The sequence below is a fragment of the uncultured Mailhella sp. genome (assembly GCF_944324995.1).
GTDB lineage: Bacteria > Desulfobacterota > Desulfovibrionia > Desulfovibrionales > Desulfovibrionaceae > Mailhella.
The window spans coordinates 1-41,286 of the sequence record NZ_CALUYL010000028.1; the positions used below are offsets into that span (position 1 = coordinate 1).

A 41,286-nucleotide genomic window follows, 5' to 3' on the forward strand; every position below is an offset into this window, starting at 1 on the left:
GGTGGGTCACCGGAGACTCGAACTCCGAACCAATTGATTAAGAGTCAACTGCTCTACCAATTGAGCTAGTGACCCATGTGGGCAGAAAAATCTGCCTGATGCGTCTCGAAGGAAAAATCCGTCTTTAGTATGGTGGGTCACCGGAGACTCGAACTCCGAACCAATTGATTAAGAGTCAACTGCTCTACCAATTGAGCTAGTGACCCATACGCTCGACGCAGGTGTGTTTATAGGGGAAACGACCCCACTCGTCAAGCATTTTTCCTTCAAAAAATTATTTTTTTTGATTCTATTATAGAATATCAATTAGTTTCAAATGGTTACTTCTTCTTTGCCGAAGCGTGAAGTCTGCACAGCCCAAGGCCGCGCATCAGCCGCCGGATGATGTGAACCAATGTCATGGCGCAGACTATGCCTGCCGCGATGGCTGCGGCAAGCAGCAGCGTGTACAGAATCTGCTGCGCAAAGGCGTTCCACTCTCCGCTCACGGCAAAGCTCATGGAGCGATACAGCGACGCGCCGGGCACCATGGGAATGGCGGCAGGCACCAGAAACACGGTGGTCGGCGTTTTTTTGAGGCGGGCCAGCGGCTCGGCGTACAAAGTAAAGCAGGCCGACGCCAGAAAGAAGCGTATCACATCGCTTTCATACCACGCGCCGAGGGCAAGATACGCCGCCCATCCCACCAGACCGCCGAGTCCGGCCCAGAAGAGTCTGGCGGACTGCACATTGAAAAGAACCGCAAAGCCGAGCGCGCCGGTAAAAGCCGTGACGAGCTGAATAATCCATTCGGTCATCATCGTCGAACCTCACCAGATAAGCGTAGGCAGCGCAAAGCCGAACGCAATGAGCGCGGCAAGCACAAAGGCGTTGCAGAAGCCCAGCAGCGCCGACAGGGTATCGCCGTTGAACACGTCGCGAATGGAGTTTGTCAGCTGCATTCCCGGAATAAGCAGCATGATGTTGCCTATGCTGATCTTTTCCGCCGAATCGCCGAGCCCGCAGGACACGAAGAAAAGCGCCAGACAGCCGCCCGCAAACGACCACAGCACCGCCGCCACCGTGGACGGAAGTTCCAGCAGGCGGGAAACGGAATCCATGTACTTCAAAAACAGACCGATGACGGCAGAAGCCGCGGCGTCGAGCCAGGAGCCGCCGAAAAACAGCGTGAACGACGCGGAAATAAGCGCATGAATGGCCAGCATGACGGCAAACGAATACTGAGGCGTTCCCGTGCATATTTTTTCAAGTTCGTCTTCGACCACCTCGAACAGCGGCATTTCTTCGCAGATGCGCCGGGAAAGAGCGTTGAGTCTGGCCAGCTTGAAAAGATCGTATTTGGTGGACGTGATGCGTCTGGTCTGGGTGACGGAGCCGAACATGGGCGAATACACGGTGACCACAATGGCCGAGGTAATGGTGAATACATCCACCTTTTCCGCGCCGTAGGCCAGGCAGATGCGCCGGACGCTGTCTTCCACGCGACTGACCTCCGCACCGCTGATGAGCATTGCCTCGCCGATGTTCAGGGCATTGAACAGAAATTCGCGCGCGTAGTCCAGGGAAGAGGAATGCTGCAGCGCGACCTGTTCCGCCAGATAGTATTTCGCCATAGTTAAACCGTCGCTTCAAGGAATTCAGGAAAGGGGGGAGAACGCTTTCGTCCGGCGCCAAAGGGCTGCGCGCCTACATGTCCGGCAAGAGCTATAAAAAACGGCCGCAGGGCTTGTCAATGGGGCGAAAACCCGCGCCCAACGCCCGGAAACAAAGCTTCCGGCAGACTGCACCGCTGGTCGCCCTGCCCGCCGCACTCCAGGCCTGCGCCTCATTTTTACAGGACAAAAAAAGAGCGTTCCCCGAAAGAAACGCTCTTTTGCCGAAAAACCGGAAACTTCTACTTGGCTGCTTCGGCCGGAGCCGCAGACTGCTCGGCAGCGGGCTGTTCGGCGGCAGGAGCCTTTTCCGTTTCCGCAGCCGGGGCCTGAGCGGAAGCAGGCGCGGCTTCCGTCGCCGGAGCGGCGGCAGGCGCAGGTTCGGTCACGGGAGCGGCGGGCACTTCTTCAAACTGAACATCAAGCACGGATTCCTGCGAGGTGCGGGTGGAGCTCGTCATGATGTTGTAGCCCAGAGAAGTGCAGATGAAGATGACGGCGAGGAAGGTGGTCAGCTTGGCGAGCACGCCGCCCGCGCCGGCGCTGCCGAACACGGAGCTGTTGCCGCCTCCGCCGAAAATAACGCCCATGCCTTCGCGGCCGGACTGAAGAAGCACCAGCACAACAAGGATGATGCATACGATAACATGAAGAGTCAGGATGGCTGTCTGCACGCGAAATGCTCCTTAACTAGGCATTGATGATCTGATTGAAGCTATCAGCCTTCAAAGAAGCTCCTCCTACCAGCACACCGTCCACATTGTCAAGGGCAAGGATGCTGCCGGCGTTGGCAGGCTTCACGCTGCCGCCGTACAGAAGGGGCGTTTTATCGGCCTTGTCGCCGAGGATTTCCTTCATGAGCTCGCGGCAGATGGCGTGCGTATGCACGATGTCGTCGGTGGTGGCCGTCTTGCCGGTGCCGATGGCCCACACGGGTTCGTAGGCAATGGCCAGAGATTCCACGGGCGTGTCGGCGGGCACGTTCTTCAGACCGAGCTTGAGCTGACGTTCCAGCACGTTGCGGAGCAGTCCGGCTTCGCGCTCTTCCAGCGTTTCGCCGATGCAGAGCATCACGCGCAGGCCGTTCGCCAGAGCGAAAGCGGTCTTTTCGCCCACGAATTCATCGCTTTCGCCGAGCACATGACGGCGTTCGGAATGACCGGTCAGCACCCAGGCCGCGCCGCAGGCCTTGATCATGGCGGGAGAAATTTCGCCCGTGAACGCGCCTTCCGCAGCAGGATACATGTTTTCAGCGCCGGTCATGCCGCCCTTGATGGCTTTTATGGCGTCGGAAGCCTTTTCCAGAGCCGTGAACGGCACAAAAATCACGATTTCGCGGCCCTCGGGAGCCTGACCGTTGAGCAGTCCGGCCAGCTCGTTCAGCGTCGCAACCGCTTCGGCTCCGGTTTTGTACATCTTCCAGTTGGCGGCCATCAGCTTCTTCATAGGAACATCCTCTCTAATCTAAAATGAATGGGGAGAAAGTACACCTCTCCTCCAAAAATACAAGTCCCGCGCGGGCCTCACTGCGGCGGAAGCGCTGAGACTGATGCAGGACAATGGGAACGCACGGCCCGTATTTCCCGGGCAAGCCCCGTCTCGTCGTCCACGTCGAGGAACGCGCCGTTCAGGGAAACGGGCCCCTTCGCCGGTTTGAACGGATGCGGCATGCGCGTGAAAAAACGTTGAAACACGGGTTCAAAATCCATGCCGAGCGACGACTGCTCCACCCCGCACATGCCGACGTCGCTCATGTACGCCGTGCCGTGCGGCAGAATCTGCGCGTCCGCCGTCTGCACGTGGGTGTGCGTGCCGAGCACGGCGCTCACCTTGCCGTCGAGAGCCCAGCCCATGGTCTTCTTCTCGCCCGTGGTCTCGGCATGAAAGTCCACCAGACGCACCATGACGCCGTCAAGCTCGTGCCGGATCTCCCCGGCGCAGGCAGAGAGCGCAGGCCCGGAAGGCAACGTACCATGTTCCGTCAGATTCTGCAAAGCCGCAATCCGCCCTTCCCGCGACGCGCCGAGCGCCGGCGCGCCTTCGATCCAGCCGAGCGCCGCCCGGAACGGACAGGGCAAAGGATCCATGAACACCGTGCCCAGAAGATTGAAGACGGCGAGTTTCCGCCCGTCGGGAAGCGTGTGAATCGCGCAGCCTCTTCCCGGAGAGCCCTCAGGATAATTGGCCGGACGAACAAGCCGCCTGTCCTTTTCAAGCCGCGAAAAAATCTCCCTGTGCCGCCACACATGATTGCCGGACGTCACCACCTGCACGCCCGCGGCAAAAAGCTCGTCCAGCGTCTCCGAGGTCATGCCTATGCCTCCGGCAATGTTCTCGCCGTTGGCGATCACCACCTCCGGAGACCATTCCTCGCGCAGCTCCGGCAGAAACTGCTTTACCGCCAGCCTGCCCGCCTTGCCCACCACGTCGCCGAGAAAAAGAATACGCATCAGCGCGCCGCTCCGCGTCCGTTCCGGCAATCTTCAAGCAGCGCATGAAGTTTTTCTTTGGCCGGACGCAGGCCGGGTGCGTCGGGGAGGCCGGCAAGCACTTCGTCCATGAGTCCGCTCTCCGCAAGCGCCCTTCGCGTAGAGGCAAAGCGCAGTTCCAGCATCCAGGTGCCGAGCAGCAGACGAAAGTCGTTGACGAAGCGCAGATCCCCATACCGGGCCACCCGGCCCGCCGTCACGTCTTCCGCCACCTTGGGCGTCCACGATCCGGGATCGTCCGCCACGTGAAGAAGCACGGCGTCCCGCTCCGGGAGCGCGTTGCCGAGGTAGCTCACCATGACGCGGAAAATGTCCAGCTTGTCGCTGTCGCGCACAATGTCGGTGACGAAACACGCCGCCGGATCCAGCATGGGAGACAGGGCGTAGCGATTGTGCAGCAGCACGGCGCACTGCGCAAGACGCCGCACCCTGGCGGATTCCTCACGCAGAAAACGCCCGTCGCGCATGGTCTGAAAGCTCAGCACGGCATGATTGACGGACTTTGCATCCAGAAACGTGCGGTAACGACGAAACTGCGGGAAACGTCCGCAGTCGTGATACAGCGCCGCCAGCACCGCCGCGCGACAGGCTTCGGCGTCTTCGCTCCACTGCCGTTCCGCTTCGTCTTCGGGCAGGGCGTCCACAATGCGCTCGGCGTGCTCCACAACGCGAAACGTGTGCTCAACCTTCAAACGCAGCGGGGCCGCGTCGGGCACGTCGCGAAAGCCTTCCACATAGTCAAGAAAACGCTTCCGGTATGCGGAAAGCTCAATCTCCATCTTGTTCTCCCCTCTTCTGCCATTCCTTCAGGCGGCGTTCCCGCTCCTCGGCTTCCTTGAGGCGTATGCGCTTGTTGCTTTCATCCCATTTCGGATCGCGAAAAATACCCCGCGGTCCGTACAGCGACCGCAGCAGAATAATCACCGCGGCGGAAACAAGCACCATGATGAACACGCCGCCGAACGTGCCGGTAAACAGTTCTTCAAGAATCTCGGACAAGAAACGCTCCTTCGCAAAATTTTTCCGATAGTACCCTCTGGCAGGCCCGTGCGCAAGAGCGCGGAACCCCACACCTCCGACCTGCGCGGGACAGGTCCGCGTCAGACCGGCAAGGAACAAAATTCCGAAAGGCCGCGCCCACTGCGTGCAGCGCTCCGGCGTCCGCCCCCTCCCGCCGCGCGAAGACCAGCGCCGAACTCGCCCCGCCGCTTCCGCCTGACCGGGAGCGACTCGCGCGAGGCATTTTTCAGATGACGGCCTCAGCACCGGAAGACGGCGGGAGCGCCGATGCGCTCTGCTGCTGCGGCATCTCCGGCGGCCATGCTTCCCAAAAGGAAAACAGACTATCGCCATGACCAGAGGCAAGCGCCGAAGCCGTTCCCGTCCACGACCCGCGGCGGCATCCCTTTTCCCAGACTTTCGGAAAGCCCTCCCCCGCCATTGACGCCTTACCGTTTAGACGGTAACGGTATCGTCATCATCCGCTCACGCTTCTTTTGGAACCGCGCCGCGCTTGGATGCGCTTCGACCATCCCGCGCCGCACAACCCGGCTGGCGTTTTTCGCCTCCTCTTTTCGCGCAGATTCCGAAGAAGATCGCATCCGCATTTCGGAACATGGCGGATCCCTTGCTTTTTTCAAGCATACGAACATCAACCCCCTGTTTGTGGAGTCAGCCTGATGGCCTTCGTTCACTTACATTGCCATACCGAATTCAGCCTCCTCGACGGCGCCATCCGGGTCGCCGATCTGGCGCAGAAGGCCAAGGCGCTCGGCATGCCCGCGGCCGCCATTACGGATCACGGCAACCTTTTCGGCACCGCCTATTTTTATTCCGCCTGCAAGGATGTGGGCATTCCGCCCATCATCGGCTGCGAAGTCTATGTCACCCGCGATCACACCGACAAGACCTCCGACTTCGCCAGAGTGCGGCATCATCTCATTCTTCTGGCGCAGAATCCCGTCGGCTACCGCAACCTCATGCATCTGGTGAGCCGCAGCTGGCTCAACGGTTTTCACTACAAGCCGCGCATCGACAAAAAAATGCTTCACGGCTGCACGGACGGTCTGGTGGCGCTCTCGGCCTGCGTGGCCGGCGAGCTGCCCCGCACCCTTCTCGGGCAGAACAAGCTCATCACGGGCGGCGGCACCTTCGACGACGCCATTGCCATAGCCAGGGAATACGCCGCGCTTTTCCCCGACCGCTTCTATCTGGAAGTGCAGGCCAACAGCCTGCCGGAACAGGCGCTCGTGAACCAGCGCATTCTTGAGCTTTCCGACGCCACCAAGCTTCCCCTCGTGGCCACCAACGACTGCCACTATCTCAACGCCGACGACGTGGAAGCCCACGACATCCTGCTCTGCATTCAGACGCAGGCCAAAGTGGACGATCCCAAGCGCTTCCGCTTCGAGGCGCGCGATCTCTACTACAAGTCCGAAGAGGAAATGCTCGCCGGTCTCGACGGCGTTCCGCGCGACGCCATGGAAAACACGCTCAAGATCGCGGATCAGTGCTGCCATCTTGAAATCCAGCTCCACGCGCCGCCCTATCACTTCCCCGTGTACGACCTGCCCGAAGGCATGACCCTGGCCAGCGAATTCTGCCGCATGGCCCGCGAAGGTCTGGAAAAGCGTCTGGAAAAGCATCCGCACCGGGACACCATCAATCCGCAGGAGTACCGCGACAGACTCGAAATGGAGCTCAAGGTCATCTGCGACATGGGCTTCCCCGGCTATTTCCTCATCGTGCAGGACTACATCAACTGGGCCAAGAACAACGGCATTCCCGTGGGCCCCGGTCGTGGCTCGGCCGCCGGTTCCGTGGCGGCGTGGGCTCTGCGCATCACGTCCATCGATCCTCTGCCCAACAAGCTGTTCTTTGAACGCTTCCTCAACGTCGAACGCGTCAGCATGCCTGATATCGACGTTGACTTCTGCGAAGATAGGCGCCTTGAGGTGCTCGACTACGTTACGAGAAAGTACGGCAAGGACAAGGTGTCGCAGATTGCGGCCTTCGGTAAAATGAAGGCCAAGGCCGTGGTCAAGGACGTGGGCCGCGCCATGGGCATTCCGTTCAACGAGACGACGCGCATCGCCAAAATGATTCCCGCCGATCTCAAGATGACGCTGCAGAAGGCCCTCGACACGGTTCCCGAGCTTGCGGAAGAATACAAGACCAAGCCGGAAGTTAGGAAGCTCATCGACATTTCCAAGCGTCTGGAAGGTCTCACGCGCCACGCCTCCACCCATGCGGCCGGCGTGGTGGTGTCCGACAAGCCCATGGAGGAATACCTCCCCCTCTTTGCCGGACGCAAGGGCGAACAGATTGCCGCGTTCGACATGAAGTTCGTGGAAAAGGTGGGCCTTGTGAAGTTCGACTTCCTCGGTCTGCGCACCATGACCGTGATTTCCAACGCGGTGAAGAACATCGTGCGTCAGGGCAAGGAAGCCCCGGACATGGAAAACCTTTCCACGGACGACCCCAACGTCTACGACCTGCTCTCCCGCGGCGACACCGACGGCGTGTTCCAGCTGGAAAGCACGGGTATGCGCAAATACCTGCGCATGCTCAAGCCCTCGGGCTTTGAAGACCTTGTGGCTATGCTGGCCCTGTACCGTCCCGGGCCGCTCAACTCCGGCATGGTGGATGAATTCATCAAGCGCAAGCACGGCGAAATCGAGGTTTCCTACCCGCTTCCCGAGCTGGAATCCTGCCTGAAGGACACCTACGGGGTCATCGTCTATCAGGAACAGGTCATGCAGATCGCGCAGATCACCGCCAAGTACACCCTCGGCGGCGCCGACCTGCTGCGCCGCGCCATGGGCAAGAAGAAAGCCGAGGAAATGGCCAAGCAGCGCGACATTTTCCTCAAGGGCGCTTCCGAACGCGGCGTGGCCAGGGAAACGGCCAACGAAATCTTCGACCTCATGGAAAAATTCGCGGAATACGGCTTCAACAAGGCCCATTCCGCGGCCTACGCCTACATCACCTACGGCACGGCATACCTGAAGTATTACTTTAAGGTTGAGTTCATGGCCGCGCTGCTTTCTTCGGAAATCGGCAACCAGGACAAGATCCTCAGCTACATTGCGGCCTGCCGCGACATGAACATCGACGTGCTGCCGCCCAACGTGCAGATCAGTCTGCGTTCCTTCACCCCCAGCGGCGATTCCATCGTGTACGGTCTCGGCGGCGTGAAGAACGTGGGCGACGAAGCCATCAATGAAATCGTGCGCTCGCGCGAGGAGGACGGCCCGTACAAGTCCCTGCTCGATCTCTGCACCCGCGTCAATCTGCGCAAGGTGACCAAACGCGTGCTCGAAAGCCTCATCAAGGGCGGCGCGTGCGACTGCTTCGGCGTCAGCCGGGCGGGCATGCTGGCCAGCCTCGACACCGTGGTGGCCCGGGCTCAGAAAAAGCAGAAGGAAAAAAATTCCGCGCAGATATCGCTTCTGGCCTTTTCGCCTTCCGTGGAAGCCGCACCCATGCCCGGCATCGGATTCCCCTGCGAGGAACAGGACACCCCCGAATGGGAAGACGATCAGAAGCTCGCCTTTGAAAAAGATTCGCTCGGCTTCTATCTCACCAGCCATCCGCTCCAGCCCTTCCGCCGCGACATGCAGCGGCTCGGCCTGCTCACGCTGGAGGAAATCAGCGAGCTCGGCAAGGGCGCGGTGAAGACCGGCGTTCTGGTCACCAGCGTCAAGGAATTCATCACCCGCAAGGGCGACAAGATGGCCTTCGTGCAGGTGGAAGACCTCACGGGCCACGCCGAGGTCACCATTTTCCCCAAGACCTACGCCACCATCAAGGAAACCCTGCACGGCGAACGGCCGCTCATTGAGCTCGTCGGCACCGTGGACGCCAAGGACGACGACGATTTCGGCGACGACGAGGAAAACGACGAAAACACCGTCAAGGAAATCAAGCTGCTGTGTGACTCCGCAAGGCCCCTGCTCGAAGCCTGCATGAGCAGCGATCAGCCCGTGGTGATCCCCTATCCCGTGACGTGCACGGGAGATGCCGACATCGAGGAATTCAAGGCCATTCTGGAAAAGCACAAGGGCACGTCGTCGGTTCAGATTCAGTTCGAACTGAACAACCGCAATTGCCTCATGGAGCTGGGTCCGCGCTGGAGAGTGCAGGCCAGTCCGCAGCTCAACAAGGATATGGACGCCTGGGCCAAGGCGCGCCTTGCGCTGCGGCAGTAACAAAACCTTTTGCGCGCCGGCCCCGATTCCCGCAGGAATCAGGAAAACCGGCGCATCGTTTTTGCATGCGAAACAAGGAGACAGCATGAGCAGATCGGTATGGAGGCTGACCATTCGCGGCGATTTCGCCGCCGCCCACGCCCTGCGGCACTATCAGGGCAAATGCGAAGCCCTGCACGGACACAACTATCTGGTGGAAATGGTGGTGGAAGGAGAAACCCTCACGCCCGACACCGAACTCGTGGCCGATTTTTCCGCGCTCAAGAAGGAACTCAGGGCGGAACTTGCCGCCATCGATCACGTGTACCTCAACGAGCTGCCGCCCTTCGACGTCATCAATCCCTCGTCGGAGAATCTGGCCCGCTATCTGTACGGCAGAATGAAGGAACGTCTGGCCTCCATGCCCGTGCGCATGTACAGCATGACCGTGGGCGAAACGCCGATTCAGTCCGCCACCTACATGGAACTCGAAGACTGATGCCGCGCTCTCCCGCCCTTGCCGCGGCAACACGGCTTGCAGGACGGGCCCTGCCGCTCATGGAAGAATGGGCCCTCGCCGCGGGAGCCGACGCGCTGATCAACGCCGGGCCCGTATTTCTCCCCCCGGGCGGCCGTCTGCCGAGGCTCCATCCCATGCAGGAAAACGCGCCGCTTCCGCCCCGAAGTTCCATGGCGGCCGTCTGCTGCTTTGCCCTGACCATGCCGCCCGCGGAGGATCTCGACGCATGGTTTCTGTCGCTCGCCCGGCAGGCCGGGCACACGCTGATCTTTGACTTCAAAATGCCCGAACGGAATCTCGACTATCCCGGAGCGCTGCTCTTCTCGCCTCTGCGACGTCGCCTTTCCTGCGGGCGTCACGTTCCCGAGGGAGGGCTGGAAGCGCTGCTCTATCGCCATCGGGACCAGTGCCGCGTGCTTCAGCGCCGCACGCTCGGCGCAGGCGCGCTCTGTCTCGTACTGGTGCAAAATCGCGACTGACGCCGCTGCCGTTTCAGGGCTTTTGCTCCGCCCGCTCAGGCGAAAATGCGTGAAGCAACTCCGGCGCGGCTCTCCGACGCTCGATTTTCATGAAACCGAAATGCGCCGCCGTCGCGCTTCAACATAAAGAGATGAAGCTGCTGTCGGCGCACCTTCTCTTCGATGCCGACGGCCCAGCCCACAACGCAGCCGGCGACGCCACACCGGTCGGCGCTCTCCGCGCATCGGAACCATGCCTGCGCGCCCGGCCGGATTGCGTCGCGGGCGCGGCGACTCGACAGCCGTCGGGATGTGCGTTGCCTGACGGCATGACTGTGCCGCAGACGAAGCAGCCCAAAGCGACCGGAAGAGCTTCTGCCCGACGGCATGCTTCCGCCAAAGGCGCGGCGGCCCGGCTGCGAAAGCGGAAAGCCCCGCGCCGCCGGAACAAGCTCCGTTACTTGCGGGGAAGTTCCATGGACGCGCCCTGCTCCACGGCGGGCGAAGGCTGCTCCGGCTCCGTCTTGTCGGAAGGCATGCCCATGAGCGCGCCGAGCTGTCCCTTGAAAATGATGTGCGTGGCGGTTTCATCCGCCAGTTCGCCGAGATCCATGAGCTTTTCCAGAAATTCCAGAATTTCGCCCCGGCGCTCTTCCACCGACCACTTGAAATCTTCCTCAAGATTGCCGGATTTCAGATATTCTTCCAGTTCGGCGATGTATTTGGCATTGAGCATGGCCATCTGCAGACTCCAGTATGTTGCGCCCTGAGGCGTGAGAAAAGACGGAACTGCGCGTTTTTCCGCGTCATATTCCGTTGTGCTTTTGGGAAATAAGTTCGCTCTCCACCATGGCCTGCCGGGCCAGGGCCACCATCACCGGGCCGGCAATGATGCCCACCGCGCCGAATACCGCCAGACTGCACACGATGGAGAGAAGCAGCACCACCATGGAAACTTCAATGCCCGTCTTGAGAAAGTACGGCCGCAGAAGGTTGTCGGAGCCGGAAACCACAATGCTGCCCCAGGCCAGCAGCATCAGCGCCGAAGCCAGCGACTGCGTGGCCCACAGATACACGGTGATGGGCAGCCACACGATGGCCGTGCCCGCCAGAGGAATCACCGCCGAAAACACGGCCAGCAGTCCCCAGAACGCGGGATCGGGCACGTCGAGAAGGCGCAGGCCGATGCCCGTGAGCGTTCCCTGAATGATGGGCACGAACACGATGCTGATGAACACGGAACGACTGGCGTTGTGCAGCACGGCGACAAAGCGATCCACCATGTCGTCGCGCTGAGGCAGCACCTGGAGCACCACCCGGCGTATGGCCGGGGCGTACACGACGATGAGACAGGTGAATACCATGAAAAGACACACCGACCACACCATGCCCATGGTGTCGCCGGCAAGATTCAGACCCTTGGAAAGCACGTTCTTGATGACCGCGTTGACCACGGCATTGAAGTCGTTCTCCAGTTTATCGAGGTATTCCGGAGCGTTGGGAACATTTTCCACAAAAAAGCGGTACGCCTCGCCCACATGATAGGATATGGCCGGAGGTATGGGATGCCCGTTCTGCCACCAGGCGCTGAGACGCCGCGCCCCTTCGAGCGCCTGCGGCACCACCATGACTATCACTATGGTGATGGGCGTGGCCACGCATACCACCAGGCCGACGGAAAAAAAGGCGATGGCCGAGGTTTTGGCCATTCTCGCGCGCAGCCAGCGATAGACGGGCAGCGTAAGCGCCGCCGTAACGGCCGCAATAAACACGCTCGTAAGATACGACGAGAGCAGCGTAAACCATAAAACAATAGCAACAACAGCCAGACAGCGGGCCATGAGACCTCCATAAAGGGCATCGGAGAGGTTCCGACATCTCTCCGAGAATACTGGGGAACGCCCGCGATGTCCAGTTGTCCGCGCTTATTCTCCGCCGGGGCTGATTGAGCAAACAAACGACTTGCCTTTATCGCGGCAATAAGGCAAACCTGAAGCCGTCAGAAACGTTCTCCGCTCGCGTTCTTTCAGGAATCAGGCACAAGGGAGCCTGTCCGGAGACATTCCCTTTTTCATGGCCGAGGTCTTCCCGGACCGAGGCGTACCGTCCCAGCCGGACAACAGTAATAAGGAACATGAAAAGCGTCACTAAAAAGGAAGCCCTGCTGCAGGCAGCCAAGGAACTTTTCGGCGAGTACGGTTTTGCCGAAACCACGTTCAAAAAAATTTCCGACAGGGCGGGAGTCGCGCTGGGCCTTCTCACCCACCATTACGGCAACAAGGAAAAGCTGTTCTTTGCCGCGGGCATGGACGTGCTGGAACATTTTTTGACCGTGCTGCGCTCCGCCACGGAAGGCAAGCCCGACGGCCTTACCGGCGTGCTCTGTTTCTGCCGCGCCTATCTTGAATTTTCCGTCGATCCGCACACCAACTGGCTCGTGCTCGTTCGCTGCTCTCCCTACAGCGACATGAAGGCCAGCGACGATCGGGAAATCATGCTCCGCAAATTTGCGGAAGTGCATCATCTTCTCGAAATCCAGCTTCAGCGCGGCGTTGCCGACGGCACGCTCACCAAGCTCACGCCTTCCAGCACGGCGCAGGTCATCGTGGGCCTCATGGTCGGCGCCAACCGCACGCGCGTGCTCACGCCCTACACCTACGGCTCTTCCGAAAACTTCTACACCGAAACCCTTTCCTTCGTCGAACGCGCCATCACCAGCGGAAAACCCAGGACAGCATAATATGGATTCCCTCCTCACCGCCGCTCTGCTCGGGCTCGTGGAAGGACTCACCGAGTTTCTTCCCGTCTCCTCCTCCGGTCATCTCGTGCTCGCCTCCAGTCTTCTGGGCTTTTCCGGTCCGGGGGCGTCCACCTTTGAGGTGGTCATTCAGGTGGGCGCCATTCTCGCCGTGCTCGCCCTCTACTGGCGGCGCTTTCTCGGTCTGCTTCGCCCCTCTGGAAACAAGCGCGGCTTTGCCGGACTGCGCGGCATCCTGATGCTCGTGCTCACCACCCTGCCTGCCGCCTCCCTGGGACTTCTGCTGCACGGCTTCATCAAATCGTTGTTCACGCCCGCCACGGTGGCGGCCGCTCTGGTGTGCGGCGCCGTTCTCATGCTCGTCGTGGAACACGCGCTCGCCCCGAAGCAGAACAACATGCCCGTGCAGAACATCGATCAGCTCACCCCCCTTCAGGCACTCGGCATAGGCTGCTTCCAGTGCCTCGCCCTGTGGCCCGGCTTCTCCCGCTCCGCCTCCACGCTCATGGGCGGCATGATTCTCGGCGTGCGCCGCGAAGTCGCCGCGGAATACTCCTTCATTGCAGCCGTGCCCATCATCATCGGCGCAGCGGGCTACGATCTTCTGAAATCGCTCTCCCTGTTCACCGCGGCGGACGTTCCCTTCTTCCTTGTCGGATCGCTGTGCGCCTTCCTCTCCGCCATCGCCGCCATGCGCTGCTTCATCTCCCTGCTCGGACACGTCACCCTCAAACCCTTTGCCGTCTATCGCCTGCTGCTCGCCATTCCGGTGTACCTCTTCATGCTGCGATAAAAAAATTTGCCGAAAGGCAAAAAAAATGCTTGCCAAGGGCGGTCGTTTTCTATAAGTACATTCCTGCGCCGGATGATTCCGCAGCACGGCAAGGTAGCTCAGTTGGTTAGAGCATACGGTTCATACCCGTAGTGTCGAGAGTTCAAATCTCCCCCTTGCTACCATAACAATAAGAAAGTCCAGGATTCTTCTTGGACTTTTTTTTATGCCTTCCGCAGAGGCGGCGCATCGCCTTCTGCCCGCAACACATAATATCGATTACTTTCCATTCGGAGTTCTCCCATGGCTTCCCCTTCCCGTCCTCAGCGCATTCAGGTGTTCGGCCACAAAAACCCTGATACCGATTCCGTCATCGGCGCCATCGCCCTTGCGGAACTTCAGAATCAGCGGGGCATTCCCTCCAGCCCCAAGGTGCAGGGCAGCACGAATCCCGAAACCAATTTCGTCATGCAGCGCTTCAACATCAAGCCTCCGCGCATTCTGGAAAGCGCCGCCGGCCGTCAGGTGAGTCTGGTGGACTTTTCCGATCTTGCTCAGGCGCCGCACGGCTTTGAAAGCAGCACCATCGTATCGCTGGTGGATCATCACAAGCTCGGCGACGTCACCACGTCCTCTCCGCTGGAAATGTGGGTCTGGCCCGTGGGATGCAGCAACACCATCCTCAAGTCCATGTACGACTTCTACGGCGGCTACGTGCCCACCTATCTTGCGGGCGGCATGCTCTGCGCCATTCTTTCCGACACCGTGCTCTTCCGCTCCCCCACCACCACCGACGCCGACCGCCGCGCCGCGGCCGAACTTGCCGAAATCGCGGGCGTGGACGACATCATGGCCCTCGGCATGGACATGTTCCGCGCCAAGTCCGACCTGCACGATTCCGCCGACAACCTCTTCCAGCGCGACTACAAGGAATTCGACATCAACGGCCGCAAGGTGGGCATAGGTCAGCTCGAACTCATGGACGCCGGCATGATCGATCCCATCAAGGCCGATCTCTACAAGGCCGCGCGCAAGCTGCTCGAGGAACACGACTGCCACACCGTCATGTTCCTGGCCACCGACATCATCAAGGAAGGCTCGCAGATGCTGGTGGTCTCCCGCGATCTGTCCGTGACCGAAAAGGCCTTCAACGTGACGCTGGATCCGTACAGAATGCCCAAGGTGCGCAACGTGGCTCCGGCCTACGCCAAGGAAAACCAGTCGGAATATCACGAACATCAGGGCAATGCCGACGCTCCCTGGGCCGACGCTCTGGCCGAAAAGTGGATGCCCGGCATGATGAGCCGCAAAAAGCAGGTGCTGCCTTTTCTCATGGATGCCTTTAATTCGCTTGACTAGTTGCGGAAAAAAACCTATATTCCCTCTCGCACGGCAAGGTAGCTCAGTTGGTTAGAGCATACGGTTCATACCCGTAGTGTCGAGAGTTCAAATCTCCCCCTTGCTACCATGAAAACATTCCCGGGATTCTTCATGAACCCCGGGATTTTTCTTTTAATGCTCCGCAACCTGCCTCAGGCGGGCGTCGCTGCGGACGCGTTCATCCTTCCTTCTCCCCCGCCGCGCCTTCGATATGACGACATTTTTGCGTCTGTCCCATGCAGCGCGCCGCCTCCGCCTTCTCTTCCGCAACGTTTCCGCACTCCCGCAGCCTGCGTCGCGTCGCCGCACGGCTGTTTTTCCCCGCTTCATCAGAGCGTCGCGTTTTCTTTTTCCGTTTTCACGCTCCGGGAAGCCGTTTTCCCGTCTATCCTTCATTCTTCAAACAAGTTTTTATTGTCACGAAAATAGACATGGCGATGGAAATCGGTTATACCTGAAGGAAACATGTATGTACCTTGCTCCCGATTCGTGGACATGCATGTAACACGCTAAACTATTACGCTTTTTCAATTACCTACTCTAAGGAGCTTCATTCATGGCGTACACACGTAGAAGCTTTCTGAAAATGGTCGGCGCGGGAGCCATGTGCCTTTCGCTCGCCCATTTTGGATTTGATCTGAAAGAGGCGAAGGCATATGCCACGTCCTTGAAAATTGAAGGCGCGAAGGAAGTCAGCACCGTCTGCCCCTTCTGCGCCGTCTGCTGCCAGGTCATCGCGTATGTGAAGGACGGCAAGCTCATCTCCACGGAAGGCGATCCCGACTTCCCCGTCAACGAAGGCAGCCTCTGCGCCAAGGGCGCGGCCCTGCTTTCCATGTACACCGGCGAACATCGTCTCACCAAGCCCATGTATCGCGCCCCCTACAGCGACAAGTGGGTCGAAAAGGACTGGGACTGGACGCTGCAGCAGATCGCCCGCCGCGTGAAGACCGCCCGGGACAACGACTTCATCGTGAAGAACGCCAAGGGTCAGACCGTCAACAGGCTTGAGTCCGTGTTTTGCATGGGCACCTCTCATGCCTCCAACGAAGAGTGCGCCGTCATTCATCAGGCGATGCGCAGCCTGGGGGTCGTGCATATCGACCACCAGGCGCGTGTCTGACACAGCCCGACTGTACCGGCTCTGTCAGAGTCGTTCGGACGTGGGGCTATGACGAATCACTGGATCGACATCAAGAACGCTGATGCCGTCCTGATTATGGGCAGCAATGCTGCAGAACATCATCCCGTATCCTTCAAGTGGATCATGCGGGCCAAGGACGCCGGAGCCACCATCATGCACGTGGATCCCAAGTTCTCCCGCACCTCGGCGCGTTGCGATTTTCATGTGCCGATCCGCTCCGGTACGGACATCGCCTTCCTCGGAGGCATGATAAACTACATCATCGAGTCGGGAAGCTGGTTCAAGGACTACGTGGTGAACTACACCAACGCCACCTATGTGCTGGCCGATTCGTATGACTTCAAAGACGGTCTCTTCAGCGGCTACAACGCCGAAAAGAGAACATACGACCGTTCTTCCTGGACCTTCAAGCGCGACGAGAAGGGAGCTCCCGTACGCGACTTCACGCTCAAGGACGAACGCTGCGTATTCAACGTCATGGCAAAGCACTACTCCCGCTACACGCTGGACAACGTTTCCAGCATCACGGGCGTATCGAAAGAAAACCTCCTGAAGGTCTATAAGATCTTCTGCGCCACAGGAAAGCCGGACAAGGCCGGAACCATTCTGTACGCCATCGGCTGGACTCAGCACACGGTGGGCGTGCAGAACATCCGCGCGTCGGCCATCATTCAGCTTCTGCTGGGCAACATCGGCGTGGCCGGCGGCGGCATCAACGCTCTGCGCGGCGAACCCAACGTGCAGGGGTCTACGGACCATGCCCTGCTCTACCACAACCTTCCCGGCTACCACAACGCGCCTCTCGCGCAGTGGCAGACGCTGGAGGAATACAACAAGGCCAACACTCCCGTCACGCACATTCCCAACAGCGCCAACTGGTGGAGCAATCGTCCCAAGTACGTGACCAGTCTGCTCAAGGGCTGGTTCGGCGACGCCGCCACCGCGGAAAACGATTTCTGCTACAGCTGGCTGCCCAAGTGCGAAGACGGCGAGGACTACTCGTACATGTACGCCATGGACCGCATGCTCAACGACAAGATGCGCGGCGGCTTCATTTTCGGCGTGAACCCCATGAACAGTTTCCCCAACACCAACAAGATGCGCGCCGCTCTGGACCATCTGGACTGGCTGGTGGTGGGTGAAATTCACAACTCCGAAACCTCGGACAACTGGCATCGGCCCGGCGCTGATCCTTCCACCAAGAAGACGGAAGTCTTCCTGCTGCCCTCCGCGCACCGCGTGGAGAAGGAAGGAACCATCAGCAACAGCGGCCGCTGGCTGCAGTGGTTCGACAAGGCTGTGGAACCTGCGGGTGAAGCCCGCAACTTCGGCGACATCTACGTGCCGCTCATCAACACCATCCGCGAGCTGTACAAGAAGGAAGGCGGCGTCTTCCCCGATCCTCTTCTCAAGCTGAACTGGACCGACAAGTTCGACGCCTCCGACTGGGCAAAGCGCATCAACGGTTTCTTCTGGAAGGATACCGTGGTCAACGGCAAGACCTACAAGCGCGGACAGCTTGTGCCGGCCTTCGGCAATCTTCAGGCCGACGGCTCCACCTCTTCGCTGAACTGGCTGTACACCGGCAGCTGGACCGAAGAGGAAGGCAACAAGTCCAAGCGCCGCGATCCCAGCCAGACCGAGATGCAGGCGAAGATCGGCATCTACCCGAACTGGTCGTGGTGCTGGCCCATCAACCGCCGCATTCTGTACAACCGCGCGTCCGTGGATCTTCAGGGCAAGCCCTGGAATCCGGACAAGGCGGTCATCGAATGGAAGGACGGCGCGTGGGTGGGCGACGTGCCCGACGGTCCGTGGCCGCCCATGGCCGACGAGAAGAACGGACGCCTGCCGTTCATCATGACCACCGACGGCGCGGCGCAGCTCTTCGGCCCCGGACGTGTTGACGGCCCCTTCCCCGAGCACTACGAGCCCGCCGAGTCGCCCGTGGCTTCGCATCCGTTCTCCAGTCAGCTGACCTCGCCCTGCTTCAAGTTCCACAAAAGCGAGTTCGACAAGTTCGCGGCTCCGGCCGATCCGCGCTACCCCATCGTGCTGACCACCTACAGCATGACGGAACACTGGTGCGGCGGCGGCGAAACCCGCAACGTGCCCAACCTGCTTGAGGCCGAACCTCAGCTCTATGTGGAAATGAGCCAGGAACTCGCCAAGGAAAAGGGCATCAATAACGGTGACGGCGTCATCATCGAGAGCGCCCGCGGCAAGGTGGAAGCCATTGCCATGGTGACCATCCGCCTGCGTCCGTTCACGATCATGGGCAAGACCGTCCATCTCATAGGCATGCCTTTCGCCTATGGCTGGACCACTCCCGGCTGCGGCGATTCCACGAACCGCCTCACCGTGACCGCCTATGACCCGAACACCACCATTCCTGAAACGAAAGCTTGCTGCGTGAACATCCGCAAGGCCGACAAGCTGACCGAAATAGCCTGATTCAGGCGGGGCGCGCCCTCGCGGCGCGCCCCTCAAGGAGTACGCGATGCCTAAAGCATTCCTCATAGACACAACAAGATGCACGGCCTGCCGCGGCTGCCAGCTGGCATGCAAGGAGTGGCACAACCTGCCCGCCAACGCCACCAAGCAGCGGGGCTCGCATCAGAATCCCCCGGATCTCAATCCCAACAACCTTAAAATCGTCCGCTTCCACGAACACTTCGACGAGCAGGGCAACGTGGTGTGGAACTTCTTCCCCGATCAGTGCCGCCACTGCCTCACGCCGATCTGCGTGGATCTGGCCAATCTTGCCGTTCCCGGATCCATGATTCAGGACAAGGCCACCGGCGCGGTGCTCGTCACGGAAAAATGCAAGCAGCTGGCTCCGGCCGACATCAAGGCCATCAAGGAAGCCTGCCCGTACAACATTCCCCGGTACAACGAACAGACCAAAATGCTGACCAAATGCGACATGTGCATCGACCGCGTGTCCGCAGGTCTTCAGCCCATGTGCGTGAAAACCTGCCCCACGGGCGCCATGTTCTTCGGCGAACGCGCGGAAGTGCTGGAAGAGGCGCAGAAACGTCTGGCCCGCATCAAGGAACGCTATCCCAAAGCCCGCCTTGTGGACACGGAAGACGTGAGCGTCATCTATCTTCTGGCCGAGGAGCCCAAGCACTATTACGAGTTCGCGAGCTTCGGCTAGCCTCATGCCGGAGCGCCCGTCCCGGAAGCGGCCTTCGGCCGCCTTCACGGGCACGAAGTTCGGAGCTTCCGCCCTGCGGCGAAGCCTTGCGCTTCAGCGTCGCTCCGGCATGCACTCGCAACCGGGCATTGCCCTAACCCTGCATTTCATCGGCGGCCTTTGCCGCTTCCAGTTTCTCAGGAGTCACCATGGCCGAATCCCGTCAGACCGTTTCCGAAACCCTTGCCGGCATCGTTGAGCGCAGACCCGTGCTCGCGCCGGTGCTGAACGCGTTCGCCCCTCTGCTTGAGGCGCGTTCCGCGCTGCCGGAAAAGCTTTCCCCCATGATTGAGGAAAGCGGCTTTGTCCTGCCCCCCTGGCGGCAGGAACGGGCGCAGCAGGGGGCGCCGCTTCTGGCCGGAGCCAGCCTGAAGGGACTTTTCCCCCTTCTGCGGAAATCGGCCGACGAGCTGCTGCCTCTTCTGGAAGCGCTGCCCGGCATGAACGGATACGCCGACGCGCTCACGTCGTTCTTCCAGAAGGAAGAGATGTGCATGCGCGCCGCCGACACGCTCCTCACCGGGCACGAAACCGCGCTCGCCGAGGCCGCGGAAGAAACGCATCTGCCGCCCGCCGTGCTGCTGTTTGCGCTGGAGGTCGTGGTCGGACCCGTTCTGCGGGCCCTGGCGCTGAAGTACGACGCCCCGTGGGACGAACGTGCTTCCTCCTGGATGCAGGGTTTCTGCCCCGTATGCGGCTCCTTCCCGTCCATCTCCTATCTGGACAAGCGCGTCTTTGACGAAAAGAACGCCTTTCTGGCCGGAGGCGGAGGAAAAAAACATATGCATTGCGCTCTGTGCGGCACCGAATGGCACTTCCGGCGCGGAGCCTGCCCTTCCTGCGGAAAGGAAGGTTCCGGCGTCATGGAATTTCTCCGCGAAAGCGAAAACAGCCGGGGCGAACGCATCGACTGGTGTACCAAGTGCAAGAGCTACTGCCCGACCGTGGATCTGCGCGAATGTGCCGGCACGCCCGACATGGACGCCATGGCGCTGGGCATGATGCATATGGACATTGTTGCCGCTCAGAAAGGGCTGACGCCTCTCAAGCCCTCCTTCTGGAATCAATTCTAGCCACTGCCTCCGGGCACTTCCCCAATCTACCGGGAGAATGCGCATGAAACCGCTTTTTATTCTTACCCTTCTTCTCTCCCTCGCCTGGTGTACGCCGGCGGAAGCTCAGGACTTCAAGGCCAATCTCAAGTATCCGAAAAATCCCATCGTGCTTGGCGGCGAAGTTTCTCCCCGCATGGCTGTCACCTTCAATCACAGCTCCCACAGCAACGTCCCCTGTGATACCTGTCATCACAAGCCCCGCTGCGTCATCTGTCACTACAGTCCTTCGGAAGAAAAGTCGCCCTACGCGTCGTGCAGCAGCAATGCCGGCTGCCATACCGTGCAGGGCAGAAGCAATCAGCAGGACAGCCGCTTCATGGCCTTCCACAGCAGAGAAAGCATGCGCTCCTGCTTCGGCTGCCATCGCAGAATGAGCCTGGAGCACCCCGAATTCCAGGGCTGCCGTCCCTGCCACCCCAACAACATCCAGCCGGACGAAGAGAAGTAATTCTCTGCATCCCCTGATAAAAAAGCCTGCGCCTCGAAAAAACGATGCGCAGGCTTTTTTATGGCAGAAAAATACCGTTCGAGGAGGCTCTCGATCCGTCATCGGAAAGACGCCGGGTTCTGCTGTACCCTCGTCGGATGCGTCGAACCTCTGAAATATGCCCCGACATGCGGCATATTTCTTGCTGAACAGGCGTCGGACACACCGAAATACGGCAGTCAACAGGCAAAGACATCGCCGAAGGCGACAGGACGAAGGAATCAGCAGCCTGTCCAGATCGAGCGCCAGCAGCCGGAGTCGAAGCGACGGAGAAAAGCAAAGAGGTTCGGCGGTCTCTGGAAAGCCTCGGTGCAGGGGATAGATGAGGGCAAGATCGCCGACGCCGGAAAGGTATTGATGCCCACAGGCAAAAAGCTGATACATGTCAGCCTGACTGATGCCGAACCCGCGCCTTGCATCTCGGCAAAGCTTTTTCCCCTTGGGCATCCGGCAGACACCTCTTCCCCTGACGGCAAGGAGCATGTCCGGCGCAGTAAAAGCACAAAAAAACGCCCCGGAACAACATTCCGAGGCGTTTTCTTTGACATTGAAAGTGGTGCCGAGGGACAGAATCGAACTGCCCACACGGGGATTTTCAGTCCCCTGCTCTACCAACTGAGCTACCTCGGCACAACAAAAGGCAATGTACTGCAGCTTTCGACAAAAGGCAAGCACTTTTTTGCGTTCGTCGCAGTTCTCTTCCTATTCCGTAAGATTGCCGGGGCCCTTGGGGATGGAGGCCTCGACAATGCGCACCTTGTAGTCGCTGGCTTCCGCCGGAGGATTGACGAAGATGATCGTAAAGGGAACTTCATTGCCCGGCAGCACGTTGGTGTTGGCTTCCACGATGTCGAGCTTGTTGTTGAGCACCTTGTCGAGTTCTTCCTTGTCGAGCAGCTCCAGCTGGAAGGAGCTCATGCTGTTGCCGGCAAGCTGCTGCTGCGAAATCAGCTTGTTGCCGTTCGCGTCGTCCAGTTCCGCCTCCAGCCTGATGAGCTCGCGGGGCGCGGGGAAGTTGTTCTTCACCTTGCCTTCAATGATGACAAGGTTGCCCACCTTCTCGTTCTTCACCTGATACTGGCGCACATCCTGCAGCACAAGCTCGCTCACCAGCGACAGAGGATCCGAAGGATCCGCCGTTTCCAGACCGAAATAGGGAGCCACCAGCCCCTTCAATCCGTCCAGGTAATGGGTGTTCTGCCACATCCAGCCGCAGCCGGCCGCAAGCGCCAGACACACCAGAAAGCTCGTCAGACGGGGAAGGATGGAACTCTTTTTGCGGGGCATGTCCAGACCGCCGAACGACGCGGCACTGCCGTCGCCGTCGAGCCTGAGTCCCTGAGAGGCGCGTCTTTCCCTCACGCGCTCTCTGCCGCCGTGCGCGTCGGCGGGCTCGTCCATCGCGAGCTCAAGGCCTCCGTTCCGGGCACTGCGGGGGCTTGCGCCGCCAAAAGACAGGCCGCCTTCGTCATGCCGCTCGGGCGCGCGTTTTTCCGGTCTGTCGCCGGCAAGGTCAAGACCGCCGCCTCGGGTCGATTCTCTGCCCTTTTCCTCGCCGCCGAGAGAAAGTGCGGGAGGATCGGTCTTTTCTTCCAGCGGAAGCGTGAAAATATGACGGCAGACCGAACAGCGGAGCTTGGCGCCGGGTCTCACCTTTTCATCTGGCAGACGATAGACCGTATTGCATTGAGGGCAGGTAACATTCATGAAACAATCTCCATCATTATGTGATAGCACCGAGACCATACACCGCCTGCATCAGCAGTCAAGCAGCTCGTAGATGCCGGGAAGCGTGCGATAGCGTTCGGCGTAGTCGAGGCCGTATCCCACAATGAAGCCCGCGGGCAGATCAAAGCCCACGAAGTCGGAATGCACGTCGAATTCCCGGCGTTCCTTCTTGTCCACGAGAGCGGCAAGCCGTATGGACTTCGCTCCCCGTGAGGAAAAATACCGCATGAGAAAGTCCATGGAACGACCGGTGTCCACGATATCCTCGACAATGAGCACGTGACGGCCCTCGAGAGAGATTTCCACGTCCTTGGTGATCTGCACGTGCTCGCTGCTGCTTGCCCGATCGCCGTAGCTGGCAAGACGCACGAAGTCAATGAGCACATCGGACTTCATGGCGCGGACCAGATCGCTGAAAAAGGGAAAAGCTCCCTTCAGCACACATACGGCAACCACGGAATCCTCTCCGTAAACGGCGTCAATCTGGGCGGCCATTTCCTCGACGCGTCGCTGAATGACCGCCGCACTGAATATTTCCTTCATCTGATTCATGCGCACTACCGTCTGATGAGACTCATGAGAAACTGTTTCATTTCCGGTCCGGGCACATAGCCCGCCTCGCTCGCCTCGATATGTCCGTCCCTGTTGTAAATGACGTTGAAGGGAATGGCGTCTATCCTGTAGGCGCGGGAAAGTTCCTCCCCGCCGTAGTACACGGGATAGGCTCCCATCATGCCCATGGACTTCACAAAGGAATCCGCCTCGCGGATGTTCTGGTCGATGGCGATGCCGATGATGAGCAGATCCTCCTCGGGAATTTCCTTTCTCATTTTAATGAGTTCCGGAATTTCCCGACGGCACGGTCCGCAGAACGCGGCAAAGAAGTTCACCAGAATCACCTTGCCGTGATTGGCGGCCAGCTCGTCGAGAAGTTCATAGGTATGCACGGGTTTCAGCTGGGGGGCCTTGTCCTGACCGAACGCCACGGAGCAGGGAAGCGTCAGCGCGAGGGCGACGACGCCCGTCAGCAGCACTCCCGCCATGCGACGGAAAAAGCCCAGCGGCCTTGTTTTCATACTAATCTCCTTTTCCTCAGAACATGTGCCCGCGGAAGGCTTTTCTTCCGCGAACTTTTTTAGGTGTACTGAAAATCGTTGAAAACGCCAACCTTAAACTATAGGATACATTCCGGCAATCACGCTTCCACCCCCGGAGGCCCGCCGAAATAAGGATGACTCCATGACGAAAATTTCCGATGCGCATGAAGCGGAGCTGCTCGCATCTGCCGATGAAAAGCCGGCCCGCGCTTCTGCCCGTGTCAAAAAAACAAAAAAATCCCGCAAGGATACTGATATCATAGATATCACTGCGACTCCGGTTTCGGACGACTCCGGCTCTCCCGCCGCGCCTTCGGGAAAAAACGCGGACGAGTCCGAAAAAAAATCAGGCAGGCGCAAAGGCCGCGCTGCAAAAGCGAAGATTTCGCCCGACGTCGAGGTTGCGGAAGACGACGAGCTCTCCGCCGACAACGCTCCGTCCGACGTTCCGGACGACGATGCCGACGACTCCCCCGAGGTGATGGAAGCGGAACTCGAACAGGCCCGCGACGGCGAACTTCTTCCCGACGACGCCTCGCTCGACGAGCATTTCGACGACTTCGACGACAACGGCCGCGTCATTGATCTGGGCAGCAATCTCCCCGCCATTGCGGAAGACCGTCTGCCCAGCGTGCCCATGCGCGACAATCTGCAGAACTATCTGCGCGAAGTGAGCAAATTTCCGCTTCTGGAGCCGGAAGAAGAAACCGAGCTGGCCCGCCGGGTGCGCGACAACGGCGATCCCAAGGCGGCGTTCCGGCTGGTGTCCTCGCATCTGCGTCTTGTGGTGCGCATCGCCATGGACTTCCAGCGCCGCTGGATGCAGAACGTCCTCGACCTCGTGCAGGAAGGCAATGTGGGCCTTCTGCGCGCCGTGAACAAGTTCGATCCCGACAAGGGCATCAAGTTTTCCTACTATGCCTCGTTCTGGATCAAGGCCTACATTCTCAAGTTCATCATGGACAACTGGCGCATGGTGAAAATAGGCACCACCCAGGCGCAGCGCAAACTCTTCTACAACCTGAACCGCGAGAGGCAGAAGCTCATACTTCAGGGCTTCGATCCCGACGCGGCCCTGCTTTCGGAAAAGCTCGGCGTCACGAAGGATCAGGTGGAGGAAATGCAGCAGCGTCTCGACTCGGGCGACGTGTCTCTCGATCTGCCCGTGAGCGACGACAGCGGCAGCGCCTCCCGCATGGACTTTCTGCCCGCGCTCGGTCCGGGCGTGGAGGAAGGCATTGCCGATTCGGAAGTGTCGCGCCTTGTCCGCGACAGCATCCATGAACTCATTCCTTCCCTTTCGGAAAAGGAAGTCTATATTCTGGAGCACAGACTGCTCACCGACGAACCGGCCACGCTCCGGGAAATCGGCGAGCGCTACCATGTTACCCGTGAACGCATTCGCCAGCTGGAAGCGCGCCTGCTGGAAAAACTGAAAGAACATCTCGGGCGCGAGATCAAAGACTTCTCGGAAGAATGGATACAGCCATAGCTCTTCCGCCGCACAGGACATCCATGTTCACCCATATTCCATCCCTTTTCCGAGTCCGGGGGCGTCTGTCTTCCTCCAGTCCGGCACAGCGCCTGATGTTCGCCTCCACCCTCGCGCTCATGCTGCTGCCCGCAGGCTGCGCCACGGGCAACGGCCCCGTCGCCGGAGAGAACGACCTGTTCTCCCCGATCAAGCTTTCTCCGCAGGCCCCCTCGCAGCGGGCCGAACTCATCTTCGCCCAGCTCAAGCTCGACAGCGCCCTCGGCCGCAACGACCGCGAAGCCGTCATCGACGCCTCCAACCGTCTGCTGGAATTCGGCACCGGAGCCTATCGACTGCCCTCTTCCGCGCCCATCATCGACGCGGCCATCTGGCTGCTCGCCCACGACTGTGAAAAGGACGCCGCCCCGCTCATCCGGAAGGCGTCCGCCCAGATGCCCGACGATCTTGCGCTGGTGTCCCTTCAGGCCGATCTGCTCATCCAGAACAACAAAAGAAATGAAGCCATCAGTCTGCTGCGCGCCTTTGCCGGCAAACATCCCGCCGACGGGCAGGCGCAGGCGGAACTGGCCCTCGCGCTTCTGCGCAGCGCCCAGCCGCAGGAAGCCATGAAGGTGTTCCGTCAGATACCCGAAAAGCAGCTGACGCCGCAGATACGCTTCGCCTACGCGCAGGCGCTGAACGTGTCCGGCCGCTTTGCCGACGCCAGACATCAGCTTGAAGTCGCCGTGAAGGAAGATCCCGAATACTCCGAGGCCTGGCAGCTTCTCGCGCTCACGCAGGAAGAGCTCGGCCATCCCAAGGAAGCGGAAAAAATCTACCGCACCCTGCTGGAAAACGATCCCGAAAACCGCAGCGCGCGTCTTTTCCTGCTCCGCCTCATGCTGCAGGAGGACAACATGGACGCCGTGGTTTCCATGGTCGCCTCCACGCAGGATCCGCTGCACTTCGCCGTGGCCGCCGCGGCCATGCTCATGGACGAGAAACACCCGGATCAGGCCGAAAAGCTGCTCTCCCGTCTCGAAAAGCAGGAAGGCATGCCGGACGGACTCTTCTTCTATCATGCGGCGCTGCTTTATGAATCCAATGCCGACGTCAACCGCGCGCTCGACTACCTCGAAAAGGTGTCCTCCCAGAGCCCGGAATACGACAAGGCCCTGCGCATGAAGGTGCGCATTCTGTACGAGCAGAAGCGCATTCCCGAGGCGCTCCAGGCGCTCGACGCGCTGCGCGTGCTTCATCCCGAAGACGCGGAGCCTCTGCTGCTCGCCTCGGAACTGTACGCCGGACAGAAGAATTTCGACGCTGCGGACAAGGCCGTGGCCGAGGCGCTGCGCCTGCATCCCGACAACGAAGGCGCGGCATTCCAGCAGGCCTATCTGCAGGAGCTGCGGGGCAACAGAAAAAAAGCCATGGAACTCATGGAAAAATTCATTGCCCGCTACCCCGACAACGCGCTGGCGCTCAACTACGTGGGCTACAACCTAGCCGACGGCAACAGGGATCTCGATCGGGCCTACCGGCTCATCCAGCGCGCCGTGGAGCTGGAACCCGACGCCGACTTCATTCTTGATTCCCTGGCCTGGGTGCAGTACCGCCGCGGCAAGCTCGACGACGCGTGGGAACAGATTCAGAAGGCCCTGAACCTTTCCGGCAGGGACGAACCCAAGGATCCCGCCATGCTCGAACACTACGGCGACATCGCCGCGGCCCGGGGCGACGCGGATTCCGCCCGTACAGGCTGGGGGCAGTCCATGGAACTGTTTGAAAAACTCGGCTATCCCGAAGACGCCGAAAGAGTGCGCCTCAAACTGGAAAAACTGCAATGATGACCCGACGCTCCTTTTTTCTTCTCGGTCTTGTGCTGCTGACCGCGCTTTCCGGGTGCGGTCCCAAGGGCATGCCCATCGTTCCCGACAGCGACGCCGCCGCCCGCTGGCAGGCGTTCAAGGAACGCTCCGCCCGTCCCGCGAGCTACGACGTGCTCTCCGGCAGTCTGCGTTTCGGCCCTGTCAACGACACCCGGAGAGTGACCTATCTGCTCTGGTCCGCCGCCACAGCCGGGCCTGACGTGCAGGATCATCAGGGCCCGGCCGGTCTTGACGATGCGGAACGCAATCCCGGCTTTTCCGACGACGAACGCACCATTCGTCTCGAAGTGAACGCCGGGGTGGGGGCCAACGTGGCCAAGGCCGTGTTTGAAAACGGACAGATGCTGCTCGTGCTGCCCCGCGACGAAAAGGCCTACGCCGGGGCCGAGACCCCGGACACCCTGCGCAGACTGCTGGGCCTGCCGCTGCCCATGCGCATGAACAGGCTCAACGACTTTCTCGCCGGACGCTATCTCTCCGCTCTTGACGTCCCCGCCCCGGAGCGCTACCTCACCGGAGGTGACGGCAACATCATCTACAGCTACAGAAGTCACGGCCGAAGCTGCGAACTGGAGCTGAACGCCGACGCGCTTCCCGTCCGCTGGACCATCGACGGCAGATGGTCGCTGAATCTTGCCTACGACGACAAGGGACTTCCCCGCCGTCTGGACGGAAAAATGGACAGCGATGGAAGCGAAATGCGCATGGTGCTGCTCGTCAAGGAGCGTTTGCCTTCCGGCAGCGTGCCCGAATCCGGCATGGAGCTGGAAGTGCCGGCGAACTTCGCCGTCTATTCGCTGGATCAATAACCGGGCGGGGCCGCCCCGCACACAGACATCGCGTCACTACTGGAGACTGACATGAGCATCATCTACATCGCGTCCGACCATGGGGGCTTCAATCTTAAAACCTTCCTTGTGCAGTACCTCAAGGAAAAGGGACACGACGTCCACGATCTCGGCCCTTCCGATCCCGCAAGCTGCGACTATCCGCTCAAGGCCCGCGCCGTGACGGACGCCCTGCTCAAGGATGAAAACGCCGTTGGCGTTCTCGTGTGCGGCACCGGCATCGGCATGAGCATGTCCGCCAACCGCGTTCCCGGCATCCGCGCGGCGCTCTGCACCACCGAATTCCACGCCACCTACGCCCGCGCCCACAACAACGCCAACGTCATCTGCCTCGGCGAACGCGTGACCGGTCAGGGCCTTGCCGCCAGCATGGTGGACGTGTTCCTGAGCACGCCTTTTGAAGGCGGTCGTCATCTGCGCCGCATCAATCTGTTCAACAAGTAGCCGCCCGGGAAGAGGCCATGCCGAAAATACGGGAAGTCTATGTCTGCCGTTCCTGCGGAGCGCAGAGCGCGCAGTGGCAGGGGCAGTGCCCCAAGTGCCGGGAGTGGAACACTCTTGAGCTCACCCGCCTTGCCCCGACTTCCACGGCTCGGCCTCATGCGGCAAAGCACGCCTCCGCCACGCGCATTCAGCCGCTGGCAAGCGTCTCGTGCAGCGATCACGCCGCGTTCGGCACGGGACTCGACGCGCTCGACCGCATTCTCGGTCACGGATTTGTGCCCGGCGCCGCCATTCTTGTGGGCGGAGAGCCGGGCATAGGCAAATCCACGCTGCTGCTCCAGCTCGCCGGAGCCGTGGCGCGGGAAAACAAGCTCGTGCTCTACGCAAGCGGCGAAGAATCCCTGCCGCAGATACGCAGCCGCGCGGAGCGCCTCGACGTGCTGCACGACAATCTTCTTGCCGTGGCCACCAGCCGGGTGGAAGACCTTTTTCCCGTGCTTGAAGATCCCGACGCGGCCCCGGCCCTCATGATCGTGGACTCCGTGCAGACGCTCGCCTCCGACAACGCCGAAGGCCTGCCCGGCAACGTGAGTCAGGTGCGCACCGTGGCCACGGAACTTGTGGAGCGCTGCCGCCGTTCGGGCACCACGCTGGTGCTGGTGGGGCACGTCACCAAGGACGGCACCCTTGCCGGACCGCGTCTTCTGGAACATCTTGTGGACACGGTCATTTCCCTGGAAGGCGACCGGCGGGAAATGTTCCGCATGCTCAGGGTGCTGAAGAACCGCTTCGGCCCCAATCAGGAACTGCTCATCTTCCGCATGGCGCGCAAGGGTCTGGAACTCGTGGAAGACCCTTCCACCTTTTTCCTCGGCGCGCGCGACACCTCCCTGAGCGGCACGGCCGTGGTCATGGCCGTGGACGGTCAGCGCCCCTTTGCCGTGGAAATTCAGGCTCTCGCCACGCGAAGCTATCTTTCCATTCCCCGCCGCACCGGCCTCGGCTTCGACGTGAACAGGCTGCATCTGCTGCTCGCGGTGCTGGAAAAGCGCCTGCGCCTCAACTTCGGTCAGGCGGACATCTACGCCAAGGTCGGCGGCGGCATGCGTCTTCAGGAACCGGGGCTCGATCTTGCGCTGGTGGCGGCCCTGCTCTCCTCCTTCTACGACATTCCTCTGCCCGAGCGCTGCGTGCTCTGGGGCGAAGTGGACCTCAACGGTCAGGTGCGCCCCGTGTCCGGTCAGGACGTGCGCATGAAACAGGCCCTGCGCCTCGGCTACTCGCCCATCATCTGCCCGGAGAACCCCAAGAGCAAGGGCATCGCCACAGTCTCCGATCTGCAGCGCATTCTCTTCCGCAAGGGATAGGCCCCGCTTTCTGCGCGGGCATACCCTTTGTCCATCCCCTCTTCCTTCCCCCTTCGGCAGGCAGCACCGTGCCAGATCGCCATCATCTCCGTGGTCGGAGTCTGGCGGAGCTCTCCGCCGTCTGCGCTTCGCGTCGCGGCCTGCGTTTCAAAAAGAAACGGAACATGATAAAAAGCTCGTCATGTTCCGTCTGCATCGCATGCGGAAAAAGCCGCCGGAAGGTTCCGACGGCTTCTCTTCTTTGCTGTTTTCGTCAGTTCACGCGCGGCCAGTACAGGCACACCCAGTCGTCGGCCTCGGGATTCTCGCGGCTGGCCGAACGCGTGGGATCGCTCGCCGGAGAAGGCATGCGCAGCTCTCCCGGTTCGCCCATGGCCGCGTAGGCTTCCAGCATGCCCGGCACCTGCACGGACAAAAAGCCGGAAAGCACAAGGCATCCGCCCGGCCTGACCAGCGGCATGAGCTGGGGGGCCATTTCCTTCAGCGGTCCGGCGAGAATGTTGGCAATGACCACGTCGAAGGTCTGCCCCTGCACCAGTTCCACGCTGCCTTCCTGAATGTCGAACTGCGCGGACACGCCGTTCATGTCGCAGTTTTCCCGCGAGTTGCTGATGGAAAGCGGATCGATGTCCGCGCCGAAGCCGGACAGGCCGAGCTTCACGCAGCCTATGCCGAGAATGCCCGTGCCCGTGCCCATGTCGAGAAAGCGCTGACCGGCCTTGAGCGCACCCGCCCGATGCAGCAGCGACATGGCTTCGAGGCACATGGTGGTCGTAGGATGATGACCGGTGCCGAAGGCGGACTTGGGCTCAATGACGATGGGTATGCTGCCTTCCGCGGGTTCGTCCTTCATCCACGGCGGAAGAATGAGGAAATCCCCGGCCTTCACGGGCGTAAAGTAGCTGCGCCAGCCGGAAAGCCAGTCCCTGTCGGGAAGGGTTTCCCGGCTCATCACGGCGTCCGGCAGCTTTTCGGCCAGAACCTGCGCCGTCAGATCCCGCACATCCTCGTCGTCGCAGGTGATGCGAAAACGCGTGCTGCCGTCAGGCAGCGATTCCTCTTCCCATCCCGCCGAGGCGTGCTCGGCCACCAGCGCTTCGGCAAGAGGAAAATACTCCTCTCGAACTACGATATCCAGACGATACAACTGCGGCATATCACACTCCTGCCGTTTTCTTTTCTGTCCTGCGCGGGAAAGTCCGCCTTCGTGATGTACCATCTGAACCGCCGCTTGCCAAGAACACTTGACAGCCGCCCCGCTCTGCCGCACATTCGACGCGTTGCGCCCGAATCCGGGCCCTCACCTCATCTCTTTTTTCGGAACAACGCATGGATCTCAACGGACTTATCGTCGGCCTCGGCAATCCGGGAGCCCAGTACAGGGGAACGCGTCACAACATCGGCTTCATGTCGGTGCAGACCCTGCTCGAAGAAGTGGAACGCGGCAACGGCCGCGCCCCGGAACAGCTTTCCGGCTCCAAATTCAACGCGCTGCTCTGGCGCATTCAGATTCCCGGCGGCGGCACGTGGCTCGTGGCCGAACCCCAGACCTTCATGAATCTGAGCGGCGACGCCGTGCAGCCGCTCATGGCCTGGTATCGCCTGACGCCCGAACAGCTGCTCGTCGTTCACGACGAACTCGATCTCGAACCGGGCAGGCTCAAGCTCAAAAAAGGCGGCAGCGCGGCCGGTCACAACGGCATCAAATCCATACAGCAGCGCCTCGGCACGCCCGAATTCTATCGTCTGCGCGTGGGCGTGGGCAAGCCGCAGAACAGAGAGCAGGTCATCCCCTGGGTGCTCGGACGCTTCGGCGAAGCCGAACGCGACATCATGAACAAGACCTTTCCGAACATCGTCGACGCCGTCATCCGCTTCGCCGTAGACGGCCCCGAGCGCGCCATCAACGTGGTCAACACCCGCAAAAAATAGCCGGTTCCTCTCCGGGACTTGCCAATGGCGGGAAAAACCTCTATAGTTCTCTCGCTGACCGTTGTTCTGCGGTCTTTTTCCCTTCTCTTTCTTTCTTGTCTTCACGCCCTTCCGGCGTGATGTCCCCTGTACTTTCTCCTTTTCCCGGTGGTATCTCTATGCCCATACGGAAACGTAAAGCTCCCGTCGAGCCCGAAACTGCAGAATCTGCCCCAATTCTTGACGAAAGCGTCCTGAATCTTACCGAACTCAAGACCCGCAAAATGCAGGATCTCATGGATCTGGCGGACAAGTATCAGCTTGAAAACGCCAGCTCCATGCGCAAGCAGGAACTCATCTTTGCCCTGCTGCAGGCCTGCGCCTCGCAAAACGGCGTCATCCACAGCGACGGCGTGCTCGAAATACTGCCCGACGGCTACGGATTCCTCCGTTCCCCGCTCTGCAGCTACATGCCCGGCCCCGACGACGTGTATGTCTCCCCCTCTCAGATACGCCGCTATCATCTGCGCAAGGGCGACTGCGTCTCCGGACAGATCCGCCCTCCCAAGGAAGGCGAACGCTATTTTGCGCTGGTCCGCGTCAATGAAATAGGTTTCGAGCCGCCGGAAAACGCCCGGCATCTGGTGCTTTTCGACAACCTCACGCCGGTCTATCCCGACCAGCAGTTCCGCATGGAGACCGATTCCAAGAACATGTCGTCGCGCATCATCGACCTCATGTCTCCCATCGGCCGCGGACAGCGCGCCCTCATCGTGGCTCCGCCGCGCACCGGCAAGACCATACTGCTCCAGACCATCGCCAACGCCATCAACGCGAACTATCCCGACGTGTACCTCATCATTCTTCTGGTGGACGAACGCCCGGAAGAAGTCACGGACATGGAACGCACGGTGAAAAACGCGGAAGTGGTGAGCTCCACCTTCGACGAACCGCCGCAGCGCCACGTGCAGGTGTGCGAAATGGTGCTCGAAAAGGCCAAGCGCCTCGTGGAACGCAAGCGCGACGTGGTCATTCTGCTCGACTCCATCACCCGTCTGGGCCGCGCCTACAACACCGTGACCCCCTCCAGCGGCCGCGTGCTTTCCGGCGGTCTGGACGCCAACGCCCTGCAGCGGCCCAAGCGCTTTTTCGGCGCGGCGCGCAACATTGAAGGCGGCGGCTCGCTGACCATCATCGCCACGGCGCTCATCGATACCGGCTCCCGCATGGACGAAGTCATTTTTGAAGAGTTCAAGGGCACCGGCAACTGCGAAATCTATCTCGACCGTCATCTCTCCGACAAGCGCGTGTTCCCCGCCATCGACATCAACCGCACCGGCACCCGCAAGGAAGACCTGCTGCTCGGCGAGGACGTGCTCAACAGAGTGTGGATTCTGCGCAAGATACTTGCCCCCATGTCCCCCATCGACAGCATGGAATTCCTGCTCGACAAGATGAAGGGCACCAAGAGCAACAAGGACTTTCTGAGCGGCATGGGACGCTAGGCCGCCCGGAGCACCGCGCAGAAAAGGCGTTGACAATATGCCTGTTGCGGTGCATAGTCCCTTCCACGTCGGGGTTCTTCCCCCTTGCGCCCGTGGCTCAGCTGGATAGAGCGACAGCCTCCGGAGCTGTAGGTCGCGCGTTCGACTCGCGCCGGGCGCACCATGAATTTCAGGGATACCGGAAATCCGGTATCCCTTTTTCTGTATGCAGCCTGTTCATGACTGCCAAGAGAGGCCCGCAGTGTTCATCGTCCGACTTCTCCTTCTGGTTCTCGTGTTTCTGCTCGCCGGCTGCGGCACTCATTACAACGTCGCCGTCGATTCCCTGCGCGACACGAATCAGCCTTCAGGCACGGTGTACGTCGCGCAGCCCGGCAATGAAGGCGTTCACAACACCGATCTGCTGTTCAAGGACGTCGTGCGTCAGCTCACTCCCGCGTTCCGTTCCCGGGGCTACACGCTCGTGGACGACGTGAAAAACGCGGACAACTCCGCTGTCATCACCTACTGGATGGACGAACCGCGCGTCCACATCAATACCGACACCGTTACGCGATCCTACCCCGTCGTGGTGGGCTACGGCAAACATCGCCGCGTGGAATACATGTATGTGGACGAGCCCGTCGTCACCAGCACGACCATCTATACCGCCAACCTGCGCATCGAAGCCTACAGCCTTACCCCGGACAAGAAGCAGGAACGGCAGATATGGCGCACGGCCCTGCGCTGTTCCGGAGGCACGGAAGATTTCCGCACGCTGCTCTTCAGCATGGTGCAGGTGCTGCCTTCCGTCATGTCCACGCAGAGCAACGGCATGCAGTACTATGACGTGTTCATCGGCGAAGACGGCGAAATAGAAGTGAAGAACATGGCGGACGGCATGTTCTGATTTATGCCGCGCTGCCCCCGCAGCGGACGGACGATGCCACGACGGCAGCCTTGCGCCGTGCCGGGCGCTGAACGCCGCGCTCCATCGGAGTCAGAACAGTGCCGACGCGGGGCGAGAACGACGCTGCGCCTTCCCGAATGGAATCCGACGTGCGCCTCCAAGCTGCCATGCGCCGGAAGAATAAACGACGCGTGCGGGAAGGCCGCCGCGCAAAACCGAACCGAAGCCCGGCATCGACCAACGGCCGCTCCTGCGGCGAAGCCGGACAACGCCCTCCGCAGGCGGCCCCTGCTTCCGGAGCCTGACCGAAACCTTATCTCCCCGCCTGCTCTCCGCCTGCCGCTAAAGAAATGATGCGGCACACTCTGCGCTTTGCGCCGCGCGGCAAGCCGCCCCCCCTCATCCCGCGCTCCCCACGCTCCCGCACGCTCCCGCACGCGCCTGCAAAGCGGCCTGCTGTTCCGCCGTTTGCAGCGCAACCTCATTCGGGCTTCGTGTTGCGCACAACCTCGCGCGCACCAGCTCTCGGCAAGTGTGCGCAGCCTCCAGAATGCCACGCTCTCGCCATGCCCCCCTTCCGCCGCCTCGCCCGGGTGCCTTCATGCGCCGTCACGCCTCCCCCGCGCCTTGAATTTCTGAAAATTTTGTCAGGATATCGCCCCTTCGGCTTGCTCCGCGTCTCCATTCCTGTTATTTTGAAATGGAAAGGAGCGCTCCCATGGAATTTTCCCTCTTCGGGCAGCAGTTTTCTCTGTTTCCCATCATGCTGTCGTTGAAAGTCGCCGGATTGTCCACTCTGGCCTCCCTCGTGCTCGGCACCCTTACGGCCCGCATTCTCGCAAGGCGACGCTCCGTCTGCGCGGCCGTCATTGATTCGCTCTGCACGCTTCCCATGGTGCTGCCTCCCACCGTGCTGGGCTACTATCTCATTCTGCTGCTGGGCAGAAACGGCGTCTTCGGCCCGGTGCTGCAAGAGCTCGGCCTTCAGTTCATGTTTTCCTGGCAGGGCGCCGTGGTGGCGGCCACGGTCGTGGTCTTTCCCCTGATCTACAAGTCGGCGAAAACCGCCCTTGAACAGGTGGACGCCAACGTGGAAAAGGCCGCCCGCACGCTGGGAGCCTCGGAAATCGCCGTGTTCTTTTCCGTCAGCCTGCCGCTCGCCGGACGCGGCATTCTTTCCGGGGCCATGCTGGCCTTTGCCCGAGGCATGGGCGAATTCGGCGCAACCCTCATGCTGGCCGGCAACATTCCGGGCAAAACCCAGACTCTCGCCCTCGCCATCTACGACGCCTTTCAGGCCGGAAACGACGCGCTGGCCGCCGGGCTCGTCATCCTGACTTCGTGCATCTGCGCCGCCATTCTCGTGACCGCCGACTATCTGCTGGGAGGTTCCCGGTGATCGATCTTTCCGTTCAAGCCACGCTCAAGGGGCGGCACGGGGCCTTTTCCCTCGACGTCAGCCTCAAAAGTTCCGCCTCGCGTCTGGTGCTCTTCGGCCCTTCCGGCTCGGGCAAAACCCTCACCCTGCAAATGATCGCCGGTCTCGTTCATCCGCAGTCGGGGCACATCATTACCGACGACGCCGTGTTCTTCGACTCCGAAAAAGGCATCGACATGCCCGCCCGCAAACGCCGCATCGGCTACGTGTTTCAGGACTACGCGCTCTTTCCCCACATGACCGTCCGGCAGAATCTCGCCTTCGCCCTGCAGCAGCAGGAAAAGCACGTTCCCGTTCTCGGCAGCGCCTTTCGGGCCATGTTTCCGGCCAGACTCAGCGACGAGCAGGAGGCCTCCCTTCAGCTCATGCTCGACCTTCTGGAAATCGCTCACCTTGCCGACCGCAGGCCGTCGCAGATATCCGGCGGACAGAAGCAGCGCGTGGCCCTGGCCCGGGCGCTGCTCATTTCTCCGCGCCTGCTGCTTCTCGACGAACCCTTTGCCGCGCTCGATCCGCTGCTGCGCATCCGCATGCGCAAGGAAATCGCCGGCATTCTGGACAACTGCGGCGTGCCTCTCATCATGATTACCCACGACCCGGAAGACGTGGACGCCTTTGCCGAAGACCTCGCCGTGTACGCCGACGGCCGCATTCTCGCCATGGAGCACAATTTTCACACGCGTTCGCTTTTCGCGCAGGACTCGCTCTCCTACCTGTCCGACATTCTCACCAGAGGCGGACAGGCCGAACGCCCCTTCGGCTTCGACGACGTGTGAGCCGCCGCGCAGCTCGCGTTGCTCTTTCCGACCGCAGGCGCTTCCGGTACAAGTTCCGGTGCGGGCTCCGGCTCAGATGCCGACAAGGCGTGGACGACGCCGTGCCGACGCTCCGGCTTCCGCATGCCGGGGCAAACGGCAAGCGCATCTTGCTGCGTCGCCTCTCTCTCAGAAGCAAAAAAGCCGCCCCATCCGAAGACGGGACGGCTCGATGGCGACGTCGTCAGGAACCGACGGGATCTGCACGGCTTCTCTGAATCTCTTTTCGGAATGCGACGATTCGGCCGGACGCTGCAACAGGGGGTTGTCCGCAGCGCCGCAGGAACGGCTTGCGCAAGGCCGCAACCATCCGCAATGTTTCCGAAATCCGCCGCCGCGCTTGAGTGCCGGGCAACGCCGTTTCGCATTGCCCGGCAGACACGGAACTTTGTTGACGCAGCGTTTTGTTTTCCGGCGCGTTATGTGCGGAATGTTCTACTTCACCGGACTGAAACCGTAATGAGCGAGAATTTCAAGACCTCTCGGAGACAGCACGAAGTCCACGAACTTCTGAGCAGCCTTTCTGTCGGCGCTGTTTTTGGCAACGGCAATGGGATAGCACACCGGTTTGTGGCCGGTCATGGCCGTGACGATGCGCACGTCCTTGCCACCGGCAAGCGCGTCGGTGCGGTACACGAAGCCAGCGTCGGCCTCGCCGCGCTGAATGTAGCTCAGCACCTGACGCACGTTGTTGCCGAACACGAATTTGCTCTGCAACGCCTCCCAGGTTCCGGCGCTGGTCAGCGCTTCACGGGCATAGCGCCCGGCGGGAACGCTCTCGGGCGTGCCTATGGCTATGTGCTTCACGGCGGCGTCGGCAAGCCCGTCCGGGCCGGTCAGCGTTCCGTTTGCAGGAGTGATGAGCACAAGATCATTCAGGGCAAAGTCCCTGCGCGTGGCGGGATCCACCAGCGACTTCTTCACGGCCGAATCCATGGTTTCCTGATCGGCCGAGGCGAACACGTCCACCGGAGCGCCCTGCTCCATCTGACGAAGCAGATTGTTGGAAGACGCAAAGTTCAGGTTGACCTTCACCCCGGTTTCCTTCGTGAACTCCTGCGAAATCTGCGTGAAGGATTCCGACAGGCTCGCAGCCGCGGAAACCGTGAGTTCCGCAGCTTTCGCCGCGGATGCGGCAAGGCCCAGGGCAAGAACAAGGGCAAGGGCGGCAAGTTTTTTCATGAGCTCCTCCTCATTTCAATATTTGCTTACAACATACAAGATTTATTTCTTTTTTCAATCACATTCGCACAATTTTTTTATGAAATAAAATCGCATGCAATATCAATGCCTTATTTTTCATCATCGGAGACATTTCCGATAAAAGGAACGTCGAATCGGACAAAATTTTCATGTCGCAGTCAAAAAAATCGCGTCTGATTCACTTTTGTGAAAAAATTTTTCATGCAAGATGTCCTGTTTTTCGACAAGATTTTTTCAAAAAAACATAAAAATAGTTCTCTATGGAAAATAAAAGCATGCCATGATCTTTTCTTTTTATCCATTTTATAGGATAACAAACACGACTTTTAGTCCTTTTTTTTCTTTTTTCAGGACAAGCGCCATCCTTCCTTCCAACGCCCGAGGTCGTCATGCCCGTACTTCATCTGCTCCGTCACGGCACCCTTCTCCCCAATCCCGAACGCCGTTTCGTCGGTCAGCGGGACATTCCTCTTTCCGACGTCGGGCGTCGTCAGGCAAGGCAGGTTAGGCAGGATCTGGCCGCCGTTCCTCTGACGGAGGCATGGACCTCCGATCTTCCCCGCTGCCTGGAAATGTCGGCCATCGCGCTCGATGGCCGCAACGTGCCCGTGCAGATCGAACCGGCGTTTCGCGAAATCAATCTGGGAAGCTGGGAAGGTCTGACCAAGGCGGAAGTGGACGCCCGTTTTCCCGGAGCCGTGGCCGCCCGGGGAAAAGACCTCTGGAACTACGTCCCCGAAGGCGGAGAATCCTTTGCCATGCTCGCCTCGCGCGTGTGCAGCGCCCTGTACCGACACCTTGCCGACATGAGAGGCGACGCCCACGCCCTTCTTGTGGCGCATTCCGGAGTAAATCGAGTGATTCTCATGCGTTATCTTGCTCTCGACATGCGGGATTTTTTTGCCGTCCCCCAGCCCTACGCGGCCTGCACCACGCTTTTTTACGACAGCGACGACCTCGCCCGGCTCGCCACATTCTGCTGAGTCGCCCCGCTCCTCAGGACTGCAACGCCGGCTCGCCCGCCGTCCATTTCAAATGTTCCGTCGGCAATACTCCCTGCCGTCCGACGCAGCACAAGAACGTGGAAGCCCCGCCGACTCGAAAAACACCAGGCAGCCGACGACCGAAAGGTCATTTCAAAATAAATTTTCCGCGCAGCGCCTCCCTGTTCCGTTCATAAGCCCACGCGCATGCCAGTTTTACAATAGAAAAAACTTTTTTATTGTAATTTTTCCATTACAAAAAATAAAATATATGATGTTTTATTATCAGATATGAAACACAATGATATTGTGATTTAAGTTTCAAAGCATTTTTCTGCACTCTGAAAAAAGTATCATTAATTTTCCTTTTATATCTTGACGAAAAAATTCTGTTTCAATATGCTTATAGCAAGTTTTCGAGTCTGTCTCTGCTAAAGCATTATGCCATGCAGACAGTCCTGAACCCCCAGAGGCTCACAGGGTAAGGCGGGAAACGGCCTTGCCTCCATTAAATGCTTCGGCATGGAAAGAAAACATGGATGAACGACGCGGTTTCGCGTTCTTTTCCGGTTCTGTCTCCGCAAAAGTCCGCGCCGCGGTCATGCTGCTGTTTCTTCTATCGACGAGCCTTTTCTATGTCCAAAATTTCCATGAAAACCATTCCCGTCTCCCAGGCCGTGGGCACGGTGCTCTGCCACGACATCACCCGCATCGAACCCGGCGTGCAGAAAGGACCGGTGTTCCGCAAGGGGCACGTCGTCCGGGAAGAAGACATTCCGGTTCTGCTCAGCGTGGGCAAGGAAAATCTTTACGTGTACGAACCCCTGCCCGGTCAGGTGCATGAAAACGACGCCGCCGTGCGCATCGGCAACGTTGCGGCCGGTAAAAACATCGAGTTTTCCGAAATCAAGGAAGGCCGCATCAACTTTCTCGCCGCCGAGCACGGCCTGCTTCGCGTGGACGAAGCCGCCCTCTCCCGCGTGAACGCCTTTGACGACATCGTGCTCGCCACGCTGCACACCATGCAGGAAGTGCAAAAAGGTCAGGCCGTGGGCGGCACGCGCATCATTCCCCTGCTCATCGAAGAAGAGAAGATCGCCCGTCTGGAAAGCACGGTGAGCGGCCCCGTCATCGAGGTGCTGCCCTTCCGTCCGTTCAAGGTGGGCATGGTCACCACCGGCAACGAAGTTTATTCCGGACGCATCAAGGACGCCTTCGGCCCCGTGCTCCGGCAGAAATTTGAAAGTCTCGGAAGCAGCATTCTCGGACAAAACTTTTCCGACGACTCCATCGAGATGACCGTGCAGGGCATCCGCGACTTCATCGCGCAGGGCGCCGACATGGTGGTCTGCACGGGCGGCATGTCCGTGGATCCCGACGACCGCACGCCCGCCGCCATCCGCGCGGCCGGCGGCAAGGTGGTCACCTACGGGGCTCCCACCTTCCCCGGAGCCATGTTCCTGCTGGCGTATATCGACAATATTCCGGTACTCGGGCTTCCCGGCTGCGTGATGTACCACAGGGCGAGCATTTTCGACCTTGTGGTGCCGCGCCTCCTGGCCGGGATTCCCGTCACCCGGGAAGACATCGTGGCGCTCGGCCACGGCGGTTTCTGCGCAGGCTGCGGCGAATGCCGCTATCCGAACTGCGCCTTCGGCAAAAACTGATCTTCCCGCATCGGCCCGTATTCGGGCGATCCGCTTCCGCGGCCGCCCCTCCTCTGGATTCCTCTTAAAAGGAGCTGCCCATGTTCATCAAATCCCTCCTTGTCAACGGCGTCCGTCGTCAGGTGCTTGTCAATGCGGATGACTCGCTTGCCAACGTCCTGCGCGACCAGCTGCAGCTTACCAGCGTGAAGCTGGGCTGCGAAAAGGGTCACTGCGGCGCCTGCAGCGTCATCCTCAACGGCAAGCTCACGCGCACCTGCGTGCTGAAGATGAAACGCGTGCCCGATGATGCCGCCATCATCACCCTGGAAGGCATCGGAACGCCCGATCATCTGCATCCGCTTCAGGAAGCGTGGATTTTCCATGGCGCGGCCCAGTGCGGCTTCTGTACGCCCGGCTTCATCGTGGCGGCCTACGCCCTGCTGCAGGAAAATCCCTCGCCCACCAGAGAGGAAGTGCGCGACTGGTTCCAGAAGAACCGCAACGTCTGCCGCTGCACGGGCTACATTCCGATCATCAACGCCGTCATGGACGCCGCCGCCGTCATGCGCGGCGACAAGGACATTGAGGAAATCCGCTACAAGGAACCCGCCGAAGGTCATCACCTCGGCTCCACCAAGCCGCGTCCGAGCGCCGTGGCCAAGGTGACCGGCACCGCCGAATTCGGCGCCGACGCCGCCGTTCACATGCCCGCCAACACGCTGCATCTGGCTCTCGCTCAGGCCAAGGTTTCCCATGCCAACATCAAGGGCATCGACACCTCCGAAGCCGAAAAGATGCCCGGCGTGTTCCGCGTGCTCACCCACAAGGACGTCAAGGGCAAGAACCGCATCACCGGCCTCATCACCTTCCCCGACAACAAGGG

The 41,286-nt window shown here is 60.1% G+C and carries 39 protein-coding genes, 6 tRNA genes and 1 riboswitch; of the genes, 28 read left to right on the forward strand and 17 right to left on the reverse strand.

The window, feature by feature from the left end:
• Positions 1 to 2: 2 nt before the first annotated feature.
• The 9 genes from Q0K02_RS10505 to Q0K02_RS10545 form a co-directional block, all read right to left on the reverse strand.
• Positions 3 to 75: transfer RNA gene (locus Q0K02_RS10505), tRNA-Lys, on the reverse strand.
• Positions 76 to 130: 55 nt separating this feature from the next.
• Positions 131 to 206 (reverse strand) — tRNA-Lys (locus Q0K02_RS10510).
• Between the two features lie 114 nt (positions 207 to 320).
• Positions 321 to 797: a threonine/serine exporter family protein gene (locus Q0K02_RS10515; protein ID WP_294488504.1), complete on the reverse strand. Its 477-nt coding sequence runs from the start codon at positions 795 to 797 to the stop codon at positions 321 to 323.
• Positions 798 to 809: 12 nt separating this feature from the next.
• On the reverse strand, positions 810 to 1,613 hold the full coding sequence (locus Q0K02_RS10520) for a threonine/serine exporter family protein (protein WP_294488506.1): 804 nt from the start codon (positions 1,611 to 1,613) through the stop codon (positions 810 to 812).
• A 281-nt stretch (positions 1,614 to 1,894) separates the two neighbouring features.
• Positions 1,895 to 2,326, reverse strand: a complete 432-nt coding sequence (gene secG, locus Q0K02_RS10525) for a preprotein translocase subunit SecG (RefSeq protein WP_294488508.1) — start codon at positions 2,324 to 2,326, stop codon at positions 1,895 to 1,897.
• Positions 2,327 to 2,342: 16 nt separating this feature from the next.
• Positions 2,343 to 3,098: a triose-phosphate isomerase gene (gene tpiA, locus Q0K02_RS10530; RefSeq protein ID WP_294488510.1), complete on the reverse strand. Its 756-nt coding sequence runs from the start codon at positions 3,096 to 3,098 to the stop codon at positions 2,343 to 2,345.
• 77 nt (positions 3,099 to 3,175) lie between these two features.
• Positions 3,176 to 4,102: a TIGR00282 family metallophosphoesterase gene (locus Q0K02_RS10535; RefSeq protein ID WP_294488512.1), complete on the reverse strand. Its 927-nt coding sequence runs from the start codon at positions 4,100 to 4,102 to the stop codon at positions 3,176 to 3,178.
• Positions 4,102 to 4,920, reverse strand: coding sequence for an HD domain-containing protein (locus Q0K02_RS10540; RefSeq protein ID WP_294488514.1), 819 nt, complete (start codon positions 4,918 to 4,920; stop codon positions 4,102 to 4,104). The genes Q0K02_RS10535 and Q0K02_RS10540 overlap by 1 nt, the downstream gene beginning before the upstream one ends.
• The gene (locus Q0K02_RS10545; protein WP_294488516.1) at positions 4,910 to 5,140 is read right to left on the reverse strand and encodes a hypothetical protein; all 231 of its coding nucleotides are present in this window, start codon (positions 5,138 to 5,140) and stop codon (positions 4,910 to 4,912) included. Before Q0K02_RS10545 ends, Q0K02_RS10540 begins: the two co-directional genes overlap by 11 nt.
• 288 nt (positions 5,141 to 5,428) lie before the next feature.
• Between Q0K02_RS10545 and Q0K02_RS10550 the strand changes: the two genes are divergently transcribed.
• From Q0K02_RS10550 to Q0K02_RS10565, 4 genes are all read left to right on the forward strand, one after another.
• A complete protein-coding gene (locus Q0K02_RS10550; RefSeq protein ID WP_294488579.1) occupies positions 5,429 to 5,821 on the forward strand; it encodes a hypothetical protein in 393 nt (130 codons plus the stop codon).
• Complete coding sequence (gene dnaE / locus Q0K02_RS10555; protein WP_294488567.1) at positions 5,818 to 9,351, forward strand: DNA polymerase III subunit alpha; 3,534 nt, start codon at positions 5,818 to 5,820, stop codon at positions 9,349 to 9,351. The genes Q0K02_RS10550 and dnaE overlap by 4 nt, the downstream gene beginning before the upstream one ends.
• Before the next feature lie 85 nt (positions 9,352 to 9,436).
• Positions 9,437 to 9,829, forward strand: coding sequence for a 6-carboxytetrahydropterin synthase (locus Q0K02_RS10560; protein WP_294488518.1), 393 nt, complete (start codon positions 9,437 to 9,439; stop codon positions 9,827 to 9,829).
• The gene (locus Q0K02_RS10565; protein WP_294488519.1) at positions 9,829 to 10,329 is read left to right on the forward strand and encodes a hypothetical protein; all 501 of its coding nucleotides are present in this window, start codon (positions 9,829 to 9,831) and stop codon (positions 10,327 to 10,329) included. The genes Q0K02_RS10560 and Q0K02_RS10565 overlap by 1 nt, the downstream gene beginning before the upstream one ends.
• A 436-nt stretch (positions 10,330 to 10,765) precedes the next feature.
• On the opposite strand, the gene Q0K02_RS10570 is transcribed toward Q0K02_RS10565, so the two are convergent.
• Together Q0K02_RS10570 and Q0K02_RS10575 are read right to left on the reverse strand one after the other, a co-directional pair.
• A complete protein-coding gene (locus Q0K02_RS10570; protein ID WP_294488570.1) occupies positions 10,766 to 11,044 on the reverse strand; it encodes a hypothetical protein in 279 nt (92 codons plus the stop codon).
• 70 nt (positions 11,045 to 11,114) lie between these two features.
• Entirely contained in the window at positions 11,115 to 12,149 is a 1,035-nt protein-coding gene (locus tag Q0K02_RS10575) for an AI-2E family transporter (RefSeq protein WP_294488521.1), read from the reverse strand.
• Between the two features lie 293 nt (positions 12,150 to 12,442).
• Between Q0K02_RS10575 and Q0K02_RS10580 the strand changes: the two genes are divergently transcribed.
• The 10 genes from Q0K02_RS10580 (at position 12,443) to Q0K02_RS10625 (ending at position 21,124) form a co-directional block, all read left to right on the forward strand.
• Positions 12,443 to 13,048, forward strand: coding sequence for a TetR/AcrR family transcriptional regulator (locus Q0K02_RS10580; RefSeq protein WP_294488523.1), 606 nt, complete (start codon positions 12,443 to 12,445; stop codon positions 13,046 to 13,048).
• A gap of 1 nt (position 13,049) precedes the next feature.
• Complete coding sequence (locus tag Q0K02_RS10585; RefSeq protein ID WP_294488525.1) at positions 13,050 to 13,859, forward strand: undecaprenyl-diphosphate phosphatase; 810 nt, start codon at positions 13,050 to 13,052, stop codon at positions 13,857 to 13,859.
• Positions 13,860 to 13,946: 87 nt separating this feature from the next.
• Positions 13,947 to 14,023: transfer RNA gene (locus Q0K02_RS10590), tRNA-Met, on the forward strand.
• 118 nt (positions 14,024 to 14,141) lie between these two features.
• Positions 14,142 to 15,197 (forward strand): manganese-dependent inorganic pyrophosphatase, encoded by a 1,056-nt coding sequence (locus Q0K02_RS10595; protein ID WP_294488526.1) that lies wholly within the window; start codon positions 14,142 to 14,144, stop codon positions 15,195 to 15,197.
• A 32-nt stretch (positions 15,198 to 15,229) separates the two neighbouring features.
• A tRNA-Met gene (locus tag Q0K02_RS10600) sits at positions 15,230 to 15,306 on the forward strand.
• 148 nt (positions 15,307 to 15,454) lie between these two features.
• Entirely contained in the window at positions 15,455 to 15,676 is a 222-nt protein-coding gene (locus Q0K02_RS10605) for a hypothetical protein (protein WP_294488527.1), read from the forward strand.
• A gap of 98 nt (positions 15,677 to 15,774) precedes the next feature.
• A complete protein-coding gene (gene fdnG, locus Q0K02_RS10610; RefSeq protein ID WP_294488528.1) occupies positions 15,775 to 18,816 on the forward strand; it encodes a formate dehydrogenase-N subunit alpha in 3,042 nt (1,013 codons plus the stop codon).
• 46 nt (positions 18,817 to 18,862) lie between these two features.
• Entirely contained in the window at positions 18,863 to 19,522 is a 660-nt protein-coding gene (locus Q0K02_RS10615; protein WP_294488530.1) for a 4Fe-4S dicluster domain-containing protein, read from the forward strand.
• Positions 19,523 to 19,710: 188 nt separating this feature from the next.
• The gene (locus Q0K02_RS10620) at positions 19,711 to 20,634 is read left to right on the forward strand and encodes a formate dehydrogenase accessory protein FdhE (RefSeq protein ID WP_294488532.1); all 924 of its coding nucleotides are present in this window, start codon (positions 19,711 to 19,713) and stop codon (positions 20,632 to 20,634) included.
• Between the two features lie 43 nt (positions 20,635 to 20,677).
• Positions 20,678 to 21,124 (forward strand): cytochrome c3 family protein, encoded by a 447-nt coding sequence (locus Q0K02_RS10625; RefSeq protein ID WP_294488534.1) that lies wholly within the window; start codon positions 20,678 to 20,680, stop codon positions 21,122 to 21,124.
• 593 nt (positions 21,125 to 21,717) lie between these two features.
• On the opposite strand, the gene Q0K02_RS10630 is transcribed toward Q0K02_RS10625, so the two are convergent.
• From Q0K02_RS10630 to Q0K02_RS10645, 4 genes are all read right to left on the reverse strand, one after another.
• Positions 21,718 to 21,793: transfer RNA gene (locus Q0K02_RS10630), tRNA-Phe, on the reverse strand.
• Between the two features lie 72 nt (positions 21,794 to 21,865).
• Entirely contained in the window at positions 21,866 to 22,870 is a 1,005-nt protein-coding gene (locus Q0K02_RS10635; protein ID WP_294488536.1) for a DUF3426 domain-containing protein, read from the reverse strand.
• A 51-nt stretch (positions 22,871 to 22,921) separates the two neighbouring features.
• Positions 22,922 to 23,443: a hypoxanthine phosphoribosyltransferase gene (gene hpt, locus Q0K02_RS10640; RefSeq protein WP_294488538.1), complete on the reverse strand. Its 522-nt coding sequence runs from the start codon at positions 23,441 to 23,443 to the stop codon at positions 22,922 to 22,924.
• A 5-nt stretch (positions 23,444 to 23,448) separates the two neighbouring features.
• Entirely contained in the window at positions 23,449 to 23,967 is a 519-nt protein-coding gene (locus Q0K02_RS10645) for a redoxin family protein (protein WP_294488540.1), read from the reverse strand.
• A gap of 502 nt (positions 23,968 to 24,469) precedes the next feature.
• On the opposite strand from Q0K02_RS10645, the gene Q0K02_RS10650 reads away from it, so the two are divergent.
• From Q0K02_RS10650 to radA, 5 genes are all read left to right on the forward strand, one after another.
• Entirely contained in the window at positions 24,470 to 25,480 is a 1,011-nt protein-coding gene (locus tag Q0K02_RS10650; RefSeq protein WP_294488573.1) for an RNA polymerase factor sigma-32, read from the forward strand.
• Positions 25,481 to 25,575: 95 nt separating this feature from the next.
• Entirely contained in the window at positions 25,576 to 27,309 is a 1,734-nt protein-coding gene (locus Q0K02_RS10655; protein ID WP_294488542.1) for a tetratricopeptide repeat protein, read from the forward strand.
• Positions 27,306 to 28,160 (forward strand): hypothetical protein, encoded by an 855-nt coding sequence (locus Q0K02_RS10660; protein ID WP_294488544.1) that lies wholly within the window; start codon positions 27,306 to 27,308, stop codon positions 28,158 to 28,160. Before Q0K02_RS10655 ends, Q0K02_RS10660 begins: the two co-directional genes overlap by 4 nt.
• 51 nt (positions 28,161 to 28,211) lie before the next feature.
• Entirely contained in the window at positions 28,212 to 28,643 is a 432-nt protein-coding gene (gene rpiB / locus Q0K02_RS10665; RefSeq protein ID WP_294488546.1) for a ribose 5-phosphate isomerase B, read from the forward strand.
• A gap of 17 nt (positions 28,644 to 28,660) precedes the next feature.
• On the forward strand, positions 28,661 to 30,010 hold the full coding sequence (gene radA, locus Q0K02_RS10670) for a DNA repair protein RadA (RefSeq protein WP_294488548.1): 1,350 nt from the start codon (positions 28,661 to 28,663) through the stop codon (positions 30,008 to 30,010).
• Between the two features lie 253 nt (positions 30,011 to 30,263).
• Here the strand turns inward: radA and Q0K02_RS10675 are convergent, their stop codons facing one another.
• A complete protein-coding gene (locus tag Q0K02_RS10675) occupies positions 30,264 to 31,166 on the reverse strand; it encodes a 50S ribosomal protein L11 methyltransferase (protein WP_294488550.1) in 903 nt (300 codons plus the stop codon).
• Positions 31,167 to 31,339: 173 nt separating this feature from the next.
• Here Q0K02_RS10675 and pth point away from each other — a divergent pair, with 173 nt between their 5' ends.
• The 6 genes from pth (at position 31,340) to Q0K02_RS10705 (ending at position 36,529) form a co-directional block, all read left to right on the forward strand.
• Positions 31,340 to 31,942, forward strand: coding sequence for an aminoacyl-tRNA hydrolase (pth, locus tag Q0K02_RS10680; protein WP_294488552.1), 603 nt, complete (start codon positions 31,340 to 31,342; stop codon positions 31,940 to 31,942).
• A 233-nt stretch (positions 31,943 to 32,175) separates the two neighbouring features.
• Complete coding sequence (gene rho / locus Q0K02_RS10685; protein ID WP_294488576.1) at positions 32,176 to 33,426, forward strand: transcription termination factor Rho; 1,251 nt, start codon at positions 32,176 to 32,178, stop codon at positions 33,424 to 33,426.
• Positions 33,427 to 33,512: 86 nt separating this feature from the next.
• Positions 33,513 to 33,589: transfer RNA gene (locus Q0K02_RS10690), tRNA-Arg, on the forward strand.
• Positions 33,590 to 33,667: 78 nt separating this feature from the next.
• On the forward strand, positions 33,668 to 34,315 hold the full coding sequence (locus Q0K02_RS10695) for a hypothetical protein (RefSeq protein WP_294488554.1): 648 nt from the start codon (positions 33,668 to 33,670) through the stop codon (positions 34,313 to 34,315).
• 718 nt (positions 34,316 to 35,033) lie between these two features.
• Entirely contained in the window at positions 35,034 to 35,714 is a 681-nt protein-coding gene (modB, locus tag Q0K02_RS10700) for a molybdate ABC transporter permease subunit (protein ID WP_294488556.1), read from the forward strand.
• A complete protein-coding gene (locus Q0K02_RS10705) occupies positions 35,711 to 36,529 on the forward strand; it encodes an ATP-binding cassette domain-containing protein (RefSeq protein WP_294488558.1) in 819 nt (272 codons plus the stop codon). Before modB ends, Q0K02_RS10705 begins: the two co-directional genes overlap by 4 nt.
• 474 nt (positions 36,530 to 37,003) lie before the next feature.
• Here the strand turns inward: Q0K02_RS10705 and modA are convergent, their stop codons facing one another.
• Positions 37,004 to 37,750 (reverse strand): molybdate ABC transporter substrate-binding protein, encoded by a 747-nt coding sequence (gene modA, locus Q0K02_RS10710; RefSeq protein WP_294488560.1) that lies wholly within the window; start codon positions 37,748 to 37,750, stop codon positions 37,004 to 37,006.
• Between the two features lie 410 nt (positions 37,751 to 38,160).
• Between modA and Q0K02_RS10715 the strand changes: the two genes are divergently transcribed.
• From Q0K02_RS10715 to Q0K02_RS10725, 3 genes are all read left to right on the forward strand, one after another.
• Entirely contained in the window at positions 38,161 to 38,754 is a 594-nt protein-coding gene (locus tag Q0K02_RS10715) for a histidine phosphatase family protein (protein ID WP_294488562.1), read from the forward strand.
• A 402-nt stretch (positions 38,755 to 39,156) separates the two neighbouring features.
• Positions 39,157 to 39,303: riboswitch (molybdenum cofactor riboswitch) on the forward strand.
• A 101-nt stretch (positions 39,304 to 39,404) separates the two neighbouring features.
• Positions 39,405 to 40,421, forward strand: coding sequence for a molybdopterin-binding protein (locus Q0K02_RS10720; RefSeq protein ID WP_363315681.1), 1,017 nt, complete (start codon positions 39,405 to 39,407; stop codon positions 40,419 to 40,421).
• Positions 40,422 to 40,501: 80 nt separating this feature from the next.
• Positions 40,502 to 41,286, forward strand: a 785-nt coding sequence (locus Q0K02_RS10725; protein WP_294488565.1) for a 2Fe-2S iron-sulfur cluster-binding protein, incomplete at its 3' end; no start/stop codon positions are given.

Excerpts from the sequence above, each read along its gene's own strand:
- Q0K02_RS10515 (WP_294488504.1), bottom strand. The coding sequence starts at position 797 with ATGACCGAATGGATTATTCAGCTCGTCACGGCTTTTACCGGCGCGCTC.
- Q0K02_RS10520 (WP_294488506.1), bottom strand. The coding sequence starts at position 1,613 with ATGGCGAAATACTATCTGGCGGAACAGGTCGCGCTGCAGCATTCCTCT.
- tpiA (WP_294488510.1), bottom strand. The coding sequence starts at position 3,098 with ATGAAGAAGCTGATGGCCGCCAACTGGAAGATGTACAAAACCGGAGCC.
- Q0K02_RS10535 (WP_294488512.1), bottom strand. The coding sequence starts at position 4,102 with ATGCGTATTCTTTTTCTCGGCGACGTGGTGGGCAAGGCGGGCAGGCTG.
- Q0K02_RS10540 (WP_294488514.1), bottom strand. The coding sequence starts at position 4,920 with ATGGAGATTGAGCTTTCCGCATACCGGAAGCGTTTTCTTGACTATGTG.
- Q0K02_RS10550 (WP_294488579.1), top strand. The coding sequence starts at position 5,429 with ATGCGCTCTGCTGCTGCGGCATCTCCGGCGGCCATGCTTCCCAAAAGG.
- Q0K02_RS10560 (WP_294488518.1), top strand. The coding sequence starts at position 9,437 with ATGAGCAGATCGGTATGGAGGCTGACCATTCGCGGCGATTTCGCCGCC.
- Q0K02_RS10565 (WP_294488519.1), top strand. The coding sequence starts at position 9,829 with ATGCCGCGCTCTCCCGCCCTTGCCGCGGCAACACGGCTTGCAGGACGG.
- Q0K02_RS10570 (WP_294488570.1), bottom strand. The coding sequence starts at position 11,044 with ATGCTCAATGCCAAATACATCGCCGAACTGGAAGAATATCTGAAATCC.
- Q0K02_RS10575 (WP_294488521.1), bottom strand. The coding sequence starts at position 12,149 with ATGGCCCGCTGTCTGGCTGTTGTTGCTATTGTTTTATGGTTTACGCTG.
- Q0K02_RS10580 (WP_294488523.1), top strand. The coding sequence starts at position 12,443 with ATGAAAAGCGTCACTAAAAAGGAAGCCCTGCTGCAGGCAGCCAAGGAA.
- Q0K02_RS10585 (WP_294488525.1), top strand. The coding sequence starts at position 13,050 with ATGGATTCCCTCCTCACCGCCGCTCTGCTCGGGCTCGTGGAAGGACTC.
- Q0K02_RS10595 (WP_294488526.1), top strand. The coding sequence starts at position 14,142 with ATGGCTTCCCCTTCCCGTCCTCAGCGCATTCAGGTGTTCGGCCACAAA.
- Q0K02_RS10605 (WP_294488527.1), top strand. The coding sequence starts at position 15,455 with ATGCAGCGCGCCGCCTCCGCCTTCTCTTCCGCAACGTTTCCGCACTCC.
- Q0K02_RS10615 (WP_294488530.1), top strand. The coding sequence starts at position 18,863 with ATGCCTAAAGCATTCCTCATAGACACAACAAGATGCACGGCCTGCCGC.
- Q0K02_RS10620 (WP_294488532.1), top strand. The coding sequence starts at position 19,711 with ATGGCCGAATCCCGTCAGACCGTTTCCGAAACCCTTGCCGGCATCGTT.
- Q0K02_RS10625 (WP_294488534.1), top strand. The coding sequence starts at position 20,678 with ATGAAACCGCTTTTTATTCTTACCCTTCTTCTCTCCCTCGCCTGGTGT.
- Q0K02_RS10635 (WP_294488536.1), bottom strand. The coding sequence starts at position 22,870 with ATGAATGTTACCTGCCCTCAATGCAATACGGTCTATCGTCTGCCAGAT.
- hpt (WP_294488538.1), bottom strand. The coding sequence starts at position 23,443 with ATGAATCAGATGAAGGAAATATTCAGTGCGGCGGTCATTCAGCGACGC.
- Q0K02_RS10645 (WP_294488540.1), bottom strand. The coding sequence starts at position 23,967 with ATGAAAACAAGGCCGCTGGGCTTTTTCCGTCGCATGGCGGGAGTGCTG.
- Q0K02_RS10650 (WP_294488573.1), top strand. The coding sequence starts at position 24,470 with ATGGAAGCGGAACTCGAACAGGCCCGCGACGGCGAACTTCTTCCCGAC.
- Q0K02_RS10655 (WP_294488542.1), top strand. The coding sequence starts at position 25,576 with ATGTTCGCCTCCACCCTCGCGCTCATGCTGCTGCCCGCAGGCTGCGCC.
- Q0K02_RS10660 (WP_294488544.1), top strand. The coding sequence starts at position 27,306 with ATGATGACCCGACGCTCCTTTTTTCTTCTCGGTCTTGTGCTGCTGACC.
- rpiB (WP_294488546.1), top strand. The coding sequence starts at position 28,212 with ATGAGCATCATCTACATCGCGTCCGACCATGGGGGCTTCAATCTTAAA.
- radA (WP_294488548.1), top strand. The coding sequence starts at position 28,661 with ATGCCGAAAATACGGGAAGTCTATGTCTGCCGTTCCTGCGGAGCGCAG.
- Q0K02_RS10675 (WP_294488550.1), bottom strand. The coding sequence starts at position 31,166 with ATGCCGCAGTTGTATCGTCTGGATATCGTAGTTCGAGAGGAGTATTTT.
- pth (WP_294488552.1), top strand. The coding sequence starts at position 31,340 with ATGGATCTCAACGGACTTATCGTCGGCCTCGGCAATCCGGGAGCCCAG.
- modB (WP_294488556.1), top strand. The coding sequence starts at position 35,034 with ATGGAATTTTCCCTCTTCGGGCAGCAGTTTTCTCTGTTTCCCATCATG.
- modA (WP_294488560.1), bottom strand. The coding sequence starts at position 37,750 with ATGAAAAAACTTGCCGCCCTTGCCCTTGTTCTTGCCCTGGGCCTTGCC.
- Q0K02_RS10715 (WP_294488562.1), top strand. The coding sequence starts at position 38,161 with ATGCCCGTACTTCATCTGCTCCGTCACGGCACCCTTCTCCCCAATCCC.
- Q0K02_RS10720 (WP_363315681.1), top strand. The coding sequence starts at position 39,405 with ATGAAAACCATTCCCGTCTCCCAGGCCGTGGGCACGGTGCTCTGCCAC.